The following is a 57671-nucleotide window of genomic DNA, read 5'->3' as shown; positions in this document are numbered from 1 at the left end:
TTAATGCTAATTCTGAAAAGATGGATGCTGCTGATATTGCAGTTTATGAAGATGCGAGAAAGTTATTTGACCAAAAGCGGTTTTTTCATTGGGATTTGGAATTTCCAGAGGTTTTTATTGATTTAGAAGATGCAACTTGGAAGGATAATTCTGGGTTTGATGCTGTTATCGGAAATCCACCTTATGACGTTTTAGCAGAAAAAGAAAGAAAAGAAAATTTAACTCATTTGATAAAATATATTAACGATAATGAAATATTTAAAAATAGTCTTAGTGGTAAAATAGATTTATATAGATTGTTTATATCTAGATCAATTTATCTGATTTCTCAACGTGGATTTATCGGTTTAATTGTACCTATGTCTCTTTTAGGAGATCAACAAACATCTCGACTGAGACAATACTTACTACAAAATAATCAAATATTGAAAATTAATGCTTTTCCACAAAAGGATGATCCAAATATGAGGATTTTTAGAGAAGCTAAGTTACCTACCTGTATTATTTTTTTAAAAAATCACTCTGATCAAAATCAAGAAATTCGGGTTGAAGTACATCCTCATAATCTCTTAGAAGAAATTTCAGGAAAATTCTCATGTAGCTTCAATGAAATTGCAGCATTAGATGATAATAGTTTTTGTATTCCTTTGTTGTCATCTGAAAATGAAGTGAAGATTTTAAAACGCTTTTCTCCACAAGTTGGTATCCAAAAAATGAGAGATATATTACCAACATACCAAGGAGAAATAAACGAAACAACCATGAATGATTTAATTAGTATTAATCCAAATCATGGTTATAGAATTTTTCGAGGTGGAAATGTTCAAAGATATGAAGTCATTCCCGAACCAAAACAAGGAATATCAAAATATATTGATGTAAATTTGTACAATAATAACATTGGTGGTGAAAGAGTTTCTCATACTACTCAATCAAGAATAGGATATCAACGGAATGCAGCTTTAGATAGTAGAAAACGACTTATTTTTGCTCCTTTACCAACTCCATGTTATTGTTTTGATAGTATTTCCTATTTTTTAATCGAAGATAGAAATCAAGCATTTGCATTATTATCTATTTTAAATTCTCAGCTTTTAGAATGGCGTTTTAGTTTAACAAGTACAAATAATCATGTTAGTACATCAGAAATTGCTGTTTTACCAGTTCCTAAAATCTCCTTTACTACTCCCCCAGAAAAACGCCAAGCATATCTAGAAAACACAATTAACCTTTACCAACAATTCCAAAATAATCAAAATGCTGATATCTTACTTACTCATATTATTCTTCACCTTAGTAGTGGTAAAGAACTAGTGATTGTTTTTTTATATCCTTTACTTATACAAATTGGTTTACACCAATTAGGATCATTACTTCTACAGAATTTTTATCATATCCACCAACAACCATCAGAAGCAGATGTAATTCATGATTTACTCGCATATTTAGCCGAACAAATGATAGAATTAAATAAACAAAAACAAACAGAAACCAAAGGCTTTTTAACATGGTTAGAAAGATTAATCGGTACTGATATTGATAATCTTACCAATAAATCGAAAATTCAAAATTATTTAGGTGATTATTATAAACAAAATCAAGGAGATAACCATTTAACCCTTGATGAATTAATTGTTATCCTCAAGAAAAATCAGAAAAAACTGAAAATAGATCCCACCGCGAGAAAAGAACAGGAGACATTAGAAAGAGAATATCAATCAAGTTTAAATACACTCTTACCAATCAAAAAACAATTAAAACAATGTGATTGGTTAATTGATGAAATTGTTTATCGGTTATATGGTTTAACTGAAGAAGAAAAAGCGATAATTCAAGGATAAAAATATCCCCGACTTCTGTTTTCATCTTGTAAATAAATGATAGATTTTTCTTAGAAGTCGGGGGTTTGGATTACAATAAAAATAGAATTGGTAATATCAATCATGCTAAAATACAGCCAATTAAATTATTTACCCTCATCTAAGGAATTACCCGACTCTGACGACACACCAGTGGATAACGAACTACAAGATTTAATTCCCGGTTTATTAAAAGCCATGTTAGCCTTAATTTGGTCGCAAAGATGGGATTGGTTTTTTGGTGTAGATATGGGAATATATTATGATCCAGATCAACCAGCAATTGTCCCAGATGGATTTTTAAGTATTGGTATTCCCAGATTAATTGATGAAGATTTACGCCGCAGTTATGTATTATGGGAAGAGAAAAAATTACCGATTTTAGTGTTAGAAATAGTTTCTCATACCTATAGGGGAGAATATAGCACTAAGAAAGATTTTTATGCTCAAAAATTGGGAATATTATATTATGTGGTTTATAATTCCCAACGGAAAAGAAAACAACGTTTAGAGGTTTACAAATTAGTGAATGGAAAATATCAATTACTAGCAGGAAATCCTATTTTTTTACCAGAGATAGGGTTAGGAATAGGAATGGAAAAAGCCACATATCAAGGAATAACTAGAGAATGGTTATACTGGTTTGATGAACAGGGAAAAAGATTTCTAACACCGGAAGAACGGATTTTACAAAGTGAAGAACAACGGTTAGAATCTGAGGAAAAAGCCAAAAAATTAGCAGAGATGTTAGAAAAATTAGGTGTTGATCCTGAAAATTTATAGCATGAAAATTAAATCTGCAAAACCGTAAATACTAATTCCTAATAGGAGTAATGCGGTCAATTGGGTAAAGCGTTGTTGAGTAAAAATTGTGTGGTTGTGTCCGCTGGGAGATATTGCTTCTCGGACGAGGATAGAAGTTGATGCACCAATGACAAAACTTAAACCTAGTATGATGTAGGGTTTATCTGGGACAATGGTGGAGACTGCCAGCAGTGCGATCGCTAATGTCAACATTAATAATTCCACAAATCGGTGTGGATGATCTTGAATAAATAAAATCAAGCTATTTAACCAAAAATTCCAGGTTCTCATAATTTGTCAGTTGTTAATTAACTGGGCGTTGCTGAATCGAGGTATGAAATTCCCAAATTGAATCTTTAAAACTCAAACCTCAGTGCGTCTTTGCGCCTTTGCGTGAGACTAAAATTCATACCCTTAATCAGCAACGTCATCAACTGTTGTAGAGACCTTCCATGGAACGTCTCTACATTAAAACTAACGAGCGCCAGTTTTTACCCCTGCACCAGTTTTCTGAGTTGAGTCTTCTGGAAGTTCCACACCAAAAACTCGACAAAAGACCTTTTCTACCTTATATCCTGTATCAATGGATTCTAAAGGATCTTTCCGCAGACGGTGACGCAGACATAATGTAATTACCCGCCGGATATCGTCAACTGTTACTTCTGTCCGGCCTTCAAAAGCGGTTAAGGCCTTAGCCGCACGGTTTGTCACAATGTCACCCCGCAACCCGTCCACATCCAATTCTGAACAAACTTCGGAAATTTTTACCCGGAAGTCATAATCTAAATTAACTTGTGGTAATAAGTTTTGGGCATTGACAATTTGCTCTTGTAATGCTATTTGGGGAGCTTGGTGTTTTTCTAAATACACAGGCGGATTCTGGTCAAATTCACCCCGTTCTTCCACAATTTGCACCCGCAAAGCTGGTTCTTTCACAGTGCGGATTTCCGCGTGCATTCCAAAACGGTCAAGGAGTTGGGGACGCAGTTCCCCTTCTTCAGGGTTTCCCGAACCGACGAGAACAAACTTGGCTGGGTGACGGATAGAAATCCCTTCCCGTTCGACGGTATTCCAGCCACTAGCAGCGGAATCGAGGAGTACGTCTACCAAGTGGTCATCTAACAAGTTGACCTCATCAACGTAGAGAATACCCCGGTTAGCTTTGGCTAGGAGTCCGGGTTCAAAAGCTTTGACACCCTCAGATAAGGCTTTTTCAATGTCAATTGTTCCACAAACTCGGTCTTCTGTAGCACCCAATGGTAAATCTACCATTTGCACCTTTTTGTGAGTGATGGGAATTTCTAACCCTTGTGCTACCTGTTGACGGACTTCATCACTCATCAAGTCCGTGTCGTTGGGGTCACTGTTGAAAGGGTCATTGGCGACAACAGGGATTTCTGGTAAAAGGTCCGCCAAGGCGCGGATAGTTGTAGATTTTCCGGTGCCGCGATCGCCCATAATCATTACACCACCAATTTTGGGGTCAATGACATTTAACAGCAGTGCCAGTTTCATTTCTTCTTGACCAACGATGGCTGTAAATGGAAAGACCGCACGACGCGCACTTGCACTAGCTTGAGCAGTTGAAGTCACTAAATTACCTTAACAATATTTTTTATTACAATTCTTTATTTTGACACATTTTGGGGAGGTGAGTCAGTTGTTCGTTAAAAGCTAAGTATTATACAGCAGAAGTCAGGAGTAAAAATGGCTTGTTGTCCGGCTTTGAATTTAGATCCTGTACCTCAGTAATCTCTAATCTGCTATAAGTTTTTTAAATCTGACTTTTACAAAAAAGGTACCAGACTATATTTATTGAGAATAACCCGAGTTCATTCTCAATAATTTTGAGAATGTTAGCAATAAGGTAACGATTTTACTAGGTCTTGACCTCTTGACTTTTTATGCTATTATGTCAAGTGTATAATCCACAGGATTTTTCTGTCTAAATTTTTAGAATCAATGAAAATGGTCAGAATCAGGATAAGCAGGATTTAAGGATTTACAGGATATGAAGAATACACAAAATCTCAAGATAATAAAATCCTGTTAATCCTTTAATCCGCTAAATCCGAGTTCAGACATTCAGGATATGAAAAAAATTATCAAAAAAACAACAGGCATCTTGAGCCAAGGTACAGGGTATATTAAATTAATAGTTGACAGAATAATTCAAGGAGAATTTACACCATGAGCAAATTATTAGATGAAACCCTATCTAATGAAATTGCCAAAACCATCAAAAGTAAAGCCAAAAAACCTTTTGATAATGCTTATAAAGCAGTTTTAATCACCGAAGGGGCAAAGTATATTCAAGGCTTTTTAGTATTTGCAGGTCAGCCCTATAAACCAGTAGAACATAGTTGGATTGAAGTTAATGATGTAATTATAGATCCGACCCTTCCCCATTTACAAAAAAATCCCCAAGAACTGTATTATTTTCCCGCCCAAAGTTTGAGCATCAAAAAGCTCAAAGCCATTATTGAAGAATCCAAAGAAGATTATCCAGAGGATGATCCTTTACCTATTTATGGTGAAGCCCCCTATGATTATTATGGTGATGTCATGCTAGGTGGTCCAGAATATTTGACAGCTTATCAAGCAGCACAGGCAAAATGTCAAGAAATCAATGGCTTAAATTCTGAAAAAAATTAGTATCCCAGGGCAGAATTTCACATTATCTTCCTCCTAAAGTGTTATTTATGGGCATCTCTCCATCTCCAACTAAATCGAATCCCGAATACCGTCTTCGAGAAAATGACTGGCGGTTATTTTTACGCTTAGTTCCCTATGGTCGTCGTCATGGAAAACTATTAGCAGTATCCATGTTAATGCTTGTTCCTATTGCTGTTGCTAGTGCTATCAAACCCCTATTAGTAGGACAGGCAATTTCTTTAATTCGCAAAGAACCAAGTACATATCAATTTCTCCAAAATATCCCTCTGTGGCAAGGTTTAAATATTCTCATTGGTATGTTGCTAATAGCAACTACTATCCGCTTAGTATTAACAGGTGTACAAGGTTATTTAGTGCAAAAACTAGGGCAAAAAATCACAGCAGATATTCGTGAGGATTTATTTACTCATGTAACCTCTTTAGCAGTTCGCTTTTTTGATCGCACACCTGTAGGTAAATTGATTACGAGACTAACCAGTGATGTCGAAAGTTTAGGAGATGTTTTTTCCACTGGGGCTGTAGGCATTGTCTCTGATTTACTATCTATGGTAGTAATTGTGGGATTGATGTTTTCAATTCAATGGCAACTTGCTTCTTTGTTAATATTCATCCTCTTGCCAGTAACTTGGTTAATAATTTATTTTCAACAGCAGTATCGGAATGCTAATTATAAAACCAGAGAAGAACTTTCTGTACTCAATTCTCAACTTCAAGAAAATATTGTCGGTATTAATATAGTTCAATTATTTCGCCGCGAAAAATTTAACGTCGAGTTATTTCGAGTTACTAACCAACGTTATATTAAGGAAGTAGATATTAGCATTTGGTATGATTCCGCAGTTTCTGCAACCTTAGAATGGGTTGGTTTAATTGCTATTGCTGGGGTACTATGTTTAGGTAGTTGGTTATTATTAAATCAACAAATCTCTTTTGGGATTCTATCAGCATTTATTTTATATGCTCAACAATTTTTTGAACCATTGCGGAATTTTGCGGAAAAGTTTACCGTCATTCAATCTGGGTTTACAGCTATTGAAAGAGTAGTTGATATTTTAGATGAACCCATCGAAATTAAAGATTATTCTCAACCAGCTAGTTTAGGTTTGGCATCTACCTATATTCAGGATATCGTTCCGAAATTAGAATCACAAGATTTTACACCCGTTCCGGCTTTGGGAGAAATTAAGTTTGAAAATGTTTCTTTTTCCTATAAAGATGATGATTACGTTATTAAGAATTTAGACTTTACTATTCACCCTGGAGAAAAGGTGGCTTTAGTTGGTCCAACAGGTGCGGGGAAAAGCTCAATTATTCGTCTGTTATGTCGTCTTTATGAACCAACTCAAGGACGGATTCTGATTGATGGTGTGGATATCCGCGAGATTCCCCAGGTAGAACTACGCCGTTATATGACAGTGATTTTGCAAGAGGCTTTTTTGTTTGCTGGTGATGTGAAAAGTAATATTACTTTGGGTGATAATTACAGTTTTGCGGAAATTCAACAAGCAGCAATAAAAACCAACGTAGCGACATTTATTAACCAATTGCCTCAAGGTTATGATACTCAATTACGAGAACGAGCAACTAATCTTTCCAGTGGACAAAAACAACTTTTAGCCTTTGCGAGGGCGGCTATTCGTAATCCGCAAATTTTGGTTTTAGATGAAGCCACAGCGAGTTTAGATGTGGGAACAGAGGCTTTAGTTCAAGAAGCTTTAAATCAGTTGTTAATCCAACGAACTTCAATTATTATTGCTCACCGTCTCTCGACAATTCGCAATGTGGACAGAATTTTTGTGTTGAAACGGGGAGAATTAATTGAACAGGGAAGTCATGAAGAATTGTTACAACAACAAGGATTTTATGCCACTTTGCACAATCTACAAATGTTAGGAGCTTAATCACAGGTGTGCAGCATTCATTATGATCTAAGTCACTAATTTATGGTTGCTGTTATCACCAATGTCATTGATTAATTTCACAATCAAATACCTGTGTTAATCACTTAATTAAATTTCAATTTAGGAGATATTAAATTTGTCGAGTTAAATTTTCAGTAAATGATAGAAATCTAGCTTCTTCCTGGTGCTGTTGGCGAAATTCTTGCCGTTACTGTTGATACTGGTTATATTTCTTTATCAGATCGTTATGGCTTAATGGCGGCTATTTTAGATGAATCTTTAGAGGAAGAAGAAACACAAGCTATCAATAGATTGTTACATTATAAAATGGTAGGCCAATATAGCAGGGAAAAGTCCCTGCATTTCTACTTTCTCTAGGTTTAGGAAAATGGCAACTCAATGATATAAAAATCTTTATATCTCAGTTACAAAACTTAATTACAAATCACGAGTTATTTTAATCTATTTCTGTTTCTACTTTGTCACCACGTTCAAGTTCCCAGAGAATTTGATTACCTTCACGTCTTACTCGTGAAACTATCCAATTTCGCCAACGCCATTCATCACCTCGGCTGGTAACGGCGCTAGAGTGAACACCCATTAAGTCTGCTAATTCTGAACTGGTAATTAGGTAGCCTTTTTCGGCAATTTCATCTGCAATCCGCAAAGTTTCCACCAAGTTGCGAAGTTGTAAAACCCTGATTTCAGTGGGTTGTTCGTTGGTTGTAGTCGCAGTTGGTGTTGTAGATGGTTCCATAGTGCTGGTATCTGGTGCAGACAGACTGCTTTCTAGTGTATTTTTATTAGTTATTGTAGAGTTTATCGGATCATTAGGTACTTTTACTACGCTTATTTCCCCAATTTTAGGTAAAGTTTCGTGAAGAAGATCGGGTAATGACTGTTTGAGGTGGGGGATTTTGTGATTTGCGAAGGAACGCGCAATTACATCACAGCGTTCATTGCCAATATTACCAGAATGTCCCCGGACGTGCTGCCATTGTACCCTTTGGTTATTGAGTTGATCAAGAATTTCTAGGAGGTCTTGGTTTTGGACGGGATTTCCATCTGACTTTTTCCAGCCGTTCTTTTTCCAGCCTTTCACCCATTTTGTCACACAATCAATGACATATTTACTATCTGTGTAGAGGGTAATGGGTTGAGTTTGTCCAGATGATTTAAAAAATTCCAAGGCAGCGATCGCAGCTTGCATTTCCATTTTATTATTAGTGGTGTGCTGGGATGAATCACCCATTTCGTGAACTGAACCATCACTAAAATAGACAACTGTACCCCAACCACCAGGTCCAGGATTGCCTGTGCAAGCACCATCTGTGTATATACTTTGAATTAGACGTTGAGTAGACATAGTGCAAGTATCAAACTGTAAATATCATCAAGAAAGTCATTACTGACAAATTTTAGTCAATAGTCTTCAGACTATCATAGTTAATAATCATGGTTCTATTCTTCCCATAACTGAATCATGTCGGTGCATTATTTTCAGTCCATTTACATCATATATAAAACCCCACCGTTCATAAAAAGGAATCATTTCTGGTAAACAGAAAAGAGCAAGATTTTCTACTGCTTTTAATTGGGGATGATTAACGACTGCATCTAATAATTTAGCACCAAATCCCATGTTTCTATAACTAGGTTTAACAATCACATCATAAAGAACTCCGCGATAAACAGAATCAGTCAAAACACGACAGAAAGCAATTAGTTCTTTTTCCTCATTTATTAAAGCGATAATAACATCAGATGCAGCCAACATTTTGCTAACACCTTGATATGTTCGGTTTTTACTCCAAAATTCATGTTTGTATAATTCCACAAGTTCAAAAATTTGAGTTTCATTTAATTGGTTAACAACCTGGTAATTCATTTTTTTTAAGTTTATTTTGCATGGTTTTGATCTAATGTGGATTTTATCTCTTGTAGGGTGCGTCAGACCCAATTATTTGGTAAAAAACAGATTTCCTCTATCTGACGCACCTTACTAAATATGTAATGTGGATTTTATGTTATGAGGTACAAGAACCCCACCCCCAACCCCCTCCCCGCAAGCGATGAGGGGGCTATGATATACTCAATATATAATAATTTTTAACCCCTCTGGTAAACCTCTCCTTTGCACCTCTCCTTAACCCTCTCCTCTTAGGAGAGGGTTAAGGAATAATATTTAATACTGGAGAGGCTTTGAACTTGTTCTTTGTATGATAAAAAAGTCCAGCTTCTAGCCGTTTTGAGTATAATGAGAAGTTAAAATGCCCCTCTCTGTGTCGGAGAGGGGTTGGGGTGAGGTTCAATGACTCCTACGTCGTCACGCTACGCTATCGAATTCACGTTAAAAATACGTAGGGTGTGTTAGCGACAGCGTAACGCACCAAATCCTTGATAATGGTGCATTACTAATTTCATCCTATCGTTATCCGTCAATTCGTTTGTTGGCAAGAAGTAATCGGCCTTCTGACTGATGACTATGGAAGGGTTTATGAATAATCTGATTGAGTAAAGATACTGATTGTTTAGCTGAGAAGTAAGACGAGAAAACGCGTCTATTCTCGCAGGTTTCAACAACACTTACTAAGAACCAGTCTTGCAGATTATTGTTAAATATCTGATGATCATATTGCTGACTCACAGGCAGAAAAGGCTCATCTACCCTAATTAATCTGCCAGAATTGATATTGGTAATTAATTTTTCCAGTATTTCCACACTAACTTGTCTTTTCCCTAACTCTGCCGCTACTCTAGCCAAACTACAATATCTAGTTAACGAAGGTTGAGCCTTAACAGCTTGCTGAATACATTCAAAGGAATGTTCTAAGGAGGCAAACTTTTCTCCTGGGGAAAGGCTGACTGTTTTTGAGAGAAAGAAGTAATTTAGCCCTTCTAAATAAACTTGATTATCAGCATTGGCAACCGTTGCGTATTCTTGCCACTGATTTAGGAAAGGAGTTGCATAACTATAAGCTGCTATTGCTTCTAACCAGTGGGATGGTTGTGGAAGTAGAGGCTTTTCTTTAACTTGTGTTACTAGTAAACCACGTTCAGCTAATTGTTGCGATCGCTCTGGCTTACAAGCAAACAAGTTTAATTGGTAGTCATCTACTGGCTGATTTACATCAAAAGGAAATAAACAACCGATACTAGAAACTAAGTAGTAAGTCTCATAGCCGAGATTTTGAAATAGCTTAATTAGTCGCATATTAATATGTTTGCCATGCTTGAGTTCAAACATAATTAATGGCGATTGCTCAAAAAAGAATCTTTTCCCACCTGCGAGAATCTTGGCTTCTTCTCCTTCTGCATCTAATTTAATAAAGTCAATCTTCTGCCAGTTACGCAGGGCTAATTCTTGATCCAAGTTCAGCAGTTTAATAATTTCTTGTTGTTGGGATAAATTATCAGGCTGTAGAGAATTTAGTTCACTATTTGTTGATAGAAATAAAGTTGCTTCACCCTGACAATCTGATAAGCCGGCATTAACTATCTCTACATTCGTGAAACCATTAGCTTCTACACCTTTTCGCAATAAGGAAACAACTGAACTAGCAGGTTCATAAGCCGTAATTTTACCTTCTCCGTGGAGTAACTTAGCCATAGTTAAGGTATAGACTCCATGATTAGCACCAATATCTAGGATTTCCATCCCTGGTGTAATCAGTTTGCGAATAAACTCCATTTCTGACTCAAACCAATCACCCTGTTCTAGCAAAACATAAGTTGTCAAGCTGTTGATATCATTCTTAACACATACTTTAATTCCACCCTCAATCTCCACTGGGCATTCATGAGGATCAGCATCAGTGAATTTAAAATATTTACGCTCTTCAGAATTGTTAGCATTTTCCTGAAAAATGGGAATAACTTTATTAGCAGGTTGAGAACGATATTCCTGTAAAAAACCTTTGAAAGTTTCTCGTATTTCACTATTATCAGGTGCTAATAACAGCGCACAGCGATAATATTTTTCAGCCTCGGCAATTAATTCCTGTTCTTCTAACAATGTACCTAGAGCTTGATAAGTGGCAGCAGAACCGCGATTAATGGCAAGAGATTGCAAATAAGATGGAATCGCATTTTCTACATCATCTAAGGCTTGATAAGCTAGACCTAAATGATAATATCCCTGGGCATCATCAGGATGATCTTCGATATGTTGCTGATAGTAATTAATAGCATCAGCGGGTTCTAATTCCACCGGAACAGAAGCATAATTAGGGAGATTTTCGCTGTTAGATATTGTGGTTTTTTCAATATAAATTTGCCACATTTGGCGATAAGCTGCTTCTAAAGTGCTGGCGATGTTTTTCACATCCAACAAAGGAGACTGCTGCATTCGTTCGCGCATAGTTGAGCGCAAAGATTGGAGATAATCTGGATTTTGGGCTAATGCGATCGCCTTTTGAACATACTCGACGGCACTATGGGCAATACAATCATCTAAACCAACACTATGGAGAATACTGGCACTCATGCGCTCCATTTTCCGCGTCCCTGCTAGGGTTAATGTCGGTACTCCCATCCACAGGGCTTCACAAGTCGTAGTACATCCCGTATAGGGAATACTATCCAAATGCAAATCAACCTGATTATAAAGATTCAGATGGTCTTCATCAGTAGCGAATCCACCATATAAGAAGATGCGTTTAGGATCAATACCCTGTTCCACAAAGGGGGTTTGGATTCTCTCGGTAATTAAGGGACTGAATACATCAGAACTAGCGCATTTTAACACCAAGCGAGAATTAGGCACTGCTTTGAGGATTTCAATCCACAGTGCAAAAGTTTCTGGTGTAAGTTTGCGTAAATTATTGAAAGATGAAAAAGTGAAAATTCCCGTTTTTTTGCTAGGAAGTTCAGTAATTTCCGGGGCATTTTTCAGAGGTTCATAACCTACATAGCAACGGGGTAAACGCCATATAGTTTCGCTGGTTTTTTCCTCTGTATCATGGGGGTGAAGAACCTGATCAGTAATCCAATAGTCAATGGTGGGTAAACCTGTAGTAGCAAAATAGCCCAAATATGTAGTTTGAATCGGCGCTGGTTTCATCCCCAAGACCATCATCCGGTTGTTTGCCGTATGCCCTGCCAAATCAACGATAATATCTATGCGGTCTGTTTGAATTAACTCAGCTACTTGTAAATCTGAAAGACCCACAGTAGAACGCCAAGCATCGCAGATATCTATAATTTCCTCTGTAATTGCATCCGGTTCTTTGACTTCACCATAGCAGAAAATCTCAACCTGGGTGCGATCGTGGTGTTGAAAAACGGGTTTAATAAATGAACTTACCGAATGTCTGCGAAAATCAGGGGAAATATAGCCAATGCGTAAACGACGGTGTGGAGTTTTATTATTAGAGTGAGTGGTTAGGGTTGGTAGCCATTGACTAACTACTTGCTGTTGATACCACAGTTGAGCAGAATCTAATATTTCTTGAGGTGTAAAACTGACAAGAGAAGATAAATTAAACAGAAAACCAGAATGTAGTTTAGGATTATTAGGATTAATTTTCAGGGCTTCATTTAACAGACTAATACACTCTGACAATTTTCCTTGTTCACCGGCAATAAATCCCAAAATTTCGTAAGTTTCGCTATGGTTAAGATTTAATTGCAATATTTTTTGGAAGCATTCTTGGGCTAAATCTGCTTGTCCATTTTTATAGTAAACATAACCTAAATTTTTCAAGGAATCAATGTGATTTGCATTAATCTTTAAAGCTCGACAATAGGAACTGATTGCTTCTGGATAGCGTTTTTGATTTTGGAAAACACAACCTAAATTATAGTGAGCCAAAACACAATCAGGATCTAGCTCAATCACCGATTTAAAATATATTTTGGCTTGCTCCCATTTCCGTTCACCCACCAAAATTGCTCCAGTGTCGTTTATTTCTTCTGTCAAATGAGGCAATAATTCTAGGTCAGTTTCTCCTAACAAATTTTGAATGAACTCTGCACCTTCTCCTTGTTGCCAAAGTAAAGCTAAATTGAATTTTGCTCCCTGATGCTTTGGATCTAGGTGCAAGACTTGAGAAAATTGTTCTATGGCTTGAGTAAATTGCTTTTGACGTTTAAAAATCAATCCTAAGCGATAGTAAGCCTTGGTATAATTCCCATTGATTGTAATAGCATGAGTATAATGATCAATAGCCTTTTCCCAATCATCCTCTTGTTCATAGACAAGTCCTAGATTATAGTGAGATTTGGCTAACTGAGGTTGCATATTCAGAGCGCGTAAATACGATTTTGCTGCTAGTTGTAAGTCATTTTGTAAAGTTAGGGCTGTTCCTAGTAAATGGCAGACTTCCGCTGCTTCATTTAACCGCCCCATTGCCGCTAAAATGGTGATCAGATATTGATCAATTGATTCATAAAATTGCTCCCGTACTGCGGGTTTTATCTGGCTAAATTGACCAATAATTTTATCAATTTGGATTAGTAATGGTTCTAATTGAATTTCTGCTAAATGTTGTTCTAATCTTTGAGATATACTCAACTCGTCTTCGTCATTAAATTGTAGTAGTAATGGTTTTAGTAAGGTTTCGATAATTAAGCATTGCTCAGAACTGAGAATTTCTTGCCATTGTGGTACAGTTGCCGGTGCTGGTAACTGACACTGCTTTAATAACAAATCAATTTCCGATTCGGTAAATTCAATATTTAAATATGTGGCTAACTTAGAAATTTCTAAATATGGTTCTGAAATTAATTTTTTTCTACGCATTAATAAAGTTTGATGGCTATCAGGAAACCACTGTTCTTGGTATTGTTGCCAAAGGTTGATAAAAGTAGCTTCAAAGGTGAATTTCTGTTCTAAAGAAGCGAGAACAGCAGCCAAAATTTCACGGGGATCTTGATGCAGGTAAATACTCTTAGCTTCACCGTGCTGAATTTTTTCTAATGCTAATTTTGAGGGAATTTGATATTGAATTAGTGTTACTGGTGAGGATGGTTGTAAAAGCTGCAAATAAGCATCTATTTCCGAGGCAGTATTGCAAATAGTTCCTTGAATATTGCTTTTATCTATTTGAGTTAGTAAAGTCTGGCAAAGATTGTAACCCAGACTTCTCAAATCCTTAGCTGTTCCACCACAAAAAATAATCATAAAACCCTTCACATCCTGATAATTTCTAAAAAATAATGCTCAAATAAAGGCAAATAAAAATAGCCATTTAATTTTTGTCAGGCAGAGATTTTATTTATAGCCGCCGACAGATTCTTGTAGAGACGTTCCGCCGGAACGTCTCTACTCAAAACATAATTAATCTAGAGCCGCAGAACCACCACTTTGCCAAGATTTAACAATACCGATAATATCACCAAAGCGATGATCATTAATAGCAGTATCAATGGCGCGAGCGATCGCAGCTTGAATAGTATTATCTGGATAATTGACAGTTCCAACATTCATATTTCCCTTGATAATTGCCACCTGACTGGGATCATTACCTACAGAACCATAGATAAGTTTTATTGTCAGACTACCGTTAGGGCTACAGCGGAAACCGCTGTTATAAGGTACATCTTAGCCCCCTCATCGCTTGCGGGGAGGGGGTTGGGGGTGGGGTTCTTGTACCTCATAACATCGGGAAATGCTGTAATAGAACCTTGGGGAAATACAATTTCCGAGACAAAACTGTTAATTGTCTTTTACGCTTACCGGATGCTCTTGTAAAATAAACTTATCCCCCAGTTGTTGAAGCCAGGGGGATAAACTGTGGAACATAGGGCATTGATTTTTAGCCTATGTCCCATGAAGGTGGTTGACGATTCCTTCTATTTTCTTTAATGAATAGGAATCGCCGACTTTCTCTAACTAGTCCAACCCACCACTTTGAAAAGATTTAACGATACCGTTAATGTCACCATATCTAGTGTTACCAGCAGCAGCATCAATTGCACGAGCAGTGGCAGCTTCAACTGTCTGGGCAGCATAAGTTGTATTACCAGCGCTCATGTTTGCTGTTCCAATCGCAACTTGGCTGGCATCACCAGCTACTGAACTATAGGTAACATTCATTGTGACTACACCAGTGGAGGTTATAGACTCCTGTGGCAGTACAACTTCAGCAGCAAAGCTATTGGTTACACCATTGGATAAAACACTAGTCAGCGCACCGGATACTTTGGAAGATTGAGGATCAGCTTGAGCGGACTCAGCATTGATGAATGAACCTGCAACTGCTCCACCTGCTAAGAGAGAAGCAATGGCAGCAGCTTTTAATACTTTGTTAGATGTTGCTTTCATGATTGTATTCCCTGGTTTGTTTAATTAGGACTTACGGTTCTTCAGTTACTTTTATGGAAAACCTGGTTCTTTGAATTTTGACTTCCGCTCTGCGGTACTAGTCCAACCCACCACTTTGAAAGGATTTAACGATACCGTTAATGTCACCATATCTAGTTGCAGAACGAGCAGCATCAATTGCACGAGCAGTGGCAGCTTCAACTGTCATGGCAGAATAAGTTACATTACCAGCGGTCATGCTTGCTGCTGTAATCGCAACTTGGCTGGCATCACCAGCTACTGAACTATAGGTAACATTCATTGTGACTGCACCAGTGGAGGTTATAGACTCCTGTGGCAGTACAACTTCAGCAGCAAAGCTATTGGTTACACCATTGGATAAAACACTAGTCAGCGCACCGGATACTTTGGAAGATTGAGGATCAGCTTGAGCGGACTCAGCATTGATGAATGAACCTGCAACTGCTCCACCTGCTAAGAGAGAAGCAATGGCAGCAGCTTTTAATACTTTGTTAGATGTTTTCATGATTTTATTCATTCCCTGATTTGTTTATCAAAATACAATTTCCGAGGCAAAACAGTTAATTGGTTGACGATGCTTTCTATTTTTTTTAATGAGTAGGAATCGCATCACTATTAATTTATCAGGAAATTCCGATATTTGTCAAGCAGAAAAAATTGAACTTACAACAATTAATCAAGTAAAAACACTTATAAAATACTTATTTATCTTTTCAGGAAATTTAGTTAAAAAATTAGTATTTTTATAATTCTTACAAGAAAAAACAGAATCTAGAGAGAGTTAAACAATGGACATCTCCAGAAATCAAATATGCGTATCCTAGAACCCTTGTACAGACGTTTCATGGAAGGTCTCCACATTCTTTGGAAATATCTAATGAATTATTTCTCTAGAGTTCTCCAATTAAAAAAATATCCCAAAATTTATTGTGGTGCGGGCATCTTGCCCGCTAATAATACAAGGACAGGCAAGATGCCCATCCCACGAGATTGGATCATCTTTTTTGTGGAGTTCTCCTAGTGGAATGCTACTTTGGCGATTCTAACACTACCTTCCCCAGAATCCCTTTTCTGTAGATATTCCAGGTATTTTGATGGATTATTTTCTGATGTGTCCTCAAAATATAAATCTATGTTTTATAAGGCTTTGAGAATTATCGTAGTCAAGGGGGGATAGCTATCTAAATGACAATATTTTTACGAGAGTAGATTTACGTAAGTAAGCATCTAACTAAGACCACTTATTTTTTGATGAATTTTGATAAAAATAGTGAAAAAATCCAGTATTTTTCCGATGATAAAAATTCTTGTAGCTCAATTAATTGCTATTATCTAGTACAACACGGCGTAAATAAACCAACGATTCTAAATCAATACTTGTCGGTTAAGGAAATGTAAGTTGGGTTTCGCTATCGCGAAACCCAACAAAATCATTGATAAGGTTGGGTTTCGTTCCGATTGCTTGGCGAACGTTTACGTTCCACAACCCAACCTACAATAAATATTGTTTTACATAAAGGGAACGGTAGAGCCATTTTTAATCAATATGAAGAAACAAGATATTTTCTGGAGTGGTGGACTGCTAGTAACTTTGTTGGTGTCGGTACTGTTTTCCCCAAAAGTCCTCGCAACTGAACAAGAAAAAACAAATGATTTTTTTAGCGTCAATACCAATAATCAGGATATTCAACCCGAAAAACACCTAGAATCTACAGAGGTAGGTGTTCAGTCCAAAAATTTAACTTCTTCTGATCCAGAAATAATTAATATTACTCCTTTCTCACCACAGCAAAAGTTAAATGATACAGAAATCAGTCTCAATCAATATTCTGCATATCAGTTACCAGAAAATATCCTCCACACAGCCTCTAGTTGTGAGGAAAATAGGCTGGAGGATTCTGCACCAATACTCGTCACTACGAACAATATCCCCAGTGTAGAGGAAGATTTGAAGCGACACACCTTTGGCTGTGAATATAGTGCTAATAAGACTTATTATAATACTCCAGATCAAGATTTAAATATAAATAATACTAATAGCTTTCATTTATATAAACCTAATTACAATACTACTCTTAGTGTCGAGACATTAATCGCACAGGAAACAAACAATCAGCAGCAAGCGCAATTAACTCCAGTTGAGCCAAATCTGCCTATAGTTCCCAAAGAAGTACCCTCTTTACCGATTCCAGATGATAAACCAGAAACGAAACCAGAGGAAAAACCAGCATTAGCGCCAGAACAAAATAAACAAGTCCTGAGAATTTTAATGCGTAGCTTGTTAGAAAACAGCGCATCAAGATATCCATTTTTCGTAAACACAAGTGATAAACTAATTATTAATCCTCGTAATTTTCAACCCTTAAAATTTACTTTCTATTCAAATTTCGGTGTTGATTTAGATAACTTTGATCCAGGTAATGCGTTTCAAAAAGAGCAATTTAGTGATCCCCTCATTAAATCAGCTAATATTTCTATTTATCCCGATGACGAACAATTCTATTGGGTATTAGATGGTAATCGTGTGGTTATTGAAACCCAGGGAAACCATCTAAATTTTGGTTATCAGGGCAATAGTTATCAACAAAAATTGAGACAATTTGCTCAAGTTTCTACAGCTTTTTCCGGTGTACAAACAGTATTTGCTTTTCCTACTACTCTTACAGATTCAGTAGGAAGCAATAAATTAAATGACTTAAATGTTACTATCGCGACGGCAGAAATCGTCCTACCTCCGGGAGTTCAGCTACCTGATAATGCCAGTTTTAATCTGAATATTACTGGCTCTGATGGTAGTTTGTTCCAAAAACTTATTCCCCTAGCTAACGCACCCAAAGCAACTACAGACCAATTACTAGGAGGAGGTGCTTTATCTGGTAATTTAGATGCTAGGAATGCACCTAAATTTTTCCAAGGCTTTCAAACTGTCAATTTACAACCTTTATTAAATAATGGTGTCAAATTGGAAGCTGGTAGTATTATTCCCCGTGAAAATCTCCTTGCTGCTGGACTGACATTAGGTGATTTTTTTACTAACCAGGGATATTCGTTTAAAGCTCCAATTACGTCTCTACCTGGGATCAAAACTTTACAAGTTAATCAAATAAATAATAATGATCTTTTTGAAGTCCTTAGCAATCCCTTTTTAACGAAAGAACAAAGAGATTTTCATTATCTTAATTCCTTGAGTTGGTCTAACCTTGGACAACAAAGTCCTGAAGTTACCACTTCTTCGATATTAGCTCCTCAAAATCAAGCTTGGTATAGATATACTTTGAGTTGGTCACATAACCGCACATTACTACAATATGACCCAGAAAAAATTAGATTAAATTATTTAAATGTTTTTGCTAATCCTGGCTTATCTGTAACTACAGCCCAATGGCAAGATACTGATTTAAATCAGACTACAAATGCTAGTCTAGGATTAATATTGGGTAGTGCTTTTAGTGTTATTAATCCGGGTAATTTGAATGCAAGTATTAATGAAGCAAAAGAACAGTTTAATACCGTAAAAACTTTAGCGACGTTGAAGACAAAAGCCACATCTCAACAACGCAGACAAATGAATGAAAGGTTAAATAATACACTAAGTTATGGTAATACTAATAGTAGCCTTGCCCAAGTTTCTGGAAGTTATACTTTTTCAGGAAATATTACTTCAGATAGTTCCTTATTATTACAACTAAGAACAGGTATTTATCAAAGAAGTGTCCAATTTATTGAGCAAATAATACAACCTTGGACTGATGAAACTCCTGTTGTCATAGATTCGGTTTCTCTTGATGACTTGGGTCCAATGTTTTCTAATATTCCCAAAACTAATGCTAATGCACCTCAAACGATTACATATACCTTTTTGCAGGCAAAAACTTCAGATGGACAAGTTTTATTTGATAAATCTTTTGTTCTTGATAATAATTTCGATAGTTTGTTTACAGCAGCTTCTATAATTGGAGGAGGAAAAATTTTTGATATAAATTTTAGCAGAATTCAACTGAGTACGTCTCGAAAAAGAGAAATTGAAACATCTTCTTATACCGGAAATCTTTATTTACCAGCAATGGAATTTGTCATATCTGGAAGTATTGATAATTTGAGTTATTCCCTATCTACAGGTATGTGGTTTAATCTTTTTTCTGATTCTGTACCAATGATTAATCAGAAGTTGGCTAAGTTGAATCCTAATGCTACTGGAGAAAGTTCGCTGGGAGGAATGTTAAAGTTTGCGACTAAAGCAGATTTTCGGAATACTTTTTATGATAAAAATCAACAATGGAGTACAATTATAGTTAATTCACCTTTTCTATCACTAACTTATAATAATAATCCTAATCGTTTAAATTTATCAAGTCTTTCTATTGGTAATGTATTTCAGTTTGTGAAACCAGATTTTAATATAACTTTTTATCCAGTATTGAGTTGTTCCCCTAAAATCCTCAATCCTGATGTTCAATCTACTAGTTTAGATAAAATTAGCACTTTTTTATTGCTTAATTTTTCCCATAGAAGTGGTTTTAATTTTAATAGTTCTTTCTCTCTTGGTAATCAAGAACCTTCATATCAAATTGAATCTACCTATGATGTTTTCAAAGATAAAGAATTAGGGACTGTCACAATTGGTCCATACTATTCGACTTATTCTACAGCTACCAAAGGATTTGAAAGTCAGTTAAAAGATCCTAACTATGGGATGATATTTCGTTATGCAAGTGCTAATTCTGGTTTAGTGATGAATTCTCGTTTAGGTAAAAGTGAGGATGGTTTTAGAGGGGACATGAATCTAGAATTTAAATTTTAGCTAAAGCAGCAAGAAGCCCCACGTCTCACTCTTAGAGGTTGTTTTAAAAGTATTAGATGAAACCGATAATCTCCAGAAACCTAACCCCCCTTCCCCCCTTCCCTACGAGGGAATGGGGGCGCTAATAAAATCCGCATTTATTAGACATCTTCGGTAAAGATTGTAGAGACGTTCCATGGAACGTCTCTACAGGGGTTTCATGCCACGCATATTTAATTTTCGGAGATGTCTAATCTAAAACTGGTACAGGAAATGAAAGGTTAACACTGTTTATTACAGAACCAAAGGTAGAAACTGGAGTTGTATTAACATTAAAATTGACATCTCCACTAGAAACAGGATTTTTAGAAGGTAGAACTACATTAATGTTAGATACAGTTCCTGATGTCGTAGTCGCCGCCGGAATAGCAATAGATGTACTTCCTGTCCCTGTGGAAATTTGAGGTGAATTACTGCCTTCTTTAATCACAGAAACAAAGCTAGGAGTTGTATTACCTGGTGTAGCGTTGATGCTAAAAGTAGTTGGTAGCTGAAATACTAATGGGGTTTCAATGGTTGGGTTAGGAACTGTAATGGTTGGCTTAGGAACTGTAATGGTTGGCTTAGGAACTGTAGTGGTTGGTAATTTGATGGTGGGAATAATTTGCGCCTGAACAGTTTCAGGTATTAAGGTTGATAGCAGGATAGTTAAGATCAACCCCTGGACTTTAAGACTAGTAATAGATTTGATTTTAATTGTCATGGCATTTAATCCTTTATTTACAAATATTGTTTTAACTTCTATGCAAATATTTGTCATATTTTGCTAACTATTTTCTGCATAAAAAAAGAATTTGGTAAAAGGTAAGAAATTACCAATTACCAATTACCCAAAATTACCCTTTCTTCAACCAGCTAAACATAGCGCGTAAATCCTTACCAACAGCCTCAATAGGATGTTCAGCTTCTTGACGACGCATAGCAGTAAAACCGGGTTTACCAGCTTGGTTTTCTAGAACGAATTCCCGCGCAAATTGTCCAGATTGAATTTCGCTGAGAATTTTCTTCATTTCCGCTTTAGTTTCGGCGGTGACAACGCGAGGACCACGAGTATAATCACCATATTCAGCAGTATTAGAAATACTATCGCGCATGGTAGCCAAACCACCTTCTACAACTAAATCAACAATTAATTTGACTTCGTGCAGACATTCAAAATAAGCGAGTTCTGGTTGATAACCGGCTTCTACCAAAGTTTCAAAACCCGCTTTGATTAAAGCACTCAAACCACCACACAATACCGCTTGTTCCCCAAACAAATCGGTTTCGGTTTCTTCCCGGAAAGTAGTTTCCAAAATACCAGCGCGTGTACCACCAACACCTTTAGCATAAGCCATAGCGCGATCGCGTGCCTGACCAGTGGCATCTTGATAAACTGCAAATAAGGCAGGTACACCTTGTCCTTGTTCATAAGTACGACGCACTAAATGTCCAGGGCCTTTAGGTGCAACCATGACGACATCAACATCGGCAGGAGGTACAACCTGTGCAAAATGGATATTAAAACCATGTGCAAAAGCTAAAACATTTCCAGCTTCTAAATTCGGTTCAATTTCGTTTTTGTAAATTGTTTTTTGGACTTCATCAGGTAATAAAATCATGATGAAATCAGCAGCTTTGGCCGCATCAGCAACATTTTTTACAGTCAAACCAGCAGCTTCGGCTTTAGCTGTGGACTTACTGCCAGGATATAATCCGACAATCACATTAACACCGCTATCTTTAAGATTCAGCGCGTGAGCATGACCTTGAGAACCATAACCAATAATAGCAACGGTTTTACCTGCTAAAAGATCCAAATTAGCATCTTCATCATAATACATACGCGCCATAGAAGCATCTCCTGTTTATAAAGGCTGTCATGAAATTGGCAGACTTATGATTGTATCGCAAATTGGGGAACAGGGAATAGGGAATAGGGAACAGGGAACAGGGGGGAATTTCTTTCTGACTCCTGGGTGGGCGCAGGCTCTGCGCCCCTACCTCCTTTCAATCCACCACTTTTCTTTTTTTTTAAGAAGTTCAAGATAAACAGAAATAATTGTGATAATTTTGATACAAATTTGTTAAGAATAGTTACAGCCCTGTAATGGAAGGAAATATTTTTTATGGTTGATCTAGCTGACAAAAAACCGGTTCATCAAGTCGTGATTATTGGTGGTGGTTTTGGTGGATTGTACGCCGCTAAGTCTATGGCTAAAGCCAATGTACAAATCACCCTGATTGATAAACGTAATTTTCACCTGTTTCAACCACTGCTGTACCAAGTCGCTACAGGTGCTTTGTCCCCAGCGGATATTTCTTCTCCCTTGCGTTCTGTCCTCAGCAAGAGTAAGAATACTAAGGTGCTGTTGGGTGAGGTGAATGATATTGACACTACCACCCAAAAGGTGATGGTAGGCGAGGAATCTGTCCCCTACGATACTTTAATTGTGGCTACAGGGGCAAAACATTCCTATTTTGGTAAGGATAACTGGGAAGAATTTGCACCGGGTTTAAAGACTGTAGAAGATGCCATTGAGATGCGTCGGCGAATATTTTCCGCATTTGAAGCCGCTGAAAAGGAAAGTGATCCGGTAAAACGCCAAGCTTTGTTAACTTTTGTAATTGTGGGTGGTGGTCCAACTGGGGTAGAATTGGCGGGGGCGATCGCTGAATTGGCAACTAAAACCCTGACAGAAGATTTCCGCAACATTGACACCTCAGAAACCAGAGTTTTATTGTTAGAAGGTTTAGATCGGATTCTTCCCCCTTTTGCCCCGGAATTATCCCACACAGCGGAAGCATCATTAAAGGCTTTGGGCGTAGATGTGCAAACCAAAACTTTGGTAACACATATTGAAAATGATATTGTGACGATTAAGCAAGGTGATGATGTCAAAGAAATTGCAGCTAAAACCGTGTTGTGGGCTGCGGGTGTGAAAGCCTCAGCAATGGGGAAAGTTTTGACAGATAAAACGGGAGTTGAGAGCGATCGCGCTGGTCGTGTTATGGTTGAACCAGACCTCAGTATTAAAGGATTTCCCAACATTTTCGTAGTTGGTGACTTAGCAAATTTTGCCCATCAAAATGATAAACCATTGCCGGGAGTTGCACCAGTCGCCATGCAGGAAGGCGAGTATGTGGCTAAACTCATTCAAAAACGGTTGAAAGGTGAAACATTACCCCAATTCAAATATGTGGATAGAGGTAGTTTAGCAATGATTGGGCAACACGCCGCAGTTGTTGATTTAGGATTTATCAAACTTAGAGGTTTCTTTGCGTGGTTTGTTTGGTTATTTATTCACATCTACTTCTTGATTGAATTTGATAATAAGTTAGTGGTGATGATTCAATGGTTGTGGAGCTATTTTACCCGCAATCGTGGCGCGAGATTAATTACAGGCAAGGAAGTTATTGCACCTGTACCAATTGCAAATAGTGATAATCAAACGCCAATTGTCACAAAAAAGCCGTTGAATGTGTAGTTTTATAAAGTGGGTTATTAACCCACTATCCAGAAGTGTAATCTCTAATTAGAAAGGAATGCGGGCTTATGGGAATACGCCCGTAAATCTTACCACGAATATTCAAAACCGTCGCTACCATTTTTAAACCGAATCATATTACTACATAATAGAAATAGAAATTCTATCTTTAGGATTGTTAAGAATGTATCAAACTGATCCGCCACTTTCCCCTAAAGAAACATTACCGACAATGTATGATCTTCCTAGCGAAGACCCGGAGGAACCTGGTTTGCCAGATCAATTTCATTTATTCCAACCACAATTATTAGCAGAAACATTCCGTCCCCCTAACTATCCTAGCGACCAAATATTTACAGGAAGTGATCTGAATCTTTATTATGATTTGCGTCATCCTTCATGGTATAAACGTCCAGATTGGTTTGCAGTCTTAGGTGTTCCCTCTCTTTATGATAAAAGAGATTTACGTTTAAGTTATGTAGTTTGGCAAGAAGGAGTAAACCCTCATATTATTGTTGAATTACTCTCACCAGGAACAGAAAAAGAAGACTTAGGGACAATATTAAGAGATGTAGAAAAACCTCCTGGTAAATGGGAAGTTTATGAACAAATTTTAAGAGTACCCTATTACGCCATCTTTGATCGTTATAAATCTGAATTTAGAATGTTTCAGTTAACAGGCGCTCGTTATGCTGAAGTAGACTTATCAGATTTCCGGTTTTGGATTCCCGAAATAGAATTAGGTTTGGGAGTGTGGCAAGGAAGTTATAAAAACGTCGAAATGCCTTGGTTACGTTGGTATGACAAAGACGGTAATTGGATATTAACCAGCACAGAGGAGGAAAGACAGAAAGCTGAACAGGAAAGACAAAAAGCTGAACAGGAAAGACAAAAGTTAGAACAAGAAAAGCAAAAAACCGAAAGATTAATTGCCCAACTTCGATCGCTTGGTGTTGAACCAGATTTAGAATAGATACAATCTCTCATCCTCTCGTTCCTAGTCTCTGGGTGGGAACGAGAGAAAAAAGCAGTTAATCCTGATTTTGATTTTGCTTAGATAAATCCGTCGGTGGTCTATCATTACTCCAAGCCCACCAGACATAACCGCAATGACAATGGTAGAATTCTTGCCACTTCCGACGACGTTCTGGGGTACTGACAGGCGATCGCCTATTTAACCACACATTAACAGCATCTCGACTACCAGCGTGGCATTTGGGACAATGGAATTGATAGGCGTGTACGGCTTGATTAGTCCATTCTGGTGGATTGGGATCAAAAGCGTCCATATAAATATAAAGTGGAATAGAGTGTAATCTTAGTAGTCATTGAATATACATAATTATAATGGGTGTTATGGAACCAAATATTGAAATTCGTCGGTTGTTGGATGTAATGCCTGCTTCTGGGCGAATGATGACTAAAATCGTCAGTAAACCAGAACAAAAACAGGTAATAGATGCAGCTTTTCCCCTGCCTTTGAGTCAAGCAAGACCAATATATATTAATTTCGATTTATGGCGACGGTTGACAAAACCCCAACGGGATTTACTCCTATTGCAAAGGGTATCCTGGTTAATAGGGGTGAAATGGTTAGAACCTAATATGTATCAAGGTGCGGTGTTAGCAGGGCTTGTGGGCGGAATACTCGAAGCAGTCCAAGCGGATGTGGTAGGTGTGGTAATAGCCTGTGGATTAAGCACTGTAGCGGCTATACGGATTTGGCGCACCAATAAATCCCAGGAGTCAGAATTAACTGCTGATACAGCCGCTATTAGAATCGCCCAAAGACGGGGTTATTCAGAAACAGAAGCTGCCCAACATTTGTTAACAGCTATTGAAGCAGTAGGAACAATAGAAGGGCGTTCTGGTTTAAATTTTAGTGAATTAATTCGTTGTCAAAACTTGAAAGTAATTGCTGGTTTATCACAAGTTGGTATCCCTAAAAACTATCAATAGATTTATAGCGAAGTAATTAAAATTTAGTCAGGGTAAAGCAAAAGCTAAACCCCTACCATAAACCAGCAATTTGGCATCAGAAATACTTTAGTGTTTTTAAGAGTTATGAATTATAAATTATCACGAATGGCAGCGATTCAATCGCCAATTATTCCGGTGGTGGGTGAATTAATTAAAAACTCTCCAGGAACAATTTCTTTGGGACAAGGTGTTGTCCATTATCAGCCACCAGCAACAGCCATAGAATTATTACCAAAATTTCTTGCTGAACCTAAAAATCATCTTTATCAACCCGTTGTTGGGATTCCTGAATTATTAACAGCTTTAACGGCAAAATTATCAATATTTAATGATATTGATATCAAGGAAGAAAACGCTATTGTGGTGACAGCAGGTAGCAACATGGGGTTTATAAATGCTATTTTAGCAATTACTTCTCCTGGTGATGAAATTATTTTAAATACTCCCTACTATTTTAATCATGAAATGGCGATTAAAATGGCAGGTTGTCATCCGGTATTAGTTGCCACAGATGCAAATTATCAATTAGTTCCTGAAGCTATAAAGGCAGCAATTACAGATAAAACCCGTGCAGTGGTGACGATTTCTCCGAATAATCCGACGGGTGTTATTTATTCAGAGACAGCATTAAAACAAGTTAATGAAATTTGTCGAGAAAGGGGAATTTATCATATTAGTGATGAGGCTTATGAATATTTTACTTACAACGGTGTAAAACATATTTCTCCGGGGGCATCTGCGGGCAGTAATAAATATACAATTTCTTTGTTTAGTTTGTCGAAAGCTTATGGTTTTGCTAGTTGGCGAATTGGTTATATGGTAATTCCTGAACATTTGTTAACTGCTGTGAAAAAAGTTCAAGATACTATTTTAATTTGTCCACCTGTGGTTTCTCAGTATGCAGCTTTGGGGGCTTTACAAGCAAAAGATGATTATTTAAAAGATAATATTGGGAGTATTGCTAAAGTTCGAGAAATAGTGATTAATTCACTACAATTACTTCAGGATTTATGTACAATTACACCAGCTAATGGTGCATTTTACTTTTTCTTGAAAGTGCAGACAAAAATGAATGATTTGGAATTAGTGAAAAAACTGATTCAAGAACACAAAATAGCAGTGATTCCGGGAACAACCTTTGGGATGGAAGATGGCTGTTATTTGCGGGTTGCTTATGGTGCGTTACCAGCAGATACAGCTAAAGCAGGTATAGAAAGATTAGTCAAAGGTTTGCAAAGTATCGTATTATAGCCACATAACAAAAATTAACATTCGGATTTTCCCATGAGTCAAATAGTTTGGATAGCAAGACACGCTAACCGCCTTGATTTCGTATATCCCGATTGGTTTCTAACCGCCGAAAGACGGTATGATCCACCTTTATCAGATGATGGGATGATTCAGGCGCAGCAGTTAGCAAAGCGACTTAAAGGGGAAAAAATCGCCCATATTTTTGCTTCTCCGTTTTTGCGAACTATCCAAACTGCGAATGCGATCGCCGAAGTTTTGGATTTACAGATTAAACTGGAAGTGGGTTTGAGTGAATGGCTTAATCCCGAATGGATGACTGAAGAACCCGAAAAACTCTCAACCTCAGCTTTAGTCAAATTATTTCCCAGAATTGATACCAGTTACACATCACGCATAGCCGCAAAATACCCGGAAACTCATCAACAGGTGCGGGAACGTTCGGCGCAAACTGCCAGGTGTTTATCTACTGAATTTTCCCCCCATGATATCCTATTGGTGGCGCATGGCGCGTCTGTCTTGGGTGCAGCAATGGGATTTGTGGGGGACATAGCCAAAAGTGAAGTCAAAGCTTCTCTATGTTCTTTGGTAAAAGTTGTCCGTCAAGATTCAGAATGGTTATTAGCACTCAAGGGTGATACGTCCCATTTGACGAAAATTGAAGAATTGGTGCGATTTGTGTAAATATTTAATGGGGATTTTCTCTAAATCACAACTGACGCTATAGCAGGAGTCAGGAGTCAGGAGTCAGGAGTTAAGAGACTTTTAACTTATGGCTTTTACTGTAGATTCTGTATCTCATTCAAGTGCATATCGCTACAACTGGGCAAAAGTAACCTACTAAGTGATAAATTTTATGACATTGCTACTGGCCGGAGACATAGGCGGAACAAAAACTATTTTGCGTTTGGTGGAATTTTCGGAAACACTAGGGTTAAAAACTCTGTATGAAGAGAGTTTTCGCAGTGGGGATTTTCCTGATTTAGTCCCCATCGTCCAAAGGTTTTTGACTACAGCTAACTCTAGCACACCAGAAAAGGCTTGTTTTGCGATCGCAGGACCAGTAGTGGAAAACACCGCCAAGTTGACCAATTTAGCCTGGTTTCTCGATACAAATCGTTTAACTCAAGAATTGGGTATTTTGTCAATTTCCCTGATTAATGACTTTGCGGCTGTTGGTTACGGCATTTTTGGGTTAACAAAACAGGATTTACTCACTTTACAAGTTGGTAAATATCAACCAGCAGCACCAATGGCTGTAATCGGTGCGGGAACTGGGTTAGGACAAGGATTTTTGATTAAACAAGACCATCAATATCAAGTCTTTCCTTCCGAGGGTGGACACGCAGATTTTGCACCACGTAATGAATTAGAATTTCAACTGTTGAAATATCTAGTAGATAAACATGATATTCAACGAGTTTCTGTCGAAAGAGTAGTTTCCGGGTTAGGAATTACCTCCATTTACCAATTTTTACGCGATAGAAACATAGCCACTGAATCACCAGAAATTGCCCAAGCAGTCAGAACTTGGGAACAAGAAGCACAGACAACCGAAAAAACCGTTGATCCAGGGGCATTTATTGGCGCTGCTGCACTCCAAAAAAGCGATCGCCTTTCCGAACAAACCATGCAATTATTTATCGAAGCCTACGGTGCAGAAGCCGGCAATTTAGCCCTCAAACTCCTACCCTATGGCGGATTATACATTGCTGGTGGTATCGCCCCCAAAATCCTCCCCTTAATGCAAAATGGTAGTTTCCTCTTGAATTTTACCCAAAAAGGCAGAATGGGTTCTCTTCTCGAAGAAATCCCCGTGCATATAATTCTTAATCAACAAGTGGGATTAATTGGTGCAGCTTTGTCTGCCTCTAGGTTATAATTCCGATCTATTCTATGTTTGAATAGAGAATAAGTATTTTTTTAATTATGGCAGGACATAGTAAATGGGCAAATATTAAACGTCAAAAAGCCGTAGTAGATGCCAGAAGGGGAAGTATATTCACCCAACTATCACGGGCAATAATTGTGGCTGCAAGAAACGGTATACCAGATCCAGCAGGTAATTTTCAACTCAGGACAGCCATTGATAAAGCCAAAGCCGCAGGTATTCCCAATGATAATATTGATAGAGCCATTGCGAAAGGTGCAGGTACTTTCAGCGATAACAGCATCCTCGAAGAAATTCGCTACGAAGGTTACGGTCCTGGTGGTGTCGCCATTTTAATTGAAGCCCTCACAGATAACCGGAATCGAACTGCGGCAGATTTGCGCGTCTCTTTTAGCAAAAATGGCGGAAATTTGGGAGAAACAGGTTGCGTAAGTTGGATGTTTTCCCAAACAGGAGTTTGTGTAGTCGAAGGTGTAATTGATGAAGACAAGCTTTTAGAAGCTTCCTTAGAAGGAAATGCCCAGTCTTATGAAATCATTGCAGAGGAAACATTTGAGGTATTTACAGAAATGGCAAATTTAGAGAAACTCAGCCAAACCTTAAAAGCAAAAAGTTTTAAAGTCACAAATATAGAATTGCGTTGGCTTCCTGGTAATCAGGTAGAACTTACAGATGCAGATCAAGCTAAATCTCTCCTCAAATTAATTGATACCCTAGAAGGGTTAGATGATGTCCAAAATGTGACAGCTAATTTTGACATGGCTGATGGTTTAATGGAACTAAGTATGAATTAGGGCTAAATCATTAACCTTCATAAAAAAGGCTTGGCGATTGACCAAGCCCATATATACCAAGTGTTTACCATAGTTGCTTAATTTACCTAAATTAATGCTTAAATTCATCTATCTATAGTATGTGTATCAATATCATTCTTCCCGCTGACTCCTATTCCTTTCGCAACACCTCAATAAGAAAAGGTTTAGCTTCATACTAAACCCTGATAAAAAGCAGTTATTCGACACACCGGGATTAATGTAAATCTACTTTTATTTTTCTGCATCTTCATATGGAGTGTGTTTAATTGTTTAAGGTTATGATACAGCAGCTTCAGCTATCAGCGGTCAGCAATTAGTGGTAAAAAGATTATTTTCAGTAGTTTTACCCCTGGATAGTGAAAAAAAATACTATAAAATCTGGAATATCAATCTCTATTATTGTATAAAAGTATGTATCTAATCCCTAGTAAATACACTATTTTGCAGATATCTCAACATCTAAAAACAATCATCAAGCCAAATTTTTGGGATTTTTTTTAGTTCTAGATCCATACCAATCTTTTTTAAGAGTAGCAAGACATTTTGGTTTAAGTGAACAAGACTTTAATATTATAGGTTTAGATAGTAATTTTACTTAAGAACACGCGGATTATATTAGTTTATTGTTGACGATTTTTCTATTAGCATTTCAATGGATTTATCAACTCAAACTATGGATTGAGAAGGGTCAAAAATCGGATATCTGGGTATTTTTAATTTATGGTTTAAAATCAAGATAGGTAACTAATAAAGTTATGTAAAATAAATCTGTGACTATATCTGAGCAAATCTTACCACTATACAAAAACCCAGAACGTTTAGAAAATCGTCTGGGAGAAATTCCCCCAGAACCCGGGGTTTATTTGCTGCGGGATGGCAGCGATCGCCTAATATATATAGGTAAATCTCGTAAATTGCGTTCTCGTGTCCGTTCCTATTTCCGCGACTCCACTAACAAGACGGAACGGATTAACACAATGGTTAAATTAGTGACAGAAATTGAATTCATTGTCACTGATACAGAAGCTGAAGCATTAGCACTAGAAGCCAATTTAATTAAACAGCATCAGCCATATTTTAACGTCTTACTCAAAGATGATAAAAAATATCCTTATCTGTGCATTACTTGGTCAGATGAATATCCGCGCATTTTCATTACTCGCAAACGTCAATTAGGGAAAGCCAAAGATAAATATTACGGTCCTTATACAGATTCCGGGTTATTACGAGAAATTGTCCATTTATGTAAAAAGATTTTTCCTTTACGACAAAGACCACAACCTTTATTTAAAGATCGTCCCTGTTTGAATTATGATATTGGTCGTTGTCCTGGTGTTTGTCAAAAATTAGTTTCCCCGGTTGAATATGCAAAAATTGTCCAAAAAGTAGCGATGGTTTTTCAAGGCAGAACTCAGGAACTAATTGATATTTTAACAGCACAAATGGAAACAGCAGCAGCAGAATTGAATTTTGAAACTGCGGCGAAAATTCGTGATCAAATTGTGGCTTTAAAATCCCTAAATGCTGCTCAAAAAGTCGCCTTACCTGATGATACAGTATCACGAGATGCCATAGCCTTAGCCGCCGATGATCAACACGCCTACATTCAATTATTCCAAATTCGCGCCGGTCAATTAGTGGGACGGTTGGCTTTTGTGGCTGACTCCCACCCTGAACCGGGAGCAATTTTACAACGAGTTTTAGAAGAACATTATCAAACAGCAGAAAGTGTAGAAATTCCTAGCGAAGTTTTAGTACAACACGATTTACCAGATAGTGAAATTTTGTCCGATATCTTAACAGAACGCAAAGGTAGAAAAGTCACAATTTTCAATCCTTTGCGACAAAGTAAGGCAGAATTAATAGAAATGGTGGGAAAAAATGCCCAATATGAATTACAAAGAATGCAAAAATTGGGTGATAGTAATTTGCAAGCAACCCAAGATCTAGCCGCTATTCTCGACTTACCAGATTTACCCAAACGCATTGAAGGATATGATATTTCTCATATTCAAGGGACTAATGCAGTAGGTTCGCAAGTCGTATTTATTGATGGTTTACCAGCCAAACAATATTACCGACATTATAAAATTAAAAATCCTGATATTACCATTGGTCATTCCGATGATTTTGCTAGTTTAGCGGAAGTTATTAATAGACGGTTTCGTAAATATATTGAAGATCCCAAATTAGCAAGATTAGGTAATGCTGACTGGCCTGATTTAATTATGATTGATGGTGGTAAAGGTCAACTATCTGCCGTTGTGGGTATTTTAATGGAAATGAATCTATTCGCAGATTTACGGGTTGTCAGTTTAGCCAAAAAACGAGAAGAAATCTTTTTACCCCACTCATCAAAACCTTTAGAAACAGACTCAGAACAACCAGGAGTCCAGTTATTACGAAGATTGCGAGATGAAGCCCATAGATTTGCGGTGAGTTTTCATCGTCAGCAAAGAAGTGATAAACTAAAGCGATCGCATCTAGATGAAATTCCCGGTTTGGGACAAAATCGCCAAAAGTTGCTATTAGCGCATTTTCGCTCTCTTGACTATATTCGTGAAGCTACAACTACACAATTAACTGAAGTTCCCGGAATTGGTTCACGGTTAGCGCAAGATATTTATGACTATTTTCACCCTGTTTAAATATATTTTTTAAGAGATACGAACCACTCCAGGCACAGAGGACTCAGAGGAGGTAGGGGTAATTCATGAATTACCCCTACTGGTAGATTAACTCTTGACTCCTGCTGTATTATTAATCAACGTTGTAAATACCATAGTGTTACCAGATGAAAGTTAGCCTTTGCATGATTGTTAAAAATGAGGAAATCACTTTACCAAAGTGTCTAGGAAGTGTTAATAATTTTGTTGATGAAATTGTAATTCTTGATACTGGTTCAACTGATAAAACACCCCAAATCGCTCAACAATTTGGAGCTAAAGTACATCATTTCACCTGGGATAATAACTTTAGTTCGGCTCGAAATGAAGCTTTAAAATATGTAACAGGTGATTGGATTTTAGTTTTAGATGCTGATGAAAGTTTGACATCAGAAATTATCCCTTTACTCCAATCAGTTATTAGTAAAGAAGAGTATCTGGTGATTAATCTGGTGCGTCAAGAAGTTGGTTCAACACAATCACCTTATTCTCTGGTTTCTCGACTATTTCGCAATCATCCAGATATATATTTTGATCGCCCTTATCATGCTTTAATTGATGATAGTGTCACCGCAATTCTCACTCAAGAACCACATTGGCAAATTGGTTATTTACCAGGAGTAGCAATTCTGCATACAGGTTATCAAAAAGCTGTAATTAATGAACAGAATAAATATGCTAAAGCCGCAGCCGCAATGGAAGAGTTTTTTGCCAGTCACCCCAATGATGCTTATGTATGCAGTAAATTGGGAGCTTTGTATATGCAAATGGGGAAAATTGATGCGGGTATGGAGTTATTAAATCGAGGATTAAATCAATTAATTGGTAATCAGGTTAATGAAGAAAAAAAAACGTTAAATAAATTTAAACATTCGCAGTCACAGGAATTTGCAGTTGATTTTGATGAAGATATAAATTACGATATTTTATATGAATTACATTACCATTTAGGAATTGCCTACACGAATTTACAAAATTTATCCCCAGCTATTTCTCATTATCAAGCTGCGGTGAAATTGCCTATCTATCCCCTTTTGAAATTAGGAGGATATAATAATTTAGGAAATTTACTCAAAAATGTAGGAGATTTACCAGAAGCAAAAATTGCTTATGAAACAGCCATAAAAATTGATCCTAATTTTGTAACAGGTTATTATAATTTAGGCATGGTATGCAAAGCAATGGGGTTATTTAGTGAAGCTATTGATGCCTATAATAACGCCATTAATTTGAATCCTGATTATGCAGAAGCTTATCAAAATTTAGGGGTTGTGCTGTTGAAAATTGGTGATGTTTCCGGTAGTTTAGAAGCTTTTGAATATGCTATTTCTCTCCATGAATTATATAACCCCGAAGAAGCAAAACGACTTTATCAAGGTTTAAAGGAAATGGGTTTGATTTGATTTTAGGTTACTTTTTTAACAAATAGAACCCGATCATTTCTTTCATAGATTTTATACCAAATTCTATCTTTATCATTAACTTGATATATTTCTTGGGTATTGATAATCTCTTGATTATCAATGTTTCTAAATTCATATTTACCAACTTTTTTAATTTCTTTATCTGGCTGAATTTCCAGATGATTAATTAACTTTGGATCATATTTTGCATAAAATAGATAATAGATATATGGCTGATTTATTTGATTATCAATGACTATTTTATTAAATCTATCCTGATTAATAATTACATAATTCATGAAATCCTTAATTCCATATTGGAACATTTCTCTAGTCAGGGTTTGTTGAGGATATCTATGAAAATAAACATAACTAAAACTAGGAATATTCATTATTCCTAGAAAGATCACAATCACAATCAACTTCTTTTTTAGTTGGATATCTTTTATGGAATCAACTATTATTTTTAACCCAAAAATCACAAATATAATAGTTAAAGGTAATCCATGAATCATTCTTAATGTATGGTAATATGTTTCTGTTAAACTGGCAGGAATTGGGGCAATAAAAAGCCATGCAAGTAATAATAAGATGATCTGACGATGTGGATAAGTTAAACTATCTTTCTTAAAAGCTAGAGTAAAACATCCCAGAATTCCTATATAAAAAAATACTGATAGAAAATCATAATTAGCACCAAAGCCGGGAACTCTCTGCATAACATTAGAATCACTAATACCAAAGTTAAACTCTGGTGAAAAATAGCTCAAATATCTTAATAAAAATTTCCCAAAAATAATAAATATATTTTCTTCTTGACCAAAAATTGAAACAATCTTAAACCTACCGTTGTATCTATCAGGATCAGCAAAAGTTAATAAATATATTGGCGATACAAAAATGATATAACTTAATAAAAACATGGTTATTTTAGTGATATTCTTACGCAAGAAAATTATCATTAATGCTATTAATAGAAGTGGCACAAATAATTTTTGACTTGGGTAAGAATAGGTTAGTATTCCTGCACAAATGGATGCTATAATTAACCTATAAGATTGTTTTGGATTGTTTTTAACAGCCCATAAAAATACTGTCATAAATAACAGCATAAAAAATGGCACAATGCTGGGAGGAATAGCCCATCTGGAAAGGGTGATATGCCAGGGTATAATTGCCAGAAGAAAAGCAGCTATTAAGGCTAATTTTTTATCATTAAGAACTTGTAGACTAAATAAGTATATAAGAACGACCGTACCCACTCCTAATAAGGCAACAGGTAAGCGGATCGAAAATTCTGATAATCCGAATAATTGTACAAAAGGAATTGTGATATAAGTGATAACAGGTGATACCCAATCACCAAAAGATTCCAACATAATTGGCAGAAAATTCCCATGATGATCCCGCATGGTAGCAATTAGGGAGTATGCGTCATAACCATTTATGGCTTCATCTTGATTTAACGCAATAGGATTATTAGCAAGATTATATATTCTCAGTAATAGAGAAATCGCAATTATTAACACCAAATAGACATTATTCATATTGATAATGCACCCTAAAAAAAGTCACTGATACCGAAAACTCAAAACTTTTAAGTCTTGAGTTTCGGGAATTAGAAATTATGCTAAATCCGAGAACGGACGAATTTCTCTAATCTATCCATTCCCTTTTCAATCGTTTCCATATCCGTAGCATAGGAAAGACGAATGTTTTTATCAGCACCAAAAGCGACACCGGGAATCAGTGCAACTTGATGAGATTCCAGGATAGCGTTGCAAAATTCCAGGGATTTCAAACCAGTTTTACTGATATCCGGGAAGAGGTAAAAAGCACCGTCTGGTTTAGGACAACTCAAACCCGGAATAGTGTTGAGTCTTTCAAACATCACCTGACGACGTTTAGCAAAAGCTTGACGCATTTCCTCTACACAGTCTTGGGAACTTTCCAAAGCGGCGATCGCTCCATATTGAGCAAAAGTACACACATTTGATGTACTATGTCCTTGAATGGTACTAGCGGCTTTGATAATTTCCAATGGTCCTGCTAAGTAACCCAAACGCCAACCTGTCATTGAGTAACCTTTAGCAAAACCGTTACTAATTAAGGTGCGAGAAAAGATTTCCTCACCTAAAGAACCTATGCTGATATGTTCTGCACCATCATAGAGAATTTTTTCATAGATCTCATCAGATACAACATAGATATCTGCATCAACTATTACCTGCGCCAGAGCCTTAATTTCCCCTGGCGTGTAGACCATCCCTGTGGGGTTAGAAGGGGAGTTAAGGACAAATAACTTTGTTTTTGGGGTAATAGCTTTTTTTAGCTGTTCCGGGGTGATTTTGTAGCCATTGGAAGCGTCTGTTTCCACAATCACAGACTTACCACCAACTAATGTCACCATTTCGGGATAACTTAGCCAATATGGTGCAGGGATAATTACCTCATCACCGGGGTCAATCAATGCCACAATCAAATTATACAGAGAATGCTTACCGCCATTGGTGACAAGGACATTCTCTGACTTATAATTAAGACCATTATCATTTTTTAGCTTGTGAGCGATCGCTTCCCGTAATTTTGGTTCTCCAGCGGCTGGACCATACTTGGTTTTACCTTCATCCAAAGCCTTTGCGGCTGCGGCTTTGATATGCGCTGGGGTATCAAAATCCGGTTCACCCGCGCTAAAACTACAAACATCTATACCCTCGGCTTTCATAGCCTTAGCTTTAGCTGCGATGGCTAAGGTGATGGAGGGTGTTACCTGACTTACTCTTGCTGCCAGCTTCATTCTACTTTAATTTCGCCAATATCCTTTCTATCTAAGGATATCCCAGAATCATATCCGATATTTGCCCTTTCTAAATTCTTTTCTCACCCAGGTGGGGACAATTTAATTTACTTCAAGACTTGACAAGACGAAAATTTTGGTTTACACTAATGTTAAGAGTAGAAATCCGTTCGCGCATATATAGTAAATTTTTGGATTGTCTGAATCAGGACACCCTTTGGGAAGTCAAAAGTCAAAAGCAAGAAATTGGAATAAGTGTTTAAAGTGGGAAGTTGGATTTTAGGAAAAACCAGACTTTGCGGAAAGACAAAAGAGGTTTAGAAAAGAAGCCTTAGATTTATCAAAATGCTATCATCCCCATATTGTCCAAGTTTACGACAATTTTCCCGAAGATGGACTTTGGGCGATCGCAATGGAACACATTGACCGGGATGATTTAGCAGCTTATGTGGAAAGCTATACTGCTGATAATGGTTACTTGTCAGAAACATAAGCCTTGCGCTACATTGACCAAATCGGACAAGCTTTAGAATGTGTTCATGAACGGAAACTTTTACACCGAGATGTCAAACCCAGTAATATTTTGTTGCGACGGGAAAGCAAGGAAGGTGCTTGTGCTTCCTTACGGTTTACTAGTTAAATTAAGAGAATTTTATCTTATTTTTTTCAAAATGAGAATTGCTGGGACAAACCACCTGTGGTTGCGCCAAATACCGGGGTAGGCAGGGGGGTGCTACCTCACAAGGGTAGGTTTTTAATATTGTCTGTGAAGGCAAGACTGGGAAGACTTGGAGGGAACGTAGACAAGGAAGATTTTATCCGCACAATAGTCTTTTAACGGTGTGTTATTGTTGCCAAAAAACATCATCCTGTAGGGTTTTCCTCCCTTGTCACCTTGTCCACTTTGTCGCCCAAGTCTTGCCCTCACCGTAAAAAACCTACACCTGTCAGGGGGGCGCTACCCCTACATTCAATCCAAATGTTTTATATGCTTACTGAGCATAAATAAATACGTATTGCTTAGTAAGTAGTACGCAGAAGATGATGTTTTCTGAGAAAAAAGTCAGCGATCGCTCACAGTTGTGCAAGACTAGAAAAAAGAGGCGTTGCTGATAGCCTGCGTGGCGTTCGCGGTAGCGTGCCGGAGGCATTAGCCATATTGAGGTATGAAATTCCCAAATTGAATCTTTAAAACTCAAACCTCAGTGCGTCTTTGCTACGGCAGTCGCTCATGGGGGAAACCCCCAAGACCGCGCTGCCTCGCCTTTGCGTGAGACTAAAATTCATACCCTTAATCAGCAACGCCTTATTTTCTTGCGCCTGAACTCCTAAACTCCTGAATTCTGCGGCAACTGCGCTTTTGTGACAAATCTATGGTAAAAATAAATATGCAATATAATAGTGTCATCGTTACCATAGCCACAGTTAATTTTGATAATATAGTCAGCTTCTATACTCAATTACTAGAACAAAAACCACAGAAACTCATTCCCAACGTCTATGCTGAGTTTCACATTTTTGGGTTAAAGTTAGGTATTTTTATACCTAAATCCACAAACGAGCCAGAATTTTTTGTTAATTCCCAAAGTCCGCTCAGTTTATGTTTGGAAGTGAATAATTTAGAAACTGCCATATCTCACCTGACATCTTTAGGCTGTACCTCGCAAAGAGAAATTTCTGTAGCTTCTCACGGACAAGAAATTTATGCCTACGACCCCGACGGCAACCGTCTGATTTTACATCAATCTCATTAAGAGGGAACAGGGAACAGGGAACAGGGAACAGACAAGAGGTCTAATTAATGACAACTGACCACTGACAACTAACAAACAACAAATGTCAATCACACAAAATTACAAATTAAATCTGATTCAATGGTATCCCGGACACATTGCCAAAGCTGAAAAAAATCTCAAAGAACAGCTAAAACGGGTTGATGTGGTTTTAGAAGTAAGAGATGCCCGTATTCCTATAACTACAAATCATCCCCAAATGAATGAATGGGTGGGAACAAAAGCCAGGATATTGGTACTCAACCGGGTGGATATGATTTTGCCACAAGTGCGATCGCGTTGGATAGAGTGGTTTAAAAATCAAGGTGAAGTTCCATATTTTACCAACGCCCAACATGGTCAAGGTGTCACCGCCATAGCCAAAGCCGCCCAGGCAGCGGGTATTGAACTTAACCAACGCCGCACGGATAGAGGAATGTTGCCTCGTCCCGTCCGGGCTGTCGTCATTGGTTTTCCCAATGTCGGTAAATCCGCCTTAATTAACAGGTTGATAGGAAAACGAGTCGTAGAAAGTGCCGCCCGTCCCGGTGTTACCAGACAACTACGGTGGGTGAGAATTTCCGAACAATTACAATTATTAGATGCCCCTGGTGTCATTCCCGCCAGACTGGACAGTCAAGCTGCAGCAATCAAATTAGCTATTTGTGATGATATTGGTGAAGCAGCTTATGACAATCAACTCATAGCCGCAGCATTTGTAGATATACTGAACGAACTTCAGGAAACACATTCTCATTCATTACCACCACATCCATTACTGTCACGGTATGAGATAGATTCCATCATCTATACGGGAGAAGACTATTTACAAGTCTTAGCAGAACATCGTTATAAAGGTGATGTAGAACGCGCCGCCAGACAAATGATCACCGATTTTCGCAAAGGACTTCTGGGTAATATCTCTTTAGAATTACCACCATTTTAACTACTAATTTGTATCCGTACAATTGATATTTTCAAAATTAGCATTGTTCTTCCAGCCAAAATCACTGCTTAAGAGGGTGTTTGAAAAGTATTAGATGAAACCGATAATCTCCAGAAACCTAACCCCCCCTTCTCACAAGGGTAGGTTTTTAATATTGTCTGTGAAGGCAAGACTGGGAAGACTTGGAGGGAACGTAGACAAGGAAGATTTTATCCGCACAATAGTCTTTTAACGGTGTGTTATTGTTGCCAAAAAACATCATCCTGTAGGGTTTTCCTCCCTTGTCACCTTGTCCACCTTGTCGCCCAAGTCTTGCCCTCACCAGAATGTAAAAAACCTACACCTGTCAGCTTCCCCCCTTCCCTACAAGGGAATGGGGGTTTCAAAGCCTCTCCCCGCACCTCTCCCTAACCCTCTCCTAAGAGGAGAGGGAAAAGGAATAACATTTAATACTGGAGAGGTTTGGAGAGGGGTTTATTTATACATTAAAAACTTTTCAAACATCCTCTTAATGACAAATTATTTTCATTATTTTCTCTCCAAGTCAATTTTCGTGTTAGCTTCTGTAAGGAATGTGTGTAAGACTGGTAAACTACCTCAAACTATTTTTTAATGGGGGGTCAGGTTATGGCTATAGCTACTATTAATCCCACCACTGGGGAAACGCTCAAAACTTTTGAGCCACTGAAAGATACAGAAATTATTACCAAGTTGGATTTAGCAGGAAAGTCTTTTGCGGGATATCGTCAGACGAGTTTTGTAGAGCGATCGCACTGGTTAGAACAAGCAGCAACTATTTTAGACCAAGAAAAGGCAGATTTAGGGAAATTGATGACGTTGGAGATGGGTAAACCATTAAAAGCGGCGATCGCAGAAGTTGAAAAATGCACCTTGGTTTGTCGTTATTACGCCGAAAATGCCCCCAATTTTCTCGCTGATGTCCCCATTGAAACCGATGCCAGTCATAGTTTTATAAAATATCAACCTTTAGGGGTAATTCTCGCCGTCATGCCTTGGAATTTTCCATTTTGGCAGGTTTTTCGGTTTGCTGCACCTGCACTTATGGCGGGCAACGTAGGACTACTCAAACACGCCTCCAACGTGCCACAGTGCGCCCTGGCGATCGAAGATATTATCAACCGTTCCGGGTTTCCCAAAGGTGTATTTCAAACATTGTTAATTCGCGCTGCGCAAGTTGCCAATTTGATGGCTGATGATCGCGTCAAAGCTGCTACTTTAACAGGTAGTGAACCAGCAGGTATATCTCTGGCGGTTGCATCTGGAAAACAAATTAAAAAAACTGTTTTAGAATTGGGGGGCAGTGACCCATTTATTGTTTTAGAAAGTGCCGATTTAGAAACAGCAGTTAGCACCGCAGTAACAGCAAGAATGTTAAATAATGGACAATCTTGTATTGCTGCGAAACGCTTTATTATCGCTGAATCCATTGCTGATACATTTGAAAAACTGCTGTTAGAAAAATTTCAAGCTTTGAAAATTGGTAATCCAATGGCAGCAGATACAGATTTAGGACCATTGGCAACTCCTGATATTCTCCAAGAATTAGACGAACAAGTTAAAAATGCCGTAAAAAGTGGTGGAAAAATCCTCACAGGAGGACATCCTTTAACAGAAATGCTGGGGAACTTTTATCCGCCCACAATTATCATAGATATTCCTGTAGATACACCAATTGCCCAAGAGGAATTTTTTGGTCCGGTGGCATTATTATTCCGAGTTCCTGATATCGAAGCGGCAATTAAATTAGCTAATGATAGTCCCTTTGGTTTGGGTGCGAGTGCATGGACAACAAATACAGAAGAACAAAATCGCCTAATTCAAGAAATTGAAGCCGGTGCAGTATTTATTAACAGCATGGTTAAATCTGATCCCCGTCTACCTTTTGGTGGCATTAAACGTTCTGGTTACGGTAGGGAGTTGAGTATTCAAGGTTTACATGAATTTGTGAATGTGAAAACTGTTTGGGTTAAGTAAGGAGTCAGGAGTAAGAAAGAAGGAAATTACCAATCACCAATTACCAATTACCAATTACCAAAATTATGAATACCGCAGAATTGTTAGTACAGTGTTTAGAAAATGAAGGAGTACAATATGTTTTTGGACTTCCTGGTGAAGAAAATTTGCACGTTTTAGAAGCTTTAAAAAATTCATCAATTCAATTTATTACTACCCGTCATGAACAGGGTGCAGCCTTCATGGCTGATGTTTATGGGAGATTAACAGGAAAAGCCGGAGTATGTCTTTCTACCCTTGGACCTGGGGCAACTAATTTAATGACTGGGGTAGCAGATGCTAATTTAGATGGTGCGCCATTAGTGGCAATTACTGGGCAGGTGGGAACAGATAGAATGCACATTGAATCCCATCAATATTTAGATTTGGTGGCAATGTTTGCCCCGGTAACAAAGTGGAATAAACAGATTGTGAGACCGAGTATTACACCCGAAGTTGTGAGAAAAGCCTTCAAGCGATCGCAAACAGAAAAACCTGGTGCAGTTCACATTGATTTACCAGAAAATATTGCGGCCATGCCCGTAGAAGGCAAACCTTTAAATAAGGATAATAGCGAAAAAACCTATGCTTCCTTTGCCAGCATTCGCGCCGCCGCCGGGGCAATTTCCCAAGCCGTTAATCCTATCATTTTAGTCGGAAATGGGGCAATTCGCGCCAAAGCTAGTGATGCTGTCACGCAATTTGCTACGCAAATGAATATTCCTGTTGTCAATACTTTTATGGGTAAAGGAGTCATTCCCTATACTCATCCCTTAGCACTTTGGTCTGTGGGATTACAACAACGAGATTTCATTACCTGCGGCTTTGATAATACAGATTTAGTCATAGCCATTGGCTATGATTTAATTGAATTTTCTCCTAAAAAATGGAATCCAGAAGGAACAATTCCCATTATTCATATTGCGGCTACTTCTTCGGAAATTGATAGTAGTTATATTCCCCAAGTAGAAATAGTTGGTGATATTTCTGATTCTCTTAATGAAATATTGAAATTAGCAGAAAGACACAATAAACCCAATCCCTATTCTATTGGCTTGCGTGCTAACATTCGTGCTGATTACGAAGAATATGCCAAAGATGATGAATTTCCCATTAAACCGCAAAAATTAATTTATGACTTGCGGCAAGTTATGGGACCAGATGATATTGTCATTTCTGATGTGGGCGCACATAAAATGTGGATTGCTAGACATTATCATTGTCATAGTCCCAATACTTGCATTATTTCCAATGGTTTTGCCGCTATGGGTATTGCTATTCCCGGTGCATTAGCCGCAAAATTAGTTCATCCAGATCGTAAAGTTGTCGCTGCCACTGGTGACGGTGGTTTTATGATGAATTGTCAGGAATTAGAAACAGCTTTGCGAGTCGGAACACCATTTGTTACCCTGATTTTTAATGACGGTGGCTATGGTTTAATTGAATGGAAACAAGAAAATCAATTTGGTCCAGGTAACTCATCTTTTGTCCATTTTGGTAATCCTGATTTCGTCAAATTTGCCGAAAGTATGGGATTAAAAGGTTATCGCGTCGAATCAGTTGCGGATTTCGTTCCCTTACTTAAAGAAGCACTCGCGCAAGATGTACCAGCAGTCATAGATTGTCGGGTAGATTATCGAGAAAATCGCCGTTTTACCAAAAAAGCCGGCGAATTAAATTGTCAAGTTTAAACATTGTAGGGGTGGGGTTTCCCTGCCCTGAATGACTAATTTATTGATGCTGCACCTGTACTAATCAAACGTTTTAATAAAGCGGATGACCAACCAGTTTCTTTTAACACAGCCGAGGCAGAAACATCAACATAAGACTGTTCAATAAAAGCTAAATCAATCATACAAATTCACCCTAAAGCCTCTTTTAAATCTTCTGATTTGCCCTCAGATTTTAGCTTCTTGGCTACTTCATGAATTACGAGTCATCCTTAATATCAGTATTTTTTGATGTGCCTGTCTTGTGGATAGCTTTATCTATCTATATTTAAAGTAAATCAAAAATTTGAGAAAGTTGTGAGAATAGTTATGAAATGATACATATTTGTAGCAATTATCGGGCAGCTACTCAGTACGGAGTCCGTAGAGGAAGGGAAAAAGCCAGAATCTGTGCAACAAACATGACAGATTTTTCTTACTGATAATGTTATTTATAAATAAATCATCTGAACTATGAGTTTTATGCTTTATGTGATGAAGATGATTTTTAATCATCATCTGAACTGTGATTTAAATCAAATCCATTATAGTTCTGACAATTAAGAATGGGAATCTGTAGGCGTATATAGAGTCAGATTTGGAATTAATTAAACTTTCAATGCTTAAATTTTTTCACTTTCCCCACACAAACTAATTTAAAGTTTGACTAATTTTTTTCGTAACAGCAATAAATCTCATTTTGACAACTTAATAAGATTGGGGATGAATTTGGACAAGACGCTATTTTCTCAACATTCATGCAAATTTGCCAAAATCCCAATTGTTCCAACCCCTTCAACCCGAAAACCTCTAAATCTTGCCTGAGTTGTCAAGAAAGTAACTTTGGGGAAATGCTGCGAAACCGTTACCGGGTTTTGAGGTTATTAGGTGAAGGTGGATTTAGCAGAACCTACGCTGCTGAAGATGTAGATAGACTGAATGCACCTTGCGTCATTAAGCAATTTTTCCCTCAAGTTCAAGGAACTGGACAACGTGCTAAAGCAGCGGAATTTTTCAAAGAAGAAGCCTTTAGACTGTACGATTTGGGCGAAAACCATGCCCAAATTCCCCGACTTTTGGCTTACTTTGAACAAGGTTCTAGTTTGTATTTAGTCCAGGAATTTATTATTGGGAAAACTCTTCTCGAAGAACTACAAAATCAAGCTTATGATGAAACCCAAGTTCGGCAACTTTTAGCTGACTTATTACCAGTTTTGGATTTTGTTCATAAACATAATGTAATTCACCGCGATATCAAGCCAGAAAATATTGTGCGTCGGGATACTGATAAAAAACCCGTATTAATTGATTTTGGAGGTGCAAAACAAGTTACTCAAACCAGTATAGCTAGACAAGCAACAGCTATTTATACCCTTGGTTATGCCCCAACAGAACAAATGGCTGGGTTTGCTTGTCAAGCAAGTGATTTATATGCCTTGGGTGTAACTTGTGTACGGTTATTAACTCAAGATTTACCATTACAAAATGATTATGGACAACTTCAAGATCATCTTTATGATGCCATGAATGCTAAATGGTTATGGGAAGAAAGGTTACGCATTAAAGGCATTACTATTAGTGATGAATTAAAGCAAATCTTAGATAAATTACTCCAACATTTTGCTAGTGATAGATATCAGTCAGCACTAGATGTTTTAGATGATTTGAACTTTCCTAAATCTCCCGTAGCGATCAAATTTTCTGCCTTTCCTAAACCACCATTAATACCTCAACCTCCCAAAAAAATTACCGTTCCTTTACCCCCTTTGTACAACTTTGATTTTTATGTCATTACCGTAGACACTTCTGGCAGAGAAGTTAACCGTGATAGACGGAATACTAAATATTTCAAAGAAGAACTAGGCAGGAATACAACCTTAGAAATGGTATCAATTCCCAATGGAACTTTTATCATGGGTTCTTTGAGTTGTGAAAGTGATGATGATGAACGTCCTCAACATCAAGTTATCGTTCCACCCTTTTTTATGGGGAAATATCCTATTACTCAATTACAGTGGAGAACCATAGTAGCTTTACCTCAAGTTAAACAAGAATTGCACCCTAATCCATCAAAATTTAAAGGTGCAAATTTGCCTGTCGAAAATGTTTCTTGGTATGAAGCTGTAGAATTTTGTGCCAGATTAGCAATTAAAACTGGGAGAGAATATCGTTTACCCAGTGAAGCTGAATGGGAATATGCTTGTCGGGCAGGAACTACCACATCTTTTCATTTTGGAGAAACAATTACTTCTGATTTAATTAACTGTAGCGGTAGCGATACCTATTCTATAGAACCAAAAAGTAGATTTCGTAAAGAAACAACTAATGTGGGTTATTTTGAAGTTGCGAATGCTTTTGGTTTATATGATATGCACGGATTAGTCTGGGAATGGTGTGCAGATCCTTGGCATAATAACTATCATGGCGCACCTACAAATGGTAGTGTCTGGGAAAATGGAGGTGATAAACATCGTCGCGTTTTAAGAGGTGGTGCATGGAATTTTAGCGCGGAACTTTGTCGCAGCGCTAGTAGAAGTTGGAATGAAGCAGACGGTGGTTTAAGAATGTGTGGCTTTCGGGTAGTATTTTCTGTTTAAATTGAATTAGTAGTGAGGACTTTAGTCCTCAAAATTAACAACAACTAATCTAAATTAAATTCCACAAATTCCGGTAATCCTGGATATACCATATTCCGATCTATGGCTGAGAAAATCTTATTATTAGTATGATCAGAATTTAAACAGCGACAAACTAATTGGGCAACATCGGCACGATGAATAGTCCCCACAATCTGAGAATTTTCGGTGATAATTCCGTTGTTGGTTGCTGGTTCTGATTTTAAACCACCAGGACGGATAATTGTATAGTTAAGTCCACTGGAAATTAAGTATTGTTCTGCTTTTTCTTTTTCAATTAAAACTGGTTTGAGTGCTGCTAAAGCTTGGGGCGGTAAAGCCACCACACTATCACCACTACCAATGGAAGTCACCAAAATAAACTTTTTGACTCCCACCTTAACTGCGGCATCAATGAGGTTTTTATTACCGATATAATCAGGTTTGATATTATCTGTAGGTAAACCACCTAATGTACTGATAACGGCTTGAATAGGTTCGTTTCCTAAAATTGCCTTTTCAACATCAGCCACATTTAAGGCATCTCCTAAAACTGGATAAACACCCATTGCTTTTGCTTCCACAGCAGCGGCTTCTGTTCTTAAAAGGGCTTTAACTTGAATTTGTTGTGCTATCAAATATTTAGCGATTTCTTGGCCAACACCGCGACTAGCGCCAGCTAGAAAAATGGAAGATGAGATTGACATAATTAGTCTATAAAAAAGATGCTATGTTTACATTTAGCACAAAACTGTCATTTTAGAATGGGACTATTTCAAAGGCAAAAGTACCAATTAAACGTTCATCAATATAGACTTCTATTTGATGTTTACCCAAAGGATCTCCAGCAGCAATAGTCCAAAAATTTTCAATTACACCATTCACAGGTGTTACTGTGCGGGTAGAAGTTGCTGTTCTTCCATCTTTTGATATGGAGAAATTTTTATTATTTTCTGTTGTCCAAGTTTCGGGGGCTTGTGGTAAAGTTAAAACTTCACGCCATTTAACTTTACCTTTGATGTTACCTTGATAATTATCAAGTGTAATTCTCCAACCATAAGCATCACCTTCTTTTAAGGGAACTGTAGTTGTTGGAAAAAAATTGACTTTCCCTTCTGGGTTGACTATCTTTACGCCAAATTTACTATTATTAATAACTATTTGCTGATTAATAATTGGTTTATCATAATTTGTTGTACTTGCTGCCAAAGCTATATGAGACTTATGGAAAGCCGGAGTTATCATCGGCAATATCAAAGAAGCTGAAACTAATAGAAACTGGAAATTTATAATCTTCATCAACTTTATTTTCTAGTAAATAAGTAGGATACAAAATGTATATATCCTACTCGAAAAAAATATTTTTGGCAATAGTTAATCTTCATCAAGCGCAGGTAAGAATTCTTCAAATTGCCACAATTGATCTTTCTTTTCTAGAAACCAAATTCGAGTTTCTGTGGTTAATTTACCCCAGATGACATCAACAGGAACATGGGGAGAAGCATATTGAAACTCTTCACCAATAATTCTGAGATTATCCTCTATATTCCGAGGAATACCAAAATCTTCCCAATCAATTTTGACATTTCTGCCAGTAACTCCCGCAGTCGGATCAAAAACTAATTGTGCAGTTCTGATTAAATCGGCAAAGTGTTGTGCTTTTAGTCCAATTACTTCTTGGATTTGAGGTGATTGTTGAGGATCTTGAGACATTTTCGCTGGAGTTGTGTAGATGTATAATTTAGAAAAATTACTGCCAGAGATGATCCCAGTATTTCTATTTTAGCTCAAAAAATCCACAATAAATCAATATTTTCAAGTTAATTATGCAATTTCTACAAAAACTGCAACTTTGACTTCGATAATCATATTACAGACAAATTAACAATAATTGTAAGTGTAGCAGCAAAAATAAATACTGATTACATAAAAACTAGGATACTAGAAGCTGCTGTCATTTAACAGCTTATTAGCTTGTGCAATTGTCAAGAAATTTTTACTCTAGTCTAAATATAATTATGGCAACTCTGACATCTTTATACAGGAATCCTGCGATATTTACTATTTGACCGTGTTTGATTAACTACTATTTACTAGGATTCATTTTTAACTAGTGTCAGTTCAGAAAGTGTCACTCCCTACACTAGCCATTTGATTTTAAAAGAGATATCCTTAGTGAATGCAAGGAGTGATACCACTTCATTTTATATTTGTTACAATTTTCCTGGCGTTGCTTATACTTTCTGTTATTTAAGTCGCAGGTTTCAAATGTCACAATAGTAGTGAATTGGTAGAAAGTTATACGGGGAACGCTTGAGTTAAAAACTCAGGCGTTTTTTATGTGTCAAATAGATGCATTTCCACAAATAGTATTAATTTACTAGTGTTCGATAATACTACTTAGAGTTTGTATCGGCAAAAATTTTTGTGCTGAAAAAACACCAATAAATAATTTAAGCAGTATTCTGAGGATAGAGGTTTTGTTGCTCAAGTAGGTTAGATATGGAAACTGAGGAACTAAAACGGCGTTATCTTGCGGGTGAAACATATTTTGTTTCTGCCCAACTCATCAAAGCTAAACTAATTAATGCTTATTTACCAGGGATTAATCTATGGGGAGCAGATTTAAGTGAAGCTAACTTAGCTAAAGCTAAACTTTGGGGAGCAGATTTGAGTAGAGCAAATTTAGCCAAGGCAAATTTGACAAGAGCAAATTTATCCGGTGTTAATCTCACTGAAGCAAATCTTCGAGGTGCTAGGCTGCATTATACCAAGTTGTATGGCGCGAATTTAAATCGTGCATATTATGATGAAAGCACCAAATTTCCGAGGAATTTTGATCCTCTTAGTCACAATATGCAAAAGTTGTAATTACAGCAGGAGTCAGGAATAAAACTGTCTTTATGTATAGGTTTCAATTTAGATCCTGTACCTTATTAATCTGCAATTTGCTGCAATTCTGTAATTGTCAATTAAACTTCTTCTGGTGCTGGTATGGGGAATATTTCTCCAGCTAAATATGCGGAAAAATGCTTTTGAAAATAAAGCCAAGATGTCATATCTTCCCCCTGAATATAACTTTTTGGTGCTGCTTTATATAAAGGAACGCGAGTGTTAATTTCCTGTTGTAAAATTGGATGTAATTCTGTTAATCCACTAACTTTTTTACCTGTAGCACTGTAAATTAAATAACCAGGATGTTCACCCATTTTCATCCAGGGCAACCATTGACCAATTCTATCCCAAGATATGCTTAATTGTGTAACTGAATTTAATTGTGAATTTTCTAAATCTGCTGTAGGAACAGAGATTTTAAATAATTCTGCTGCTTGATAAATTCCTCCTGGACAATAATCAGCAAATTCAGGATTTTCGGCTAAAGGATTGGTATAATTAGGAAAGATATCAAATACAAAATTAGTTTTTTCTCCCGCTAATTGCACAGGTAATTTACCTTTAAATTGACCCTGAACAGGACTATTGGCAACGTGCATAACGGTCACTGTTTCCTGTGTCCAAGGATTTTCCCATTTATGTAAAATCTCTTTGGTTTCTGGGTTGAGGTAATAGGTTAATTCTCTAGAAGTAAAATCCCAACTACCTTCACCTGTGGGTATACACCTACTCACACTCATTCCCACAATTTTAAATAATAGTTGTCGTTTTTCGCCAGGAATAAAACTATAAATATTCCCTGTCCAACTCAAAAAATTCGACTCGTTGACATCTAGAGAAGCACGGGTTTTAATCCATTGCTGAACATCTACTAATTGAGTTTGGTCTCTCATTATATGTCTCCTTAAATGCTAAAACAATTGGCTTTATTTTCCCTTTTAACTAATGTTGGGTTTCACTTTGTTTAACCCAAACTACACAATTTTACTTCACGGTGGTACTAGAAATACTATCTTAATGAAACATGATCTTCTTCTTGCATTTCTAAATGGGGAGAATGATGAACAGGTTGCAAACTTTGGCGAATTGTCCCAATGATAATATAAAGGATTGGCACAATAAACAAACTCAAGAAAGTCGCCACAAACATTCCCCCAAATACCGCAGTCCCCAAAGATTGGCGACTTGCTGCACCTGCACCTGTAGCAGTTGCTAGGGGAAAAATTCCTAACAAAGTCGAAAAAGCAGTCATGAGAATGGGACGTAAACGACCTTGTGCTGCTTCTACTGCTGCTTTGGTAATTGATAAACCTTGACTTTCTCGCAATTGATTAGCAAATTCCACAATTAAAATTGCGTTTTTACTGGCTAAACCAATTAACATGACTAATCCAACTTGGCAAAATACATCATTATTTAAACCCCGTAATGATTGTGATGCTAAAGCTCCCATAATAGCTAAGGGAACTGACAACATAATAATCAAAGGGTCAACATAATTTTCATATTGAGCAGCTAAGACTAAAAAGACGAAAAGTAATCCCAAACCAAAAATGATTGGTGCTTGTCCACCGGATTCTTTTTCCTGAGCAGCAATACCTGACCATTCATATCCCATGCTTGTGGGTAATATCTTTTTAGCTAGTTGTTCCATAGCTAAAGTTGCTTGTCCAGAACTAGTACCAGGAGTAGGAGAACCGTTAATTTCAATGGAACGAAATAAGTTGTAATGATTAATAGTTTGCGCTCCTGTTGTGGGAGTTAATTTTACCAAACTACTCAGAGGAATCATCTGATTAGTTGCAGAACGCACATTTAATAAACCAATATCATCAGGATTGGAACGAAACTGAGCATCTGCTTGGATATATACTCGATATGTGCGGGAAAGAAAATTAAAATCGTTGACATATCTTGAACCCAAATAAGTTTGCAGGGTTTTAAAAATATCGTCAATGGAAACTTGTAGAGATTTAGCTTTGTTGCGGTCAACTTCAATTAGGATTTGCGGTGTATTGGCTGTAAAGGTGCTAAATACGGCTTGCAGTCCGGGGGTTTGATTTCCCTGCATCATGAACTTACCAACGGTTTGCAGCATAGAATTTAAGCTGTTAGTGCCAGCTATGTCTTGTAATTGAAATTGGAACCCACTAAAACTACCTAAACCGCGAATTGCGGGGGGGTTAACGGGGAAAACTCTAGCTTCGGTAATTCCTGAAAAGCTTTTTCTTAAATTACCAATAATGGCTTGGATTGATTGATTTGGTTGTTTGCGTTCGTCCCAGGATTTGAGAGTTGTAAAAATTACACCGCTGTTAGCCGTGCTACCACTAAAACCAAAACCACCGATCGCAAATGTCCCTGTAACTTCTGGTAATTTGAGGATTGTTGCTTCTACCTCACTCATGACTTTACTGGTGTATTTGAGTGAAGAACCTTCTGGACCTTGAATAATGGTAATGAAATAACCTTGGTCTTCGTCGGGTAGAAATGCTGTGGGTACGGTCATGTACAGCCAAGCGGTGAAACCTAATGAACCGATAAATAACAGGAGAATAATCGCTTTTATTCTCGTCAAAAATCTTAAAGAGCGCTCGTATCCCCAACCCATGGCTTCTAAAAACCAGTTGATCCGACCGAATACCCAACCAAAAATCCCTCTAGGTGCGGGTCTTTGCCGCAACAATAAGGCAGAAAGAGAAGGGGTGAGGGTGAGAGCCAAAAATGTGGAAATGGCGATAGAAAAGGCAATTGTCAGGGCAAATTGTTTGTAAATTTGTCCAGTTGCACCGGGGAAAAAGGCGACGGGGACAAATACCGCCATTAATACTAGGGAAGTAGCAATTACAGCCCCAAATAGCTCTTGCATGGAGACTGAAGCGGCTCGTCGCGGTGTCATTCCTTCTTCTTGAATTAAGCGGGAGATGTTTTCTACGACAATAATTGCGTCATCAACTACCATTCCTGTTGCGAGGGTTAAACCGAACATGGTTAAGGTGTTGATGGAAAAACCAAAGGCTTTGACAAAGGCGAAAGTCCCCACTAATGAGAGCGGAATGGTGATCACAGGAATTAATGTGGTGCGCCAATCTTGTAGGAAAATAAAGATAACGAGAATTACCAGAGCGATCGCCTCTAGAAGAGTTTTTACCACTTCTGCCAAAGATTCCTCTACAATCGTAGTGGTGTCAAATGCCACTTGATATTTCATCCCTGGCGGAAAGCTTTGGGATAATCGCACCATTTCCTTTTTGACCAAATTAGCAACGTTTAAAACATTACTTCCCGGTGTCGGAAATATCCCAATCCCTACACCTTCATTCCCCTTAAACCGGAGAAATGAACTATAGTTTTGCGCTCCCAATTCCGCCCTTCCCACATCTTTCAACTTAATCAAACTACCGTCACCAGCAGTTTTAATTACCACATTTTCAAATTCCTCAACCTCCGTCAGCCTACTAACTGCCCTCAAGTCAATTTGATACATTTGACCATCAACGGCTGGCTGTTGTCCAATTTGTCCCGCACCTACCTGTAAATTTTGTTCATTCAGGGCATCAATAACATCATCAGTAGTTAGATTCCGACTAGCCAATTTATTGGGGTCAAGCCATAGACGCATTGCATAGCGACGTTCACCAAAAATCCGCGCCTCACTGACACCTTTAATGCGTTTGAGGGCATCTACTAAATATAAATCTGCATAATTACTTAAAAAGACATTATTTAAGGCTTTGTTGTCACTGTACAAACCGATCGCTAACAGGATATTGTTAGACTGTTTACTCACAGTCACTCCTGTTTGCTTCACCGCTTCTGGTAACTGGGGTTCAGCCGAGGTGACGCGGTTTTGCACATCAACGGCGGCAATATCTTTATCCCGTGAAGCATCAAATGTGACAGTAATGGTACTACTACCATCATTACTACTGCTCGAAGTCATGTATTTAATGCCTTCGACACCGTTAATTTGCCGCTCTAAAATCGTTGTGACGGTACTTTCAACGATTTCCGCACTAGCGCCAACATAATTAGAAGAGACGATAATCTGCGTAGGACTAATTTCTGGATACTGGGCTGTAGGCAATGTGGGAATACTGATTGCACCAACAAGTAAAATGATAATAGCGCAGACACTAGTAAATACAGGTCGCTTAATAAAGAAGTTAACAAACATAAATTGGTAATTGGTAATTGGTGATTGGTGATTGGTAATTGGTAATTGGTAATTGGTAATTGGTAATTGGTAATTGGTTATTCTTCCTATTCCCTCTTAACTGTCACCTGTCAACTGTCACCTAATTTTCAGGAATTATTGGCAATCCGTCTCGGAGATTTTGTATTCCTGAAACAATTAATTTTTCATCTCGTTGTAATCCCTCAATTACTTGATAATCATTCCCCTTAATATTTCCTAACTTCACCTGTTTTTGTTTAGCTATTAATTGAGAACCACCTTGAGGATATTTTCCAGTTTCGGCTACAAATACAAAGGTTTCTCCAGCGATTCGAGATATTGCTGTTGTGGGAATTAGCACTCCAGAACGTTGATTCCAAATCACTTTAGCCCGAATTAATTGATCTGCTCGTAGTTGCCCATTATCATTGTTATAAAGCGCTTTAACTAAGATTGATTGAGAATTATTTGTTATATTAGGAGAAATAAAGAAGATACTACTATTACCAATGATTTTACCTTGGGCATTAATTAATTCAACTGGTAATCCTAGACGTAATTGCGTACCTTTTTCCAATGGAACCGGAATTTTAACGTCCAAAGGTCGGTTTTGGGTAATAGTTGCTAATGGTGTGGAAGTATTCACAAAATCCCCTACTTTAACGGGAACATCACCAACAGTTCCCGCAAAAGGAGCAGTTATTTTATAATATTGCAGTTGAATTTGTTGTTGTCTAATATTGGCATCAGCTTGTTGTAAAGATTTTTCTACCTGGGATATGGTAGCTATTTGAGCTTGAATGCGGGAATCTACCGCCCCTAGTTGGGCTTTTGCTGTCGCCAGTTTGTTAGCATATAAATCTTGAGTCTGACGAGATACAGCCCCTTGTGCAGCTAATTCAGAATAACGCTTATACTCTTGTTGACTTAAGCGCACATTTGCAATATTTGCTAGTCGTTCTGCTTGTAAAGATTTAAGAGTAGCGCGAGCATTTTCTAGTTGCGCTTGCGAACCTTGACCAGCAGCGGATAAACTACTAACTGCGGCTTGTTGTTGTCGAGAATCTATTTGCAGAATCGCAGTCCCGGAGAAAACTGTATCTCCTGATTTCACGAATATTTGCGAAACCTGACCTTGAATTCTCGGTTGGAGATTGACTGAACGCCGAGATTCCAGACGGGCTATATATTCCGTACTATCTTCGACTGTACCTGTTTGCACTGGGGATAGTTTCACCTTAACCCCTGGAGGTGGAGCATTAGCTACTGCTGGACTTGGTTTTTCAGGATGTAGCAATTTCCATGCTATCCCGCTGACACCCCCAATTAATAACAGTGCGGCCAATAGCAACCGCGTCCACCGATTGGATTTAGGGGGAGACGGGGGAATTTCTTTAACATCAGTTTGAGGCTCAGGTAATGACATAGCTGATAACAAGTTGAAGGAATGAATAGTTAAAACTCTATGTGTATGATATTAATTTTGAAACTTCTAATTTATGATGGACTGACAAAAATATGTATTATCTAATCTAAATATACAGGCTTTACATTTTTTTACAATCTATTGGCAAAATAATTATCTTGATGATCAATTTCTGAATTTAGTCATAGAGAAAACATTATCTACTTTAGCTCACCTCGAATATAGAAACAGCCTGATTTCCTTGTCACTGTCTTGAACTCAGGATTTATGCCATTTAACGAATAGTAAATTTGTTCTATTAAACTAAGTGCTGATTAATGCTTGTTTCTCTTTCGCAGGTCGCACCCGGAAATAGGAAAATTGTCTAGGCTACTCTTTCCCCGGCTAGAATTTGACTTAAGCTGTTATTAACATCAAAATCAACATGATTAATAAATTAACACAACGGTTATTGACTTTGGCTCTTATTTTTGCCATTACCTTTTTCTCCTGGGAAGTTCCTTGTGCTTGGGCAAGTCACTTCTTCACCAACTCTGGAGAAATTAGCGATAATATCAGATTATCTGAATATGATTTTACTCCCCAAGAAAATCAGGCAATACAAGCTGTTCGTCAGCGGCGAAATAAAGAAATTGCGGCAATTTTAGATTTATCTCAACGTGATTTGCTTGCTCACGAATTACACAATGGTGATAATATTGATCAAGCTTTGGAAGCATTAAATTTAAGTTCTGAACAAAGAGAATTAGTAAATTCTATAAATGTCTTCACTAATTTGAAATTGAAGGGTATTTTTTCCCGTCATAGTTTACTTGATAGTCATAGATAAGGTTAGGGATTGGTAAGTTATGCCAGTTGTGGGAAATATTATTTTTCTTGCAACTGGTAATAAATGCAGGAAAATAATTTATATAAATAAGTTAGGAATTTGATTAAATAACTTGATAAAGTTATTAAATAATTGTAAAATACCTAAAATAAACTCGATTTATCAGGGGTATATTTTTTGCAATCACTAAAGATTAAGGAAAAACTCAATTCACTTATTGAGGAAGCGTCTACCGTAGATCCCAATCTAGCAATCAGATTAAACCAGATTAACCTCTGGATAAAAGATTTTAAACCTGGTACACTAATTTCTAAAAAATTTGTAATGTTATTTTTGCAACAGTTTATTCGGGATGCTGAAATTCATCTTGATATAAAAAGTTTAGCTTCTGAAGAAGAACAGCAAGCTTTTTATCAAGCCATGACACCTCCTGAAAAATACTGGTATAGTGAATTATTCCCCAAATGGTTAAGTAATTATGATAAAAACTTTTATACTTGGAGAAAAAAATTAATGGCGGGTGATTTCAGTCAGGAAGATGGAAAGTTAATTGACTCCATCGCTAATTCTATTAGGCTGCATGGTGGTAAAACTTTACAGCGATACATTGTAGATTTTTCTATGGCAACTGATATAATTGTTAGTAGCACGCACGAGAACCCGCTTTGTATTCAACTTACTAGCCAATCTCAAGAATTTTCACAAAAAAAATCTGATGATTGGGAAAATAATCTAATTTTATGGGGAATAGAAAGAGGATTATTTTTAAGTTATAATCCGGGTAGAAGTAATTTTATAAATCAGATAGTTAATATAGCTATAGATAAGAGTGATAATCTTAATATAGGCATTTATCAGAAATTGAATTTATAGTTTAAATCAGTTGAATTAATGGTTTTTGTAGAGTAATTCTTTTAAAAGAGGTGAGTGATTATGGTTAACCAAAAACTAACTGAACGTCAACAAAGATTAGAAAATTTTTTACAACATATAGAGGCAGCCCGTCAATTAGAGCATGATATTATGAAACATGGGCTAGATGCAGCCTATTTGTATTGTGATGATGTTGAGGGTGATTGGTTAGATACTTGGGGAGATGATAATGATGAACCAACTTATATAGAAAAGATGACAACTTTTTTAGAAAGTGATGATGCGGTTGCGGTAAAGGTACGGGAAAAGTTACAGAATAAATCTGTTTCAGAAATTATTGAAGGTTTAGAATATTGTTTGAGTCAATTAACAGAGAATCAGAGAATTTTTGCTGCTAAGGATTTGTTAGTTAATGGTGTTGCGGTTGCAGGAAGTAATCGCAATTCTAGTGATGAAGGGATTGATGAAACTGATTTGTTAGATTTGGCGGAAGATTTGTTAGAGAAGTTGACAGAGATTTTGGGGTAAATAAACTTGTTAAAAAATAGCCATATATTAGGGTGACATAAATGGATGAAGTAAGAAAACAAGCTTATTTTGATTTAATTAATAAATTTCTTAATTCTTCAGAACCAATAACTGTAGCAGAACACCAATATCTGAGAGATATAAATTTTGCTGAAACTCTTAAACAAGTCGCTGCTGGTATGGGAGCAGATGGAGAAGAAGAAAATGCACTTTTTTTGTTTAATCTTGCTGATACAATTTATGGTTTAATAGGTCAAGCTTCATTAGCAACAACCCATAATGGACTAATGGGAATGTTATTAGAAGCAATTCATAATGAAGAAAAAAATCCCTCCTTAGTTTACTCGATTCTTAAAATAAATATAGAGAAACTCAATGATAAATTAGCTGCTTTTATAAAAGTGTGGGCTAACGCAATTATAGAAGAAAAAATAATTCCACCAGAAATATTTGCAGTAGATATTAGTATTGTTAGTAATCGAATTGCTGCATTTACTTCAGGAAATCCAGAAATAAATATAGAAATCGCTATTGCTGGATATGAAGTAGCCCAAAATATTTTTAATCCTGAAATTTTTCTGCAAGAATGGTTGATAAATCAAAACAACTTAGCAGCAACTTATCTAGATCGTATACGAGGAGATAAAGCGGAAAATTTGGAATTGGCTATTGCTATTTTGCAAAGTTGTTTACAAGTTACTCAGAAAGACAATTTACCCGACGAATGGGCGAAAACCCAAAACAATCTAGGATGTGCATATATCAAGCGGATAAAAGAGAATAAAGCAGAAAATCTGGAACTGGCTATTACTGCTTTAAACTTAGCTTTAGAAGTGCGGGATAAAGACACATTTTTTATAGATTGGGTTATGACTAAAAATAATCTTGCACTTGCTTACCGTGAAAGACTTAAAGAAAATAAGTCTGAAAATCTGGAGTTAGCTGTAAATACGTGCCAAGAAGTTTTAGAAGTTTCAACACTAACATCTTTTCCTAAGCAGTGGGCTGAAACTCAAGAAAATTTAGGAAATGCTTATCGCTATCGCATTAAAGGTGATAGAGAAGAAAATATAGAATTGGCTATAAACTGTTATCAACAGGCTTTGAAAGTTTTTACACAGACAGACTTTCCTAAAGAATGGACTAATGTACAAAATCATCTGGGACTTGCTTATCTGGAGATTTTTAGAGAAGATAGAGAGGAAAAAATAGAATTAGCAATTGCTTGTTTTAACCAAGTTTTGGAAATTTTTA

Annotated in this window: 43 protein-coding genes and 2 pseudogenes (1 of these 45 running past the window's edge); 25 read left to right on the top strand and 20 right to left on the bottom strand. The window is 37.3% G+C overall.

Features of this window, described 5'->3' with window-relative positions; translation table 11 throughout:
• Positions 1 to 1841, top strand: partial view of an Eco57I restriction-modification methylase domain-containing protein gene (locus tag CA730_RS00650; RefSeq protein WP_096662701.1) — the 3' portion only. It extends 2212 nt beyond the left edge of the window; the window shows 1841 of its 4053 coding nt (coding positions 2213–4053); the start codon falls outside the window, past its left edge; it ends in the stop codon at positions 1839 to 1841.
• Positions 1842 to 1943: 102 nt separating this feature from the next.
• Positions 1944 to 2642: a Uma2 family endonuclease gene (locus CA730_RS00645; RefSeq protein ID WP_096662698.1), complete on the top strand. Its 699-nt coding sequence runs from the start codon at positions 1944 to 1946 to the stop codon at positions 2640 to 2642.
• Here CA730_RS00645 and CA730_RS00640 read toward each other — a convergent pair.
• Both CA730_RS00640 and bchI read right to left on the bottom strand, forming a co-directional pair.
• A complete protein-coding gene (locus CA730_RS00640) occupies positions 2637 to 2954 on the bottom strand; it encodes a hypothetical protein (RefSeq protein WP_096662695.1) in 318 nt (105 codons plus the stop codon). The two genes, CA730_RS00645 and CA730_RS00640, sit on opposite strands and share 6 nt — an antisense overlap.
• 183 nt (positions 2955 to 3137) lie before the next feature.
• Entirely contained in the window at positions 3138 to 4256 is a 1119-nt protein-coding gene (bchI, locus tag CA730_RS00635) for a magnesium chelatase ATPase subunit I (RefSeq protein ID WP_096662692.1), read from the bottom strand.
• A 597-nt stretch (positions 4257 to 4853) separates the two neighbouring features.
• Between bchI and CA730_RS00630 the strand changes: the two genes are divergently transcribed.
• Positions 4854 to 5318, top strand: a complete 465-nt coding sequence (locus CA730_RS00630) for a hypothetical protein (RefSeq protein WP_096662689.1) — start codon at positions 4854 to 4856, stop codon at positions 5316 to 5318.
• Positions 5319 to 5365: 47 nt separating this feature from the next.
• Positions 5366 to 7240, top strand: a complete 1875-nt coding sequence (locus CA730_RS00625; protein WP_096662686.1) for an ABC transporter ATP-binding protein — start codon at positions 5366 to 5368, stop codon at positions 7238 to 7240.
• Positions 7241 to 7697: 457 nt separating this feature from the next.
• Here CA730_RS00625 and rnhA read toward each other — a convergent pair whose 3' ends face one another.
• The 6 genes from rnhA to CA730_RS00590 all read right to left on the bottom strand — a co-directional run bounded on the left by rnhA (position 7698) and on the right by CA730_RS00590 (position 16032).
• On the bottom strand, positions 7698 to 8606 hold the full coding sequence (rnhA, locus tag CA730_RS00615) for a ribonuclease HI (RefSeq protein ID WP_096662683.1): 909 nt from the start codon (positions 8604 to 8606) through the stop codon (positions 7698 to 7700).
• Positions 8607 to 8693: 87 nt separating this feature from the next.
• Positions 8694 to 9128 (bottom strand): GNAT family N-acetyltransferase, encoded by a 435-nt coding sequence (locus tag CA730_RS00610; RefSeq protein ID WP_096662680.1) that lies wholly within the window; start codon positions 9126 to 9128, stop codon positions 8694 to 8696.
• Positions 9129 to 9671: 543 nt separating this feature from the next.
• On the bottom strand, positions 9672 to 14363 hold the full coding sequence (locus tag CA730_RS00605) for an FkbM family methyltransferase (protein ID WP_096662677.1): 4692 nt from the start codon (positions 14361 to 14363) through the stop codon (positions 9672 to 9674).
• A 156-nt stretch (positions 14364 to 14519) separates the two neighbouring features.
• Positions 14520 to 14669 carry a hypothetical protein gene (locus CA730_RS25055; protein ID WP_168644775.1) on the bottom strand — a complete coding sequence of 50 codons (150 nt, stop codon included), beginning with the start codon at positions 14667 to 14669 and terminating at the stop codon, positions 14520 to 14522.
• A 405-nt stretch (positions 14670 to 15074) separates the two neighbouring features.
• Positions 15075 to 15506, bottom strand: coding sequence for a TEK-like protein (locus CA730_RS00595; protein ID WP_096662675.1), 432 nt, complete (start codon positions 15504 to 15506; stop codon positions 15075 to 15077).
• Positions 15507 to 15603: 97 nt separating this feature from the next.
• Entirely contained in the window at positions 15604 to 16032 is a 429-nt protein-coding gene (locus CA730_RS00590) for a TEK-like protein (RefSeq protein ID WP_231939940.1), read from the bottom strand.
• A 1041-nt stretch (positions 16033 to 17073) separates the two neighbouring features.
• Between CA730_RS00590 and CA730_RS00585 the strand changes: the two genes are divergently transcribed.
• Positions 17074 to 20328, top strand: coding sequence for a hypothetical protein (locus CA730_RS00585; protein ID WP_096662673.1), 3255 nt, complete (start codon positions 17074 to 17076; stop codon positions 20326 to 20328).
• Between the two features lie 229 nt (positions 20329 to 20557).
• On the opposite strand, the gene CA730_RS00580 is transcribed toward CA730_RS00585, so the two are convergent.
• Positions 20558 to 21070: a hypothetical protein gene (locus CA730_RS00580; protein WP_157749889.1), complete on the bottom strand. Its 513-nt coding sequence runs from the start codon at positions 21068 to 21070 to the stop codon at positions 20558 to 20560.
• Positions 21071 to 21203: 133 nt separating this feature from the next.
• On the bottom strand, positions 21204 to 22199 hold the full coding sequence (ilvC, locus tag CA730_RS00575) for a ketol-acid reductoisomerase (RefSeq protein WP_096662668.1): 996 nt from the start codon (positions 22197 to 22199) through the stop codon (positions 21204 to 21206).
• Between the two features lie 276 nt (positions 22200 to 22475).
• On the opposite strand from ilvC, the gene CA730_RS00570 reads away from it, so the two are divergent.
• Complete coding sequence (locus CA730_RS00570) at positions 22476 to 23834, top strand: NAD(P)/FAD-dependent oxidoreductase (protein ID WP_096662666.1); 1359 nt, start codon at positions 22476 to 22478, stop codon at positions 23832 to 23834.
• Between the two features lie 184 nt (positions 23835 to 24018).
• On the top strand, positions 24019 to 24807 hold the full coding sequence (locus CA730_RS00565; RefSeq protein ID WP_096662664.1) for a DUF874 family protein: 789 nt from the start codon (positions 24019 to 24021) through the stop codon (positions 24805 to 24807).
• 58 nt (positions 24808 to 24865) lie between these two features.
• Here the strand turns inward: CA730_RS00565 and CA730_RS00560 are convergent, their stop codons facing one another.
• Positions 24866 to 25123: a hypothetical protein gene (locus CA730_RS00560; RefSeq protein ID WP_096662662.1), complete on the bottom strand. Its 258-nt coding sequence runs from the start codon at positions 25121 to 25123 to the stop codon at positions 24866 to 24868.
• A 67-nt stretch (positions 25124 to 25190) separates the two neighbouring features.
• On the opposite strand from CA730_RS00560, the gene CA730_RS00555 reads away from it, so the two are divergent.
• From CA730_RS00555 to CA730_RS00525, 7 genes are all read left to right on the top strand, one after another.
• The gene (locus CA730_RS00555) at positions 25191 to 25793 is read left to right on the top strand and encodes a DUF3318 domain-containing protein (protein WP_096671183.1); all 603 of its coding nucleotides are present in this window, start codon (positions 25191 to 25193) and stop codon (positions 25791 to 25793) included.
• A gap of 105 nt (positions 25794 to 25898) precedes the next feature.
• Positions 25899 to 27065 carry a pyridoxal phosphate-dependent aminotransferase gene (locus CA730_RS00550; protein WP_096662660.1) on the top strand — a complete coding sequence of 389 codons (1167 nt, stop codon included), beginning with the start codon at positions 25899 to 25901 and terminating at the stop codon, positions 27063 to 27065.
• A 33-nt stretch (positions 27066 to 27098) separates the two neighbouring features.
• Positions 27099 to 27746 carry a histidine phosphatase family protein gene (locus CA730_RS00545; protein WP_096662658.1) on the top strand — a complete coding sequence of 216 codons (648 nt, stop codon included), beginning with the start codon at positions 27099 to 27101 and terminating at the stop codon, positions 27744 to 27746.
• Between the two features lie 172 nt (positions 27747 to 27918).
• On the top strand, positions 27919 to 28944 hold the full coding sequence (locus tag CA730_RS00540) for a glucokinase (RefSeq protein WP_096662656.1): 1026 nt from the start codon (positions 27919 to 27921) through the stop codon (positions 28942 to 28944).
• A 47-nt stretch (positions 28945 to 28991) separates the two neighbouring features.
• Complete coding sequence (locus tag CA730_RS00535; RefSeq protein WP_096662653.1) at positions 28992 to 29747, top strand: YebC/PmpR family DNA-binding transcriptional regulator; 756 nt, start codon at positions 28992 to 28994, stop codon at positions 29745 to 29747.
• Positions 29748 to 30538: 791 nt separating this feature from the next.
• Positions 30539 to 32416, top strand: coding sequence for an excinuclease ABC subunit UvrC (gene uvrC / locus CA730_RS00530; protein WP_096662651.1), 1878 nt, complete (start codon positions 30539 to 30541; stop codon positions 32414 to 32416).
• A gap of 146 nt (positions 32417 to 32562) precedes the next feature.
• Entirely contained in the window at positions 32563 to 33837 is a 1275-nt protein-coding gene (locus tag CA730_RS00525; RefSeq protein ID WP_096662649.1) for a tetratricopeptide repeat protein, read from the top strand.
• A gap of 2 nt (positions 33838 to 33839) precedes the next feature.
• On the opposite strand, the gene CA730_RS00520 is transcribed toward CA730_RS00525, so the two are convergent.
• Positions 33840 to 35384 (bottom strand): ArnT family glycosyltransferase, encoded by a 1545-nt coding sequence (locus CA730_RS00520; protein WP_096662647.1) that lies wholly within the window; start codon positions 35382 to 35384, stop codon positions 33840 to 33842.
• A gap of 83 nt (positions 35385 to 35467) precedes the next feature.
• Positions 35468 to 36634, bottom strand: coding sequence for a pyridoxal phosphate-dependent aminotransferase (locus tag CA730_RS00515; RefSeq protein ID WP_096662645.1), 1167 nt, complete (start codon positions 36632 to 36634; stop codon positions 35468 to 35470).
• A gap of 496 nt (positions 36635 to 37130) precedes the next feature.
• Between CA730_RS00515 and CA730_RS25330 the strand changes: the two genes are divergently transcribed.
• From CA730_RS25330 to CA730_RS00485, 5 genes are all read left to right on the top strand, one after another.
• A complete protein-coding gene (locus tag CA730_RS25330; RefSeq protein WP_231939939.1) occupies positions 37131 to 37274 on the top strand; it encodes a protein kinase domain-containing protein in 144 nt (47 codons plus the stop codon).
• 748 nt (positions 37275 to 38022) lie between these two features.
• Positions 38023 to 38388, top strand: a complete 366-nt coding sequence (locus CA730_RS00505) for a VOC family protein (protein ID WP_172891144.1) — start codon at positions 38023 to 38025, stop codon at positions 38386 to 38388.
• A gap of 82 nt (positions 38389 to 38470) precedes the next feature.
• A complete protein-coding gene (gene ylqF / locus CA730_RS00500) occupies positions 38471 to 39352 on the top strand; it encodes a ribosome biogenesis GTPase YlqF (protein ID WP_096662641.1) in 882 nt (293 codons plus the stop codon).
• A gap of 627 nt (positions 39353 to 39979) precedes the next feature.
• Entirely contained in the window at positions 39980 to 41347 is a 1368-nt protein-coding gene (locus CA730_RS00490; protein WP_096671181.1) for an NAD-dependent succinate-semialdehyde dehydrogenase, read from the top strand.
• 65 nt (positions 41348 to 41412) lie between these two features.
• The gene (locus CA730_RS00485) at positions 41413 to 43056 is read left to right on the top strand and encodes an acetolactate synthase large subunit (protein WP_096662637.1); all 1644 of its coding nucleotides are present in this window, start codon (positions 41413 to 41415) and stop codon (positions 43054 to 43056) included.
• 35 nt (positions 43057 to 43091) lie between these two features.
• Here CA730_RS00485 and CA730_RS00480 read toward each other — a convergent pair.
• A pseudogene (locus tag CA730_RS00480) lies at positions 43092 to 43298 on the bottom strand (protoglobin domain-containing protein); the annotation flags it as partial.
• Positions 43299 to 43832: 534 nt separating this feature from the next.
• Between CA730_RS00480 and CA730_RS00475 the strand changes: the two are divergent.
• Positions 43833 to 45671 (top strand): bifunctional serine/threonine-protein kinase/formylglycine-generating enzyme family protein, encoded by a 1839-nt coding sequence (locus tag CA730_RS00475; protein ID WP_096662635.1) that lies wholly within the window; start codon positions 43833 to 43835, stop codon positions 45669 to 45671.
• Positions 45672 to 45715: 44 nt separating this feature from the next.
• On the opposite strand, the gene CA730_RS00470 is transcribed toward CA730_RS00475, so the two are convergent.
• The 3 genes from CA730_RS00470 to CA730_RS00460 form a co-directional block, all read right to left on the bottom strand.
• Positions 45716 to 46396 carry an SDR family oxidoreductase gene (locus CA730_RS00470; RefSeq protein ID WP_096662633.1) on the bottom strand — a complete coding sequence of 227 codons (681 nt, stop codon included), beginning with the start codon at positions 46394 to 46396 and terminating at the stop codon, positions 45716 to 45718.
• A gap of 52 nt (positions 46397 to 46448) precedes the next feature.
• A complete protein-coding gene (locus CA730_RS00465) occupies positions 46449 to 46988 on the bottom strand; it encodes a hypothetical protein (RefSeq protein WP_096662631.1) in 540 nt (179 codons plus the stop codon).
• Between the two features lie 75 nt (positions 46989 to 47063).
• Positions 47064 to 47402, bottom strand: a complete 339-nt coding sequence (locus CA730_RS00460; RefSeq protein WP_096662629.1) for a hypothetical protein — start codon at positions 47400 to 47402, stop codon at positions 47064 to 47066.
• A 789-nt stretch (positions 47403 to 48191) separates the two neighbouring features.
• Here CA730_RS00460 and CA730_RS00455 point away from each other — a divergent pair.
• Positions 48192 to 48560, top strand: a complete 369-nt coding sequence (locus CA730_RS00455; RefSeq protein ID WP_096662627.1) for a pentapeptide repeat-containing protein — start codon at positions 48192 to 48194, stop codon at positions 48558 to 48560.
• Between the two features lie 101 nt (positions 48561 to 48661).
• Here CA730_RS00455 and CA730_RS00450 read toward each other — a convergent pair whose 3' ends face one another.
• The 3 genes from CA730_RS00450 to CA730_RS00440 all read right to left on the bottom strand — a co-directional run bounded on the left by CA730_RS00450 (position 48662) and on the right by CA730_RS00440 (position 54187).
• Positions 48662 to 49477: a DUF1838 domain-containing protein gene (locus CA730_RS00450; RefSeq protein WP_096662625.1), complete on the bottom strand. Its 816-nt coding sequence runs from the start codon at positions 49475 to 49477 to the stop codon at positions 48662 to 48664.
• Positions 49478 to 49593: 116 nt separating this feature from the next.
• Positions 49594 to 52761, bottom strand: coding sequence for an efflux RND transporter permease subunit (locus CA730_RS00445; protein ID WP_096662623.1), 3168 nt, complete (start codon positions 52759 to 52761; stop codon positions 49594 to 49596).
• 121 nt (positions 52762 to 52882) lie between these two features.
• Positions 52883 to 54187, bottom strand: coding sequence for an efflux RND transporter periplasmic adaptor subunit (locus CA730_RS00440; RefSeq protein ID WP_096662621.1), 1305 nt, complete (start codon positions 54185 to 54187; stop codon positions 52883 to 52885).
• Between the two features lie 424 nt (positions 54188 to 54611).
• On the opposite strand from CA730_RS00440, the gene CA730_RS00435 reads away from it, so the two are divergent.
• From CA730_RS00435 to CA730_RS24790, 4 genes and pseudogenes are all read left to right on the top strand, one after another.
• On the top strand, positions 54612 to 55016 hold the full coding sequence (locus CA730_RS00435; RefSeq protein ID WP_096662619.1) for a helix-turn-helix domain-containing protein: 405 nt from the start codon (positions 54612 to 54614) through the stop codon (positions 55014 to 55016).
• A gap of 177 nt (positions 55017 to 55193) precedes the next feature.
• Positions 55194 to 55889, top strand: coding sequence for a hypothetical protein (locus CA730_RS00430; protein WP_096662618.1), 696 nt, complete (start codon positions 55194 to 55196; stop codon positions 55887 to 55889).
• 60 nt (positions 55890 to 55949) lie between these two features.
• Positions 55950 to 56417, top strand: a complete 468-nt coding sequence (locus CA730_RS00425; protein ID WP_096662616.1) for a hypothetical protein — start codon at positions 55950 to 55952, stop codon at positions 56415 to 56417.
• 41 nt (positions 56418 to 56458) lie between these two features.
• A pseudogene (locus CA730_RS24790) lies at positions 56459 to 57671 on the top strand (CHAT domain-containing protein); the annotation flags it as partial.

This window comes from Dolichospermum compactum NIES-806 (assembly GCF_002368115.1).
In the GTDB taxonomy this organism is placed as follows: Bacteria; Cyanobacteriota; Cyanobacteriia; order Cyanobacteriales; family Nostocaceae; genus Dolichospermum; species Dolichospermum compactum.
This window is presented reverse-complemented; position numbering and strand designations above follow the sequence as displayed.

What these genes read in the sequence shown, in the direction of transcription:
- CA730_RS00580 (WP_157749889.1), bottom strand. Translation starts at nt 21,070, where the DNA reads ATGACAATTAAAATCAAATCTATTACTAGTCTTAAAGTCCAGGGGTTG.
- CA730_RS00425 (WP_096662616.1), top strand. Translation starts at nt 55,950, where the DNA reads ATGGTTAACCAAAAACTAACTGAACGTCAACAAAGATTAGAAAATTTT.
- CA730_RS00440 (WP_096662621.1), bottom strand. Translation starts at nt 54,187, where the DNA reads ATGTCATTACCTGAGCCTCAAACTGATGTTAAAGAAATTCCCCCGTCT.
- ylqF (WP_096662641.1), top strand. Translation starts at nt 38,471, where the DNA reads ATGTCAATCACACAAAATTACAAATTAAATCTGATTCAATGGTATCCC.
- CA730_RS00455 (WP_096662627.1), top strand. Translation starts at nt 48,192, where the DNA reads ATGGAAACTGAGGAACTAAAACGGCGTTATCTTGCGGGTGAAACATAT.
- CA730_RS00550 (WP_096662660.1), top strand. Translation starts at nt 25,899, where the DNA reads ATGAATTATAAATTATCACGAATGGCAGCGATTCAATCGCCAATTATT.
- CA730_RS00460 (WP_096662629.1), bottom strand. Translation starts at nt 47,402, where the DNA reads ATGTCTCAAGATCCTCAACAATCACCTCAAATCCAAGAAGTAATTGGA.
- CA730_RS00555 (WP_096671183.1), top strand. Translation starts at nt 25,191, where the DNA reads ATGGAACCAAATATTGAAATTCGTCGGTTGTTGGATGTAATGCCTGCT.
- CA730_RS00630 (WP_096662689.1), top strand. Translation starts at nt 4,854, where the DNA reads ATGAGCAAATTATTAGATGAAACCCTATCTAATGAAATTGCCAAAACC.
- CA730_RS00525 (WP_096662649.1), top strand. Translation starts at nt 32,563, where the DNA reads ATGAAAGTTAGCCTTTGCATGATTGTTAAAAATGAGGAAATCACTTTA.
- CA730_RS00560 (WP_096662662.1), bottom strand. Translation starts at nt 25,123, where the DNA reads ATGGACGCTTTTGATCCCAATCCACCAGAATGGACTAATCAAGCCGTA.
- CA730_RS00540 (WP_096662656.1), top strand. Translation starts at nt 27,919, where the DNA reads ATGACATTGCTACTGGCCGGAGACATAGGCGGAACAAAAACTATTTTG.
- CA730_RS00515 (WP_096662645.1), bottom strand. Translation starts at nt 36,634, where the DNA reads ATGAAGCTGGCAGCAAGAGTAAGTCAGGTAACACCCTCCATCACCTTA.
- ilvC (WP_096662668.1), bottom strand. Translation starts at nt 22,199, where the DNA reads ATGGCGCGTATGTATTATGATGAAGATGCTAATTTGGATCTTTTAGCA.
- CA730_RS00520 (WP_096662647.1), bottom strand. Translation starts at nt 35,384, where the DNA reads ATGAATAATGTCTATTTGGTGTTAATAATTGCGATTTCTCTATTACTG.
- CA730_RS00645 (WP_096662698.1), top strand. Translation starts at nt 1,944, where the DNA reads ATGCTAAAATACAGCCAATTAAATTATTTACCCTCATCTAAGGAATTA.
- CA730_RS00610 (WP_096662680.1), bottom strand. Translation starts at nt 9,128, where the DNA reads ATGAATTACCAGGTTGTTAACCAATTAAATGAAACTCAAATTTTTGAA.
- CA730_RS00640 (WP_096662695.1), bottom strand. Translation starts at nt 2,954, where the DNA reads ATGAGAACCTGGAATTTTTGGTTAAATAGCTTGATTTTATTTATTCAA.
- CA730_RS00570 (WP_096662666.1), top strand. Translation starts at nt 22,476, where the DNA reads ATGGTTGATCTAGCTGACAAAAAACCGGTTCATCAAGTCGTGATTATT.
- CA730_RS00625 (WP_096662686.1), top strand. Translation starts at nt 5,366, where the DNA reads ATGGGCATCTCTCCATCTCCAACTAAATCGAATCCCGAATACCGTCTT.
- CA730_RS00470 (WP_096662633.1), bottom strand. Translation starts at nt 46,396, where the DNA reads ATGTCAATCTCATCTTCCATTTTTCTAGCTGGCGCTAGTCGCGGTGTT.
- CA730_RS00595 (WP_096662675.1), bottom strand. Translation starts at nt 15,506, where the DNA reads ATGAAAGCAACATCTAACAAAGTATTAAAAGCTGCTGCCATTGCTTCT.
- CA730_RS00485 (WP_096662637.1), top strand. Translation starts at nt 41,413, where the DNA reads ATGAATACCGCAGAATTGTTAGTACAGTGTTTAGAAAATGAAGGAGTA.
- CA730_RS00465 (WP_096662631.1), bottom strand. Translation starts at nt 46,988, where the DNA reads ATGAAGATTATAAATTTCCAGTTTCTATTAGTTTCAGCTTCTTTGATA.
- CA730_RS00435 (WP_096662619.1), top strand. Translation starts at nt 54,612, where the DNA reads ATGATTAATAAATTAACACAACGGTTATTGACTTTGGCTCTTATTTTT.
- CA730_RS00505 (WP_172891144.1), top strand. Translation starts at nt 38,023, where the DNA reads ATGCAATATAATAGTGTCATCGTTACCATAGCCACAGTTAATTTTGAT.
- CA730_RS00605 (WP_096662677.1), bottom strand. Translation starts at nt 14,363, where the DNA reads ATGATTATTTTTTGTGGTGGAACAGCTAAGGATTTGAGAAGTCTGGGT.
- CA730_RS00475 (WP_096662635.1), top strand. Translation starts at nt 43,833, where the DNA reads ATGCAAATTTGCCAAAATCCCAATTGTTCCAACCCCTTCAACCCGAAA.
- CA730_RS00565 (WP_096662664.1), top strand. Translation starts at nt 24,019, where the DNA reads ATGTATCAAACTGATCCGCCACTTTCCCCTAAAGAAACATTACCGACA.
- CA730_RS00450 (WP_096662625.1), bottom strand. Translation starts at nt 49,477, where the DNA reads ATGAGAGACCAAACTCAATTAGTAGATGTTCAGCAATGGATTAAAACC.
- CA730_RS00585 (WP_096662673.1), top strand. Translation starts at nt 17,074, where the DNA reads ATGAAGAAACAAGATATTTTCTGGAGTGGTGGACTGCTAGTAACTTTG.
- CA730_RS00545 (WP_096662658.1), top strand. Translation starts at nt 27,099, where the DNA reads ATGAGTCAAATAGTTTGGATAGCAAGACACGCTAACCGCCTTGATTTC.
- CA730_RS00590 (WP_231939940.1), bottom strand. Translation starts at nt 16,032, where the DNA reads ATGAAAACATCTAACAAAGTATTAAAAGCTGCTGCCATTGCTTCTCTC.
- CA730_RS00490 (WP_096671181.1), top strand. Translation starts at nt 39,980, where the DNA reads ATGGCTATAGCTACTATTAATCCCACCACTGGGGAAACGCTCAAAACT.
- CA730_RS00445 (WP_096662623.1), bottom strand. Translation starts at nt 52,761, where the DNA reads ATGTTTGTTAACTTCTTTATTAAGCGACCTGTATTTACTAGTGTCTGC.
- CA730_RS25055 (WP_168644775.1), bottom strand. Translation starts at nt 14,669, where the DNA reads ATGAATGTTGGAACTGTCAATTATCCAGATAATACTATTCAAGCTGCG.
- rnhA (WP_096662683.1), bottom strand. Translation starts at nt 8,606, where the DNA reads ATGTCTACTCAACGTCTAATTCAAAGTATATACACAGATGGTGCTTGC.
- CA730_RS00535 (WP_096662653.1), top strand. Translation starts at nt 28,992, where the DNA reads ATGGCAGGACATAGTAAATGGGCAAATATTAAACGTCAAAAAGCCGTA.